Genomic DNA, 57,671 nt, shown 5'->3' with positions numbered 1-57,671 from the left:
TATGAGCAATGCTTTTCAATAGTTTTTCATCCAAATCGCTGGATGGGTTAACGGTTTCTGGACCGAAAAAGCCTTGTACGACCATGCTATCGGCACCTATGCCAATGGTGTAGATTTTTAGGTGTTGTGAGGCTGCGAAGTCAGCTGCTTGTTCTGGATTGACTTGTCCGGCGGTGTTGGCCCCATCCGTCATAAGGATGAGCACTTTTTTATCATCCGGTTTGTTTTCCATGCGTTTAATGGCCAAGCCAATAGCATCGCCAATGGCGGTTTGTTGTCCTGCAAAGCCGATTTGAGTTTGCTGCACTAACTGATTAATGGTCTTTGTGTCGAAGCTAAAAGGCGCTTCTAGGTAGGCTTTGGTGCCAAATACGATTAAGCCAATGCGATCACCGTGGCGTTTTTTGATAAAGTTAGATAACACCCATTTTTCAGCGGTTAATCGGTCTACAGGTTGGTTGTTTAATTGCATGTCTTTAACTTGCATACTGCCGGATAAATCTAGGGCAATCATGATATCTCTTCCAGAGGGGATCACTTGCGTAGGGGCGCCTAGCCATACGGGTCTGGCTATACCAACTACAAGGCATACCCATGCGAGTAATAAAAATATTAGTGGTAAGCGAATAGCATGTTTACTGGGACGTTTTTCTTCATGATTTTGCAAGTAGTGGGCATTGGGGAACCAAATAGCCTGATCTTTCTTGGCCACCTTAGGCAAAAAATAAAATATAATCGGGACAGGAAGAAGGCAAAGAAACCAAGGCCAAGTCAATTCAAACACGGTGCTTCCTTATCCAATAACAAGTTAAACGGATCATGGTTGTTTTTTGTTCAGGTGTTAGTGACACTTCTGCGCGGTACAGGCCGTTAATAAAATCCTCTCCCAACTGATCAAAACGTCGCTTTTTTGGTAAGGTGCTGTCTAATTGTGCAATTAACGCGTGTGAAGGGAGAGCGGCTTGGCTGACTTTGTTTTCGCTTATCAGACAGCGGCGAATGAGCTCGTGGCAGGCAATAATGAGTTCTTTATCATTCAAGTTATCACTGTTTTTTTTGAGAGAGTTCATTGCTTCTTGGCGATACTTTCTTTTACTGCGTCTTTTAAGTAACAGTAAAATAGCGCTAAGCAGGGCGATAATCACGAAGGCAACTACCAACCACGTCCACCATGCTGGTGGCCACATGGGGATGGCTTCGGGTAATAAGTATCCTTTATGAGGCAGTTCAAGCGGTGTGCTTGTCGGTGTCATTAGCGCAATGCTCCTTGATCAAGCAGGTATTTAGCAATTTTTTCAGGGGATTCGCTAATATCAAACAGTTGATGGCGAATGCCGATGGAGGCCAATTTTTTTCGCAATCTAGCATTGTCTTCGAAGAAGTCTTTTTTGGCTTGTTCAGTGCTTTTTTTCGTTACTTGGATGGTCTTGGGGCCATCGGCATCAGCAAAACGGTATTCACCTGGTGGGAGCTCAAATGCATGGTGATCGAAAATTTGTACCCAATGGACTCGATTATGTTTGGCTAATTGCCATAAGGAAAGTTGCTCTGTTTCGTTCCAATGATTCTTGTCAGTTAAAATGATGACATCTCTATTATGAGCCTTGGCCGTGATGGCCGAACGATGCCAACAGGCAATGCTCGGTTCATATTGACGATTTTTTATTTGGGTGGCAGTGGCTAAGTGAGAGAGAAGTTGATGAATGGAGCGTTTTCCGCTTTGTTCATGACTTTCGTTGCCAAACATGAAGCGATATGACAGTTTGTCGCCTTGCTGTTCACTACGCCAAGCGATGATGCCTGCGAGCTGGCTTAACCGAGTCGAAATAAACGTATGGCGTGTACTAAAATACGCTGTTTGCGATAACCCTAAAAATAATAAACGTTGATGATCATTTTCTTGACTGTAGACGCGGGTATGCGCGTGGCCAGTTCGAGCGGTGACCCGCCAGTCAATGTGTCTTAAATCATCGCTGGGTTGATATTGTCTTAACTCCAGCATTTCCATGCCGTGCCCTTTTTGATTGGAGCGACGCTCACCATTCTTAAGCGTAAAGCGTGTTGCTTTGTTGGCGCGCCCTAGATGTTTTGCATAATGGGCCAACAGGGCAAAATCCGTTTCTTCAAGTTCTGGTGAATCAGGCGATAATAATGGATTCATGACAAAAATTATAAAGCAGGTACATGGTTAATTAACCGTGTGAGTAATTCGTCCGTTGAAATGCCGCTCGCTTGTGCCTCAAATGATGTGATAACACGGTGGCGGAGAACCGGTAAGGCGACTTCTCTTACATCGTCGGGTGTGACAAAGTCACGACCATTTAATAGGGCGTTTGCGCGAGCGCAGCGATCTAATGCAAGAGTAGCCCGTGGGCTGGCCCCAAAATCAATTAAGCTTTCACCATTTGGACTGAGTCCTAAGTAGTGCTCCGGATGACGAGTCGCCATGACCAACTGTACGATATAGTGTTCGACAGATTCTGACATATAAAGTGACAAGGCTTTTTGTTGTAGAGCTAAGATATCAGTTGGTGTACAAAGGGCCTTCGTCGCGGTGGCGAGCGTTTTGTGTTGATCTTGTTGGCGGACGAGTCGAAGCACTTCTAATTCGCTTTCCGCACTGGGATAACCTAACTTTATTTTTAGTAGGAAGCGGTCAAGTTGAGCTTCTGGTAGTGGATAGGTTCCTTCCTGTTCAATGGGGTTTTGCGTGGCAATCACAAAGAAAAGAGGCGGTAGTGGGTAGCTGTGATTGCCAACCGTGACCTGGTTCTCTCCCATGGCCTCAAGTAGGGCTGATTGTACTTTTGCTGGGGCTCGGTTGATTTCATCGGCTAGAACGACTTCATTCATAATAGGGCCAGCAACAAAGGTAAACTGCCCGGTTTCCTGCTGATAAATATCTGAGCCTGTCACATCGCCAGGCAGCAGGTCAGGGGTGAACTGGATGCGTTGAAAACGACAGTCAATGGCACCTGCAAGCGCTTTAGCGGCGGTGGTTTTGGCGATACCTGGTGGCCCTTCAAGTAATACATGGCCGTTTGCAATGAGTGCAATCAGTAATTCTTGAGTTAAGTCTGGTTGACCGATAACGGCGTGATTAAGGTGATCTTTTAATCTTTCAATTACTGATTCCATCGAACCTAAGTACCTCATACTTCTGTCAAAAAAGGTGTCAACACAATATAATGCGTACCATCTTATCGGATTCAAAACTTTACATACAAGGCGTTAGTTGTAAGAGTAGCGTAAGCATAGGAAAGAAAATTGGCAAACATTGTCGTAGAAGTGACATTGAGCGCATTACAATACCAGACTTTGTATTCAGGACAAGCCAAGAATGTCGTGGCACATAGTCTAGATGGGCGTAAAGTTCAGTTACCTTTATCTGCTTTTCGGCGCTTTGTTACTCATGGAGGCATTGATGGGGTTTTTGACGTAGAATTCGATGATCAACATAAGTTAGTGGCTATAACGCGAATACGTTAGCCCGCCCATTTTAGACTTAACACGGTTAGGAGCCTTGTCTATGTATCACCTTGCTCGAGCACTACTCTTCAAGTTAGATCCTGAAGTGTCCCATGAATTATCATTGGATCTTTTAACAGCGAGTAGTCGGTTGGGATTAACGAGGTTTTTTGATGGTTTACCTTCCTCTCAGCCAATTGATGTGATGGGGTTGCGTTTTCCTAATGCGGTAGGGTTAGCGGCTGGATTGGATAAAAATGCCGATGCGTTTGAAGCGCTTGGCGCACTGGGTTTTGGCTTTGTTGAAGTCGGTACTGTGACGCCAAAAGGGCAGTCAGGTAACCCCAAACCACGATTGTTTCGTCTACCTGAGTACGATGCCATTATTAATCGCATGGGATTCAATAACAAAGGTGTCGATCATATGGTGTCACGTATTAAATCCCATCGTTATCCAGGTGTTCTTGGGGTGAACATCGGTAAAAATTTAACCACGTCGGTGGAAGAGGCCGCAACGGATTATTTGACTTGTTTCGAGCAAGTGGTGCCTTATGCTGATTACATTACTGCCAATATTAGTTCGCCGAACACGCCTGGGCTGCGTAGTCTGCAATTTGGAGACAGTCTGGCGCAATTGATTAACCCGCTTGTTCAGGCCAGAGATCGTTACCAAGATCAGCACGGTAAGCGTGTTCCTTTGGCCGTGAAAATTGCTCCAGATATGACAGATGATGAAATTAAGTTAGTGGCGGATACGTTAGTGGAGCAGGGAGTGGACGGTATTATTGCAACCAATACCACTTTATCTCGTGATGCCGTTCAAGGTCATCGATTTGCAAACGAAGCGGGAGGGTTAAGTGGTGTTCCTGTCCGTGAGGCTTCTACTCATGTGGTTCATGTTTTAGCAGAGCGCCTTAAAGGTGCCTTACCCATTATCGGGGTAGGGGGAATCTCAAGCGGTGATGATGCTATAGAGAAACTTCAAGCGGGCGCTCAGTTAGTGCAACTCTACTCTGGATTCATTTATCAAGGGCCAGAGTTAATTAAAGAGGTGGTCGCCAGTACGGACGCATACTACCGAGAGTTACGATTGGGTAGATAAATAGAGATAGAGGCAGTTGCTCGCTTATTATGGCGACAATGTCTCAGATATAAGTAGAGTCATAAAAAAACAGGCGGCATCGACCCGCCTGCTTTTTATAAGAGTTTTTTCTGATAGGCACATTGTGATACCGCATCAGAATAACGAAAAAATTAATGTACCATGCTGAATGTTTTGTGGGTGCCTTCAACGGGGGTTAAACCACTCCACATGTCTTCGCGTCCTTCGCGCCATCCAGCGAGCCAATGAGGACGGGTATTTTCATGGTATTGCATTGAAAGGCCTTTTGTTTTGCCTGCCATCCCTGCACGGTAGCCACGGATGTAAGCGCGATGATGAAGATCTCTTTTCTGCTTCTTCATTAGTTTTTTTCCTCTTATTCTTTTCCATGTTGAACTTTGAAACTAGTAGAGAATTGATGGATTGTCTAAAAACTCTTTGCTCTAACACATTTATAGAACGTTTAAAAAAGTAATTAAAAAATGAACACACAAGTAGAAACCGTGGATACCGTCGGTCAGACGTACCACTTAGAGATAACCTGCCCACTGGGATTAGAGAATGTGCTTGAGCAAGAGCTGCACAGTGAAGGTCTGATGGGTACTCGTCTAGGCGAGGCCCAAGTCAAATTGACGACCGACTTAGAAGGTATGTATAAGGCTTGTCTTTGGTCTCGAGTGGCCACGCGGGTTATGTTGCCCGTTGCCAACTTTAAGATGGAATCAGCCGATGACCTTTATGAAGGTGTAAAGGCGATTGCGTGGTCTGACCATATGACGGCAGCGAATACCATTGCCATCGATTGTCATGGAACAAACCACCATATTCGTAATACACAATTTGGTTCAGTTCGTGCGAAAGATGCGATAGCAGATTATTTTGTGGCGCTTTCGGGTGAACGTCCCAATGTCGAAAAAGTACAACCAGATATACGTATTTCCATTCGGATTAAACGTGATATTGTGACCGTCAGTATTGATCTGTCGGGTGACAGCATGCACCGCCGGGGTTATCGTCAACAAGGCTCTATGGCGCCGCTTAAAGAAAATCTTGCCGCAGGATTGCTGCTCCGAGCGGGTTGGAACCGTGATTGTGGGTTAACGCAATTGATTGATCCCATGTGTGGTTCTGGAACCTTCTTAGTCGAAGCGGCGATGATGTCACTCGATATGGCGCCCGGTTTACGCCGAGGCTACTGGGGATTTAAGGGGTGGAAACAACACGATCATCGTTTGTGGCAACAATTGATGGATTTCGCCAAAAACCGCAAGAAAGACCCTGCTGAATTGGGTATTCGTTTCCAGGGTACGGATCGGGAGCAGCGTGCTATTGCTGCGTCTCGGGAGAACATTAAGCGTGCTGGGCTGGTGGGCGTGATTGATGTATCCATGGCATCTTTCCAGCAGCATGACTTTGTCATTGAGCAAGAAAAGCCCGGATTAGTTATTTGTAACCCTCCTTACGGTGAGCGATTGGGGGATGAAATGGCGCTGATTGCCTTGTATCGCCAATTAGGTGAGTGGGTTGTGACGCATGTGCGTGGTTGGCAGTTTATGATGCTAACCAGCAATGACCATTTGGCACGTCAGATTCCGGTGCGCCCCGAGAAAAGTACCCGAGTGATCAATGGTGGTTTAGAATGTCGTGCCTATCGATTTCCGTTGCTGGATGGCTATATCAAAGAAGATGCGGTGGCACAATCTATTATGACTCCAGGCGCGCAAATGTTTGCTAACCGTTTGCAGAAGAACGCCAAAAAACTGAAAAAATGGGTCGAAAAAAATAATATCGAGTGTTACCGGGTTTATGATGCTGATATGCCTGAGTACGCAGTGGCTATTGATGTTTATCAGGATTGGGCGCACGTTCAAGAGTATAAGGCGCCCAAAAGTGTTGATCCGGAAAAAGCGACACAGCGATTGTTTGAAGTGGTATCGTCTATTCCCACGGCACTTAATATTGCGGAAGCCAATGTGATTGTGAAGCACCGCCAAAAACAAACAGGTAAAGCGCAATACGAAAAGCTAGATCAGTCCAATCATGAGATAATCGTCAAAGAGTACGGCTGTGAATTTATTGTTAATCTGAAAGATTATCTGGATACTGGCTTATTCTTGGATCATCGTCCCGTGCGAAAATTGATACAGGATCGCGCTAATGGTAAGCGCTTTTTGAATTTGTTTTGTTATACCGCATCGGCTTCAGTCCATGCGGGTGAAGGGGGGGCTCGCAGTAGTTTAAGTGTTGACATGTCTAACACTTATACCGAGTGGGCGCGGCGTAATATCGAGCTAAACGAATTCTCTGAACGTGATCATAAGGTTGAACGGGCCGACTGTATTGAATGGTTGCGTCATAGTAACGATGAATTTGATTTAATTTTTATGGATCCTCCTACCTTTTCTAACTCGAAAAAAATGTCAGAGATCCTGGATATTCAACGGGACCATGGGGAATTGTTGCGCTTAGCAATGGCGCGCTTAGCGAAAGACGGTGAGCTAATTTTCTCAAATAACTATCGCCGTTTTGTCTTGGATAAGGATATTGAAGAGGAATTTTCTGTGCAGAATATTACCAAGTTAAGCATGGACCCAGATTTCGAACGAAATACGAAAATCCACCAATGTTGGATTCTTCGTCATCGTTCTGAAGGCTAAGTTAGATCTTCGATGAGCAAAGTGATATTTTGTCCATTAAAATGACGAGCTGTATAGCGCTCTAGTGATACGTATTTAAAGGTTTTATAAGTTTTAGTATGAAGAAAACATTTCGTCTTGTTATTAGTTGTCCCGACCGTATCGGGATTGTTGCGGCCGTGTCTCAGTTCTTGAATGAGCGTAAAGGATCGATAACAGAAGCCAGCCATCACACGGATCAAGAATCTAAATGGTTTTTTATGCGTCATGAGATTGATGCGGAATCGTTATCGGTTGATGTGGCGACATTTCGTGAAGAGTTTGCACCGATCGCCGAAGAATTTGAGATGAACTGGTATGTTAAAGACAGCGAAGCGCTTCCTAAAGTCATGTTGTTGGCCACCAAAGAATCCCATTGTTTAAACGACATTATGCACCGTTGGCATACTGGAGAGTTGAACTGTGAGATTGTTGGGGTGATTGCTAACCATGAATCCCTGCGTTCTATGGTAGAATGGTATAACATTCCTTATTACTGCATTCCTGTGCCGAAAGAAGATAAGATGCCTGCCTTTCATCAGATTGAGAAATGTATTGATGAGGCACGGGCAGACACTATTGTGTTGGCGCGTTATATGCAAATTTTCCCTGAATTTTTGTGTCAAAAATATCAACATAAGGTTATCAACATTCACCATAGCTTCTTGCCTTCTTTTATTGGGGCGAAGCCTTACCATCAAGCGGCAGTACGTGGTGTGAAATTGATTGGGGCAACCTGCCATTATGTCACTGCTGATCTGGATGCCGGTCCAATCATCGAGCAAGATGTTATTCGTGTCCGACATAGTCATACGGCGACGGATATGGTGCGCCTAGGTAAAGACATTGAAAAGCTTGTGTTGTCTCGAGGTCTGCGATACCACTTGGAAGATCGAGTAATCGTCCACGGCAATAAAACCATTGTGTTTGCTGATTAATTCTATCTCATTGATAGTTATTAAAAAAAGAAGGCCAAGCGCCTTCTTTTTTTATGTAAGCCCCCAAGGATAAATGTAGTTTCTTGTTGTTCACTTTTTGTTCTGTAAAATATTGTCTATAGTTAAGTTCAAGTGGTTCAAAAATAGACAGCTTATGAGGGGAGCGTTATGAAGCTTAAGCTAACACCAACTCAAAACTTATGCGTCGGTTATTTGGAATCAGGTTTCGAGGTCGTTCAGATGGAAGAGCAGTTTTTCTTTGTAAAAGGTGATAAGCGTCAGAAAGTGTTGCCAAAAACATTGGAGGCACTGGTCAACCGAGGGGCTCTGAAATACACCACACAAGGGGACTATGAATTGAGTGATGAGTTTGTCGAGCACAGAAAAAAAATGTGTTCTCCTGTGCGCAGCAAACATACTCGACATTAATCCTTAGTGAGCTCGACCCGTTATCGAGTGCATTCATGGCTCAGAAAAAGCCAATCGTTTAGGGCGATTGGCTTTTCTTATTGGGTGTTGTTGGCCACGAGAACCCTATGCTTACTTATTGAAGGGTGTTGGGTGCCTGAGTAAAGAGATGGCTTACTGCTTGCGCCATGGTTGCACTAATGCGCTCTTGTCTAAGTAGAGTCCAAAGTGGTTGCCGCGTTTCAGGGTGTTGGCTTAGCTCAATGGCAATTTGCTTAAACGCGATAAAAGCATCGTCTCTATGAGCCAATTTCTCCATGACGATCCTTAATAGTTGGGCGTCACTGGCCAGCCAATGGGGGCATTTTGCTGCTAATGCTGTGATCGGATGAGTTTGCTCATCAGAGCATTCGGTTAAATTGCCTAACATAGCAAATAATGGCAACAGCAGGTTGTTGTTCAACGGTGTATTGGAAAGCGCCCTGAGGTAACTTGCTTGCATCAATGGATCTTGTTCAGCAAGTAATTTATCGATTAATGTGTTTTCAATGTCTGCGGGTAGCGTTTGATGTTCTAAAGAATGACAAAGGGCGCTAACAAGAGGACTTGGTGCGTGTTGTAAGGCCTTTTTGATAAGAGGGCGGTGTGTTTCGTTATCAACTTGCACGGCTAATTCCGCAATGCCTTGAAGGCCAAGAGTTTGCCACGAGTCGTCTTGTTGATCAGGCATGCTTTCGTTTAGTTTGTTTGTCACGTAGTCCACGACGTCTTCATAATACTGAGAAACGGGCGTTCCTAGTTGTTTTGCTAATATGGCGTGGAAATTGGCCATTCGTTCTTGGTCTGGCTTAAACGCATAGGGGCTATCTTCTAGCGCTTCTGCTAATCCGGCCTCTTCTCCTTTGTGTAATATTTTATCAACGATGGTTTTGATAAAATGATCACGTGTTCCTAAGTTCAAGGCCCCCGACTCATCTAATGGAAGCTTGATAAACCAGATAACAGCATGATCTGCTGTCTTTGCTTGACGGGTATCTTTTGTTTTCAGTAAGCAAGCCAGCCAAGCATGCTGGCGAAATGGGTATGGGTAAGCTTGCTGTTTTTTATCAAATTGGATGGTTTGCTGTGGCGTAATTTTCTTGATGCGGCGACCAAGATCAAAAAAGCTTGCCTCACACCCTACCATTTCAAAAAGATCGCCAAGCGATTCAATGTTTTTCATGATAAATTAGATGCCTGTCAAAGAGTTAACGTTTCCCTTATGGTACCGTTTTTTACAGGAGAAATCAGGTTGAATACTGCCTATCCAATGCACTCTCAATTGGCCGATCTATTAATCGATGTAGAAATAACATTGCGTGAGGGTGGACTTTGGGAATGTGAGCAACCCAGTGAACAGGCAATGCAAAGCAATGTTCCTTTTTGTGTTGATACAATGAGCTTCGCTCAATGGTTGCGTTACATTATGATAGAAAAATTCAAAGTATTGATTGAACATGGCGCACCATTGCCAACGCAATGTTATGTTTCTCCCATGGCCGTCGAAGCGTTTAAAGAGGTGGATCACACGATGCTCAATAGGCTCATTCAGCGTCTTGATAAAATCGATCAACATTTGAGTCAACAAACCTTATTAGATGATTCGGCTCTATGACGATGTCAGGGGGCAATCAATATGTCGCGGATCTGGCTTGGGTTGTCGGTTGCAAGCAAGGAGAATTCAGCCACTACCCTGCCACCAATCTCATTGAGAGCGATATGGATGTGTCTCAGTTTTGGTTGCCAGATATCAATGAAAGGCTGGCTGCATTGGTGATGAATCCCGAGCCATTAGAAAATGCGGTTCGTGCTTGTAAATCCCATTTTTTAGGCAGCTATTTCGAAACGCTGTTTTCGTTTGCTATTCGCCATTTATCCTGTTTTAACATTCTTTGTGAACATGTTCAGGTTATGGATAAGGACAAAAAAACAGTGGGAGAAATAGATATGTTGGTGGAAACGCCAGCAGGAGAATGTATTCAGTTTGAAGTGGCTATCAAGTTTTATTTGGAGCGTACTGATTTATACCCACATCATTGGATTGGCCCCAATAAAAATGACAGTTTGAAAAAGAAAGTGGATCGAGCCCGTCGACATCAGTTGCAAATATTGGGCACGGAAGACGGAAAGCACGTGTTACGGTCTGTTACTAACGATACCACTTTTCAGGCAAAATTACTTATTTTTGGCCGTTTATATTTGGCCTTATCCAGCCCTGAAAAGGTGATTTCATTCTGTGAGAATTCCCATTTTGGTGGATGGGTTAGAGTGTCCCAAGTTGGTCTTTTGCTACCTTTTTTCTCATATTACATACACTTGAACAAACCACATTGGCTAACGGTTTCAAATAGTTCTCGCGATTTATGCTTCTTTGAAGCACAATGCATGAATGAATGGAGAAAATCATTCCAAGAGGATGTTCGCCCAAAACATATAGTGTTGTTTAGGGAGTTGGAAGGTCGTATGTCTTGCCACTTTGTTTTTATAGTGCCAGACAGTTGGTAATGTTTTAAAAGTGAAGGCGCTTTTAATATTCAGCTTTTCCTTATGTAGAATGAATTTTTCATGAGTCAGACTGCGAATAAAATGAATAATACTCTGTGCATTGCACTGTGGGTGGTTGATACTGATCGAGCCAGCATTGCTTGGAGTAACTGTCATGCTAAAACTTTGTTGGGGCAGAATACTTCGTCCGCCCATTTCGATGGAAATTCTTCCTTCGATGATGATTTTCTAGCCACGTTAAGATTAATGGTCGGAGCTTACGATATTGGTGAGCAAGTCACGTTTGATTGGCCAACGCCCATGGGTAAGTACGCGGCTATCGAATGCGTGAGCACCATTATTTCATTAGGTGGTGAGCGTCGTGGTTTATCTGTTCAGGCTCTTTTTTCGAATGGTTCCCCCTTAGATGCTGAGATCGGATTAATTAAACAGCTTGGTAGTTTATCCGTTGCTATGCTTAATTATGATGGTCGCTTTCTAGAAGTGAGTGATGTGTTTTCTTCTCGCTTTGGTTCTGTCTCATCGATGAGAGATTTATTTGTCACCAATAGCAACGCCAGTGCATTTATGAGTAAGTTGTCTTTTGGTGAACCTTTTACCCAAGAAATTCGATTGTCTACTCTTAATGGTGTTCGTTGGCATCAACTGGAAGTGGTGTTTCACCCTGAGGGTAAAGTGCTCTTAATGGCGAATGATATTCAGCAAGAAAGGGGGCGAGAGAATGAAATTTTCCGCTTACATCATTTTGATGTGTTGACTGGATTACCGAATCGCTATCATTTATATCAAACATTAGAGAACATTCTGGAAAGTGGCAGTCAACGCTTTGAGCACTGGGGCATTCTCTATCTGGATTTAGATAATTTCAAAATTGTTAATGATACCTTTGATCATCGAGTCGGCGATGAGTTGATTCAGCAAGTTGCATTGAGGATTCAAGGTGTGATTCCGAATAACGCGGAGTTATATCGATTAGGTGGTGATGAGTTTGTTATTTTTTTAACGAATATATCGGGTGTAGAGAGCTTGCAGCAAGTCGCGAATTTAATTACCCGAAATGCTCTGAATACATATTTTATTGCCAACATGGAAATGATGGTAACAGCCAGTATCGGCATCGCTTGTTATCCTGAACATGGTGACAATGTCGACCACCTGCTTAAAAATGCCGATGCCGCGATGTATCGCGCAAAATCGATTGGTCATAATACTTCCTTTGTCTTTGATGTGGATATGATTGATACCATCCGAGCGCATTTAACGTTAGGTGGTGGCTTACGTAAGGCCATTGAAGAAGAAGAGTTTGAGCTTTTTTATCAACCTAAGGTGCGCTTGTCAGATGAAGTAACAGTTGGTGCTGAAGCTTTGATTCGCTGGTTTCATCCCGAACTGGGGCTTATTAGTCCTGATCAGTTTATTCCTATGGCAGAAGAAAGTGGGATGATTTTACCCCTTGGTGAGTGGGTCATACGCACAGCGTGTAAACAAATTAAAACTTGGCAGGATCAAGGTATTCCCCCCATTAGTGTGTCGGTAAACTTGTCTGGTCGTCAGTTTATGCAGACAGATTTAGTCGAAATGGTGGCGCAGGTGCTTGAAGAGACAGGAGTTGATTCGCAGTACTTAGAACTTGAGCTAACAGAAAGTATGCTAATGGCAGATGCTCAGCAAACGATAGAGAAGCTACATGCTTTTCGTAAGTTGGGCGTAACCTTATCGATTGATGACTTTGGAACGGGTTATTCGTCTTTGGCTTACCTTAAAAAATTCCCTATTCAAACGCTAAAAATAGATCGCTCGTTTGTGAATGATCTTGGAGTAAGTGGTGGAGATGATGCGATTGTTAAAGCTACCATTGCCATGGCAAAGAGTTTGAATCTTAAAGTGATCGCAGAAGGGGTGGAAAACCGTTCCCAAATAGATGTGCTTAATGGGTTTCAGTGCCAAGAAGTTCAGGGGTATCTTTTTGCGAAGCCTATGAGTACTAAAGATTTCGTTCATTATATGAAAACTCAAAAAATGATCGGTTCTAGCGATGCTTTGGACTCTGTGACATCGGCCATTTAAGTAATATTGGAAAAGATGCGATGGATGATGTTTTGTTTTGGTAGAACAAGTCACCTTCTTGACTTGTTTATCGGCAATGATGCCCATAAACTATGTGAAATTTATAAATTTTGGAAGTATTGTGTCAACGCTGGAAAGCCTTTTGTGTCCTATCGACCAATTACCTCTATGTCAGCAAGAGAGAAGCTTACGCTGTTCTAATGGGCATACCTTTGATCTTGCTAAGTCAGGTTATGTTAATTTGCTTCCAGTGCAAAATAAGCGCTCTAAACAGCCTGGTGACAGTAAAGAGATGGTGCAAGCGCGCCAAGCTTTTTTAGAGCTGGGTCATTATTTTCCTATCGTCGAAGAAATTACGCGCACTTGGCCTGCGGCTTTAAACACAAGGCCTCTCGTTCGTATACTGGACGCTGGGTGTGGTGAAGGTTATTACCTGCAGCATTTATCACAACGTTTGGCTGACTTATCAGTGATGACAGAATGCGTTGGGGTCGACATTTCTAAATGGGCGGTCGCGGCCGCGAGTAAGCGAGATAAGTCAACGTCTTGGATAGTGGGTAGCAATGCCTGCTTGCCTACTCCGGCGGGGCGGTTTGATGCGATTTTATGCTTATTTGGTTTTCCTGCTTTTTCTGAGTTTCAGCATGTTTTGTCGGATGATGGTGTATTATTATTGGTTGATGCAGGTCCCGATCACTTAATCGAACTGCGTCAGATTTTGTATCCATCTATTCATGAATACAAAGCGCCTTATAGAGAAGGAATGGCGGATTTTCGTCTTATTCAAGAATCCAGTTTGAGCTATTCTTTTTCTTTGTCCTCTCAAGAGGAGATTCAGCAATTACTTTGTATGACGCCACATATACATAAAGCCTCTTATGTCGGCAAGGAAGCCGTCAAACAACTTAGCAATCTGGCGCTGACTGCTAATATTTATTTTCGTTGGTATCAAAAAGGATGAAGTTATAAAACATGCCTAATAGTTTGGATACGCTTTTTGAGAGGAATAAAGCTTGGTCTGAAAAGGTCACAGCGGAAGATCCTGAATTTTTTTCCACCTTATCCCAGCAGCAGCGTCCTGAGTATCTGTGGATTGGTTGTGCTGATAGTCGCGTGCCAGCCAATCAGATTGTTGATTTGTTGCCCGGTGAAGTGTTTGTTCACCGCAATATTGCCAATGTGGTGGTCCATACAGATTTGAATTGTTTATCCGTCATTCAATTTGCGGTGGATGTGCTAAAAGTGAAACACATTATGGTGGTTGGTCATTATGGTTGTGGTGGTATCAAAGCCGCCATGGATTCCCGTGAGCATGGCCTGATCGATAATTGGTTGCGTCATATTAAAGATGTTTATCGCTTGCATAAGGCGGAAGTGGATGCCATTGCCGATGACTGTGAGCGTTTTGATCGTATGTGTGAATTGAACGTTATAGAGCAGGTTGCCAATGTGAGCCAAAGCAGCATTGTGCAGAATGCGTGGCGTATTGGCCAGGAGTTGCATGTACATGGATGGTGTTACAGCATCAATAATGGTCGCATTAAGGATCTACAAGTGTCAGTAACGAACGCTCAAGAAGCACAAGATCAATTAAATAAAGGGTATTGATATGCGGTTTGCCTTATAACGGTAAGCTTGGAAGACGGCCGTTCAACATAAAAATGTGTTTTCGCTGGTTTATGTTGAACGGTAAAAAAAACGCAATGTCTGTACGCTGTATACGTTTACGCTATAAGTGGTTGTTTTCAGCAATGGCTCTTGCACATCCTGCAATGGTCGAACGTAGCCAGATGTGTCCTGGGTCGTGCTGTAATAATGGACTCCAAAGCATTTTCAATTCAACGGGAGGAATTTCAAAAGGCGGTGGCAATACCACAACATTTTTGTTGCCTTCCATTAGCTTGGTTGCCAATGAGGGTAGCGTGGCAATTAAGCCCAATTGTTCCGTAGAGCGCATGGCCACGTTATAGTTACGTGTGAAGAGGCGGATGTTTCTCTTAAAACCAAGGTCGGCTAGGCTGCCATCTACCCAGCCAAGTTTTTGTACTTCTTCAGGTTGAATACCAACCCCTACACCAAAACCTGTCTTGCTAACCCAAACGTGAGAAGCCGCTAAATACGCATCCAGTGTAAAGTTTTTTGCTATGTCTGAATCGGCTGGCAATAAACAGGAGAAGCGATCTACCCAAACGGATTTTTGATGAAAAGACTGTGGTAATGTGTCGAAGCGGTTAATCACTAGGTCAACTTTGCCTTTCTCTACATCATGAAAGCTGACATCACTTGGATTCATGACATCTAAAATGACACTTGGTGCTTCACTTTGCAGTTTTTTCATCAAGGGGGGGATCAAGGTGGCTTCCGCATAGTCACTTGCCATAATGCGAAAGACGCGTGAGCTGGATTCTGCTTCGAAGTTTTGTCCAAGGTGCAGCACTTCATCTACAGATTGAAGAATGCGTTGTACGCGGGGCTGTAATTGAATAGACAGTGCTGTTGGCATCATGCCATCACTGGTGCGAACCAATAATGGATCATGGAAAAGATCTCTAAGACGTCTTAAGCCGTTACTCATGGCTGGTTGGGTAATCCCCAGCTGGTTAGCAGCGTGAGTCACATTTTGTTCGCGTAACAGGGAGTCTAAATAACGAAGTAGGTTTAGATCGATTTTATCTAGCTGCATAAGGGGCTCATGTCAATTTGCACTCACTGCATGATACTGTATTTACGTGTCAAATAGAACGATCAGCCCCGAATTATGGCATCAAATTACTTTTTTCGAGTCAGTTGAGAAATGACTTCATGACAGGCCCCCATTGTATGGTAGTCCGTTTTTCCGGCAGGGCTTTTACAATCATCATATGCTTGGTTGTTCTGCTGCAAAATACGAAACCAAGCGCCGTACTTGTGATCAATCATATGTTGCCAGGCGTACTGCCAAATAGCCTGATAGCGCTGCCAGTAGACGTCTTTGCCTGTCACTTGAGCGAGCATAGCTGCGGCGGCAAAGGATTCCGCTTGAACCCAGAAGTATTTATCACCATCACAAATATTCCCTTCAGGATCGTAGCCATAGCAAAGACCTTTATTTTTCTCATCCCATGCTTTTTTCCAAGCTTGATCGAAGAGATGGATTGCTTTATCAACGAGCCAGTTCAGGTCTTTTTTTTCAGGGGACACTCGTTGGTGAATAAGCAGTAACAGTTTGGCCCATTCTGTTTGGTGGCCAGGTTGGAATCCCCAAGGACGAAACAAGTGTTTCGGGTCATTTTTGTTGTATTCCCAGTCAATTTGCCAATCTTGGGTATAGTGCTCCCAGATTTCTCCTCCGGCAAGATTGGCTTGTCGTTGGCAAATGTTTTCGGCAAGGAGAACGGCTCTGTCCAGATAAGCGGTTTCTCCCGTGGCGTCGTAAGCGGCTAGCATTGCTTCACACGTATGCATGTTTGCGTTCTGTCCTCGATAAGGAGAAACTTGCTGCCAATCTGCAGAAATTTCATCTTTATACAGGCCATATTGCTCATCCCAAAAATGCGTTTCTAATAAATCGACGGTTTCTTGAATCCATGGATAGGCCTCCGTTAGGCCCGCTTGGTAGGCACAGGAGTAAGCCAGTAAGACGAAAGCGAGACCATAACAGTGATTGGTTTCATCAAGGTTGGTGTCTTTATTCAGCAGCCAGACATACCCACCATTATCTCGTCGATGTCTCTCTCTTAGATAATGTATCCCATGTTGTGCAGCCGCTAAATATTCGACTTTAGGTTGGCTCTGATAAGCTTTGGCGTAGTTAAAAACAAATCGAGTACTGCTGACTAAATGACGTGTGTCTTTATCATAAATATCGCCGTTATCTTTAAAAAATTGGAAAAAGCCACCATTAGGGTCGATACAGGCAGGATGATAAAAATGCATCGTGGAATCTATATGCTGCTGTAAAAAACCCACAGAACGAAAGTTGGGAAGTGTGCTCATATGGTTTTCCTTATTATTGATATTAATGGGTTTTATGATTGTTTTTACGCTCTTTTTTAGACATAGTAACGACCAGAGATAACTGAATACTAGCGCTTTTTTGTCCCTTAAATCCATCTTCTTTCGTCATCTCATACTAACGGGTCAATACTCAACCATAGAGCGTTTTATTATTTACCAAAGAGTCATGTTTATGAAATCCCTTGGCAGCACGTCAGAACAAAGTCGCATTTATAACGAACGAATTATTTTGCATTTAGTGCGCCGGCGCCCCGGCATTTCTCGGGTGACAATTGCCGAAGAAACAGGACTTAGTACACAAACCATTTCGGTGATTACTTCATCCTTACTGGATCAAGGCTTGCTTGAAGTGTCAGGTAAAGTGCGTGGAAAGCGTGGTCAACCATCGGTTAAGCTAAGCATTAATGCCCAAGGAGCCTATGGACTGGGAATCAATGTTGACCGTGATCATATCAGTGCAGTATTGCTGGATTTTAGTGGGCATTGTGTTTTATCTCTGGAACGGGATGTGCCGTTTCCAACGGAGCAAGTGGCAAAAGACATTGCAAGTGAGTTGATCAGTGAAGTGAAAGCGCGCCTTCAGGACGATTGGATAAAAGTTAAAGGGATTGGTTTGGCGAAGCCGGATTATATGGATGGTTGGCTAGACTCGTTAGTGACTGATAGCGAGTTGCGAGTGGATTTAGTTCGCTTACAGGCAGAATTAACCTATTGGCAATCCGATGCGTTTGAGACCTGGTTAGCCAGTGAAACGGGCTTAATGTGCTATAAAGAAAACGATGCTGTTGCGGCGGCAACCAGTGAATTATTGTTTGCTCAAGGGACTCAGGTAAGGCACTTTTTCTATTTGTTTGTCAGTATTGCTTGCGGGGGAAGCATTGTTGCGGACGGTGAGTGCTATCTTGGTGCTCACGGTAAAGCGGGTAGCTTTGGGTTAATTCCTACCTTATCGGGTAAGCATGGTCGTTGGATTCTTGAAGCGTTATCTCTTTCCTCATTAAGGCGGTTTTTTGCCCATCACCTTCAAGAATATCCACAGTCGCATGAGGCTTGGCAAACACCAGATGTTGTGGGTTTAATTGATAGGTGGAGTGGCGAGGTCGCTGAAGAAATACAACCAGCCCTCAGCGCGGTGATTGCATTGCATGATCCACAGATGATTATGATTGGAGGCCGTTTACCCATTGTTGTCGTTGATCAGTTGATTTGTCATATGACTCGGTTACTCAATCAGCAAAGCGTTTTGCCCGTGCCTACGATTAGTGTTGCTCAGCATACGGCGACAGGAGTGACCATGGGGGCGGCGGTACTGCCTCTTTATGAAACCTTTGCTCCTCAGCGCGATGTTTTGTTGTTAACTACGAATGCCAAGTAATCGACATCCATGCGAACGGGGCGCGCGCGGTGAGTTTATTGGTTGCGCTTGATCACTGAAATAGTGATGTTATTCACATACTATCGTTTACGACAGAGAATATTTACCACAGAGAAAACTATGCGCTTAGAGATCCAGTGTGAAGATAGAATTGGCATGATAAGGGGGATTCTTGATTTTTTTATCCCTTACCAAATTGATATTCGCTTGATTGAAACGGACTCAAAGCGCCGATGTTTGTATTGTGGTTTTCCTGATATCCCTTTTGCTGACTTGCAGTCTTTGTTAGCCGATATTCGTCGTCTTGATGGGGTAGAGGATGTTAAGACTGTTATGTTTACGCCCTCGGAGCGTGAATATAACGCCTTGAATACGTTGCTTGAAGCCTTGCCAGATGGCGTTGTTGCGGTGGATTTAAAAGGCTATATCACTATGGCCACCGAGTTGGCTGCGGCGGATCTGGGAGTGCCGATTGGCGCATTAGTGGGAAAGCCGTTACAGCAGTTTATCAAAGGAGTGAATTTCTCCAGAATGGCTTGGGAAGACATGGCAGAGGGAATTAGTAAACGTATTCGTCTGCAAAATAAATCGGTTCTTTTGGAAATGAAGCCCATTTTTGTTCCTGATGGAGAGGGTCATGCTAATCCAGCCGGTGCAGTTATTCATTTAAAATCCCAAGCAAGGTTGAATCGACAAACTGAGCATTTCAAGCAGGCACCAGATATAGAAAAGCATCTTGAAACTTATTTTCAGAAAGACGTGATTCAAAGTGCGGCCATGTGCGACATGCTACAAAAAGCCAAAGCGTTTGCCGTCATGTCAGACCCTTTATTGCTTTATGGGGACGTCGGTACGGGGAAAAAAGAGCTACTGCGCGCTTTATACCAGTATTGGTTAGAGCAGCAAGTAGACGGTGGGGCTCTGATGCTTCGTCATGCTCGCGAGATAAGTGCTGAGGACATTGCTAAACTGGATCACGCTTCTGGCTGGTTTGCCATTGCAGAATTAGAATATTTGGCGCCAGAACTGCAGGTAGATTTGGCGAATTGGCTATTGCGTCAGCCAGAGCATTCGACCAGTGACCAAGGAAAAGTAAGGCTTATCGGATTGACTTCCTTACCAAAAACGCAACAGATTAGCGAACAGATCCATTCGACGTTGTATTTTGCGCTATCTTGTTTGCAATTGCGTGTTCCCTCACTAAAAGAGCGTACAGATGATCTTAAGGGGCTAGTTCAGCAGACACTTCAAGGGTTGTGTGAGCGTTACGGTATGCCTATGCCAAGTATTACTAAAGCGGCTTTAGTAAAGATGTCGTTATACTCTTGGCCGGGTAATATCAAAGAGTTAGAGAATGTGTGTTTACAATCACTTGGTTTGGGGAAAAGCCATTGGGATGCCGATGACCTTGTCTTAACCGATGATCGGAATGAAGAAATAGCGCTTGAGCTTGTGGATGGCTCTTTAGATAAAACGCTGAAGTCATGGGAGTCACAGTTATTGCGGCAATTGTACCCACAGTTTCCGAGTACGCGGCGTTTGGCTAACGCCGTAGGCTTAAGTCATAGTGCGATTGCGAATAAGCTAAAAGAATACAACATTGGTAGTTAAAAAAAGTATTGTTTAAAGAAGGGTATGGTGGGAAAACAATAAAAAAGCCACTTATCGAAGATAAATAGCTTCTTGCTGTACTTGACTTTTTAGTAGGTCAGCAGACAGTTTCATGATAACTCTCATCTGTTTAAACCTATATTCTACCTAATACAGTTTGGTTAAGTACTAGTAGTAGCGACGATGGGGCATGCGCTTAGGTGTTTTTTTCTCAGTCTCTATTTTAATCGGCTGCATGGTTTTTTTGGGCTGAGAAACTTGTCTCTGAATAGTCACTGCAAAAAATGCAATGGCAGCACAAGCAGCTACGAACATTATAAATTCAAACATCGTGTCTCTCCAAAAATATCTTTATTAAGACAATCATGAGTCATAATCATGACTGCGTAAAGCCTGTTTTGTTGTAATTAAGTAAATGGGGGTGTTAAAGGCAAAAACAACCCTATTCAAAAACGATCACATTTTTAGCAATATTGAACGTTAGTTGACTTGGTTGACTGATTCGCTAAAAAGGCCGACATGCCAGCCTATTTAGCGAATCATAGTGGTATAACCTATACTAGCTGGAAAAACGGTTAAAGACTGTATCGTTCGCGTAAATATCGCGCAACACCGTCTTCATCATGATGACCGATAACATGGTCAGCAGCCTTTTTAATATGTTCTAAGGCATTGTCTGTGGCGTATGCTTCATCCGCCATGGCAAACATGGTTAGATCGTTATCGCCATCACCAAAGACGATAACACGCTGGGCCCCAAGTTCCTCCTTTAACTCCATCAATGAAGAGCCTTTGCATGCACCACTATGGTGTATATCTAACCAATAGGCATCTTTATTATAAATACCACCACCGGAATAGGCCGTGATGTGTTTGTGCTCACGACTGTCTATCACAATGCGTTCAATTAACTCTGGTCGACCTAATGCACTGATGTTTGTGATAACAGCATGAGGATCGAGCTCTTCAATTGGGTGAAGGCTTAGTTGATCGTGGCTGCCTAATTCATTGGCAATGTGATCGCTCAGACTGCCTTTTAATGTTGGATGGTAGACCTTATGCGAGCCGCTTTCGTCCAAACAAAACACGAATGGCGTGATCTCGTGCATTTCGAAAGATAAGAGTGTTTGGGAAATCAATTCAGGGGTTAAAAAATTACGATGGCGATAGGTTTGGCTGTTGGGATTCCACCATTCCACACCATTTTTGAAAATTTGCCAGTGTGGAAAGTCATGGCCTGCGATGCAGGGCTTTGCGGCAAAGTGAGTTCGCCCAGTGGCTACCGTATAGACTATTCCGGCGGCTTTTAACCGTTCTAATGTGTCGCATGTATAGTCTGATAGACGCTGACCCTGATTTAATAAGGTACCATCCAAATCAAATGCTAATAAATCCATCTCTACCTCACGTTCATAGGGCTTATTCATAGGGAAGGCACTATGGATAGCACTGTTGTGTTAACAAGCCAGTATAGAGTTGAATACTGACTTGTTCGGGCCGAAAAATTGATTATTCGGCTTTTTTGCTTAACGCAACCCCATCAAAGGCGATGCCATCCCAACCATGTTGCATAAATTGACGAATGTTTTGATGATCTGTCCCTTCTGGGTTTTCTAACACGTCGATGCGGTAGAAGTGACCAAATAAGGGTAAGGTTTCTTCAGGCGAAAGCTGATGTAATTGAGCAAAGTAAAAAATTTTACATGAGCCATTGTTTTCATTTAGTCCATTGACTAGCTGGCCATTTGTAAACGAGGTTGCTGTGAAGGTATATTCGTTTTCAATAACGCTAATCACTTCTTTAAACTGTACTTGATCTGGTGCGCTTTTGACTTGTTCTAATATTGAGTCGGTTGTTAACATGAGTTCTCCATTCTTTAACGACTGAAAGAAGAGGCGAATAAGCCTTGGGCGTCTCGGGTATCGTAAGATTTGCCTTGCCTGCCTCTAATAGCTTGTTATTCAGGCAATGCTGGAACAATAACCGAGCCGCATTTATTGTCATCTTTCCATAAAGCCTGCTATGGCTTAGTGAATTATAAAACGGAATGCTAAATATTTGCACGACCATTACATTGTTAACCGACGGAAACCGCTTCAGTAGATTTATACAGCCTCTTCTTGCTCCGGGGAGTCGAAGTACCTGATGACAATTTGATAAGTGATTACACATAGCACTCCGCACGCTGCCATGGTGCCAAGCATAGGGATAAAGGTGCCGTTATCGAGTAAGCTGACGACAACACCGCTCAGAGCTCCTGAGGAGAATCTTAACGTCCCCGCTAAGGCTGCGACGCTACCGTTATGCTTGCCGGAATGCTTTAAGGCTCCCGCCATAAAACCGCTACCTAAGATGCCGATGCATCCAGTAAACAACATACAACTGATGACGAGTGCTGCCAGAGGCGGATGTTTAAAGAAGGCTAAGACAATCATCGCAACGGTGGCACCGAATAACACCCAGACGGTGTATTTAACCAAATATTCAATGCCGAGTTTTTCGACAAAGCGATTGTTAATCGTCGTAGCAATCATCATGGTGATGATATTGAGGCCGAATAGAAAGCCGAAATGAGAAGGCTCCACGCCGTATAACTCAATATAGACAAATGATGACCCTGTTACAAAACACATTAAGCCTGCAAACTGAAAGGATCCCGCCAGAATGTAACCCACCACGGCAGGCTTTCTCAGAATAACACCGTAGTTACGTAGGGCAGAGTTAAAAGATAATGGCGAGCGATTATCTCTATGTAATGTTTCTGGAATGGTCTTTAAAAAGAGCCAGATAGCTAAGGCTGCGATAAGCGCTAAGAAAATAAAAATAAAGTGCCAATTAAATAGGGTTAAAATCGCTCCTCCTATAATGGGGGCAACCAAAGGCGCAATGGACATTACTAGGATGACCATGGACATGGCTTTAGCAAATTGATCAGTTGAAAGGCTGTCTTTGACTAATGCCGGAATGCTGACCGCGACCGCTGCACCACCAATGGCTTGAATTGCACGGCCAATGATCAGGGTGTTGAAACTATTTGAGAACGCACAAAAAATGCTACCAACAATGAAAAATGAGAGACCTGCCACGACAACTTTGCGACGGCCAATGGCATCGGAAATAGGACCAAATAAAATTTGTAGCACAGCAAACACAATTAAGTACATGCTGAGTGTCATTTGTACCAAGTGAATGGGGACATTCAAACTCAATGCAATGGTGGGAATGCTGGGTAAATACGTATCGATCGCCAGTGGCGTAATGCCAGCCAAAAGACCGAGTACTAAAAAAACAGGTAAGGTTAATTTCATAAAGTTGGCTGCGTATCAATATAGAGAAATAGAGCATCAAATCTCGATTTAGACTGTTGTCTGATGCTGGGTTCGATATTATAAGGGGTTATAATCAATATCATTCCTTTGAAATGTGTAAGCACTGTGGACAGTTGCTTTTTTAAGCAAGGTTTTGCCCTGTTTTGCCATCATTTAGTAGTAGACTGGTCGGATTTTCTCAATGACTTTGATCTTTATCATAGATCTTAGCATTAATGTTTGTCGTAGCGTCAAAGATTAATGAACAAGGAAGCATATGTTACGTTTTTTTGAAAAATGGGTGGATCCTTACCCTGAAATAGAGGCGCGTGAAGCGCCCAATACGTTGTTCGCTTTTTGTCGATACTATTCAAAGGGGGTTGAAATCCCTTTGCTTGTTATGTCGTTGTTAACCGCCACTATTGCGGTTTTGGAAGTGACGATGTTCAGCTTTATGGGCCAATTGGTCAATTGGCTGGTCAAGAAAAACCCCGACACTTTTTTAAAAGATGAAAGTACTCATCTTATTACTATGGGGGTTGTGGTGCTGGTGGCGATGCCGTTAGTGTCATTTTTGCATTCGGCGGTCCTGCATCAAACTTTGTTGGGGAATTACCCCATGCGCATACGCTGGATGTTTCACCGCTATGTGCTGAAACAAAGTATGACATTCTTCCAGGATGATTTTGCTGGCCGCGTCGCAACGAAAGTCATGCAAACCTCCCTAGCGGTTCGGGAAAGTGTGATGAAGCTGATGGACGTGTCGGTATACATCATCGTGTACTTTTTTTCCATGTTGTTTTTAATAGGGCAAGCGGACTTTCGATTGGTTGTGCCTATTCTTATTTGGATGGTTCTGTACCTTATTTTGCAATTTTACTTTGTTCCTAAATTGAAAAAAGTTTCCTCTGAGCAAGCCGATGCGCGTTCGAGTATGTCGGGGCGTATCGTCGATAGCTACACCAATATTTCGACTGTTAAATTGTTTTCACATACGCAGCGAGAAGCCAGCTATGCAAAAGACAGCATGGACCTTTTTTTGCAAACGGTATACAAGCAAATGCGCTTGGTGACGGGGCTGAATGTAGGTGTACAGATTTGTAACTATCTATTGGCTTTTTCCGTGGCAGGCTTGTCTATTTGGCTATGGAAAGAAAGCATTATCAGTGTGGGAGCCATTGCGATTGCGGTGAGTTTAGCTCTGCGCTTAAATGGTATGTCCCAGTGGATTATGTGGGAAGTCAGTTCGTTATTTGAGAACATCGGCACGGTTATGGATGGCATGAAAACCATGTCTAAACCCTTGTCAATCCAAGATAACGCTGGTGCGAAACCATTGCATATTACCAAAGGCGAAATTTGCTTCGAACACGTTCATTTTCATTATGGGAAAAAACACCGAAAAGTCATCGAAGACCTTAATTTTACGGTCAAGCGGGGTGAAAAAGTGGGCTTGGTTGGTCGATCTGGTGCGGGTAAATCGACCATCGTCAATTTATTGATGCGTTTTCATGATAGTGAATCGGGTCGAATTCTTATTGACGGGCAAGATGTTAGTCAGGTGAAACAAGATTCGTTGCGTTCTCACATTGGCCTAGTGACGCAGGATACCTCTCTATTACATCGTAGTGTCCGTGAGAATTTGTTGTATGGTCGTCCTGATGCAACAGAAGAAGAGATGATTGCGGCGGCGAAAAAAGCAGAAGCCCATGATTTTATCCTGCAGTTGACTGACCCTTATGGCAATACAGGCTACGATGCAATGGTGGGGGAGCGAGGAATCAAGCTTTCGGGCGGGCAGCGCCAACGTATCGCGATTGCGCGAGTGCTTTTAAAAGATGCGCCATTGTTAGTCTTAGATGAGGCAACATCCGCACTGGATTCAGAAGTAGAAGCGGCCATTCAAGAAAGTTTGTATCGTTTGATGGAAGGGAAAACGGTGATTGCTATCGCACACCGTTTGTCTACTATCGCAGCCATGGATACGCTCATTGTATTGGATCAAGGTAATATCGTGGAGCAAGGTTCTCATGATGAATTGATTCAACACGGCGGTATCTATGCCAAACTATGGGCACACCAAACGGGCGGCTTTTTGGGGGAAGATATTGTTGAAGAGGCAGTTTATTAACGATGTTTGAAAAAACTGTTGGATAGTAGAGCGAGTCATGAAAGTAGAATAATCCAGTCCATTGCTATAAGAGGGGAATAGAATGACATACATAATTTTATGTTTGGCGATTGTGTGTGAAGTGTTCGCGACAACGTCGTTAAAAGCGTCCGATTCCTTTTCTAAATTAGGGCCAACGGCCATGGCTCTGATAGGCTATTGTGTATCCTTTTATTTGCTTAGTGTGGTGATGAGAACACTCCCTACTGGTATTACCTATGCGATTTGGGCAGGGTTGGGGATTGTGCTGATATCACTGTTTGGCTATCTATTCGCGGATGAAAAATTGGATCTTGCCGCATGGCTGGGAATGAGCCTGATTGTGATTGGCGTGGTGATTATTAACCTATTCTCCAAAGCGGTTAGTCACTGATTCGTTACAGAGCCATACAAGCGGTGCTGATGGCATGCACCGCTTGTATGGTTGACATGATAACTTATCTTTACTCCACGAGTTTTACTTTACCTTTTTTGTTTGCCAACCATAAAAATTGGTAGGGCATTAAAGTGACTTTTGCTAAATGATCTTCGTATACCGTGTCAGTGACTAAATCAGTCCAATCGTCTGTGGCGATCAGGTTTAATTCTGATAAATTAAAACTTTGCGGTTGATCCGTTATATTGAAGATCGCAAATAGGCTTTGACGACGATCCAAACTTTGGCGCCAGAAAGCAAATAGATTATCTCCCATATGTAAGATGTATTGAGTAGCGTTGGGGTGGAACGCGGTCTGTGCTCTTCGTATCTGGGCTAAATTGGTGATGGCGTTGAACACTTTTTGATGATGGGTTGGGGTGTTAAGGGCATGCTCTAAGTCTTCCATCTTCCAAATATGACGATTAATAGAACGAAATTGCCCTGTATTGTCCACTCGATCTAGGTCGTTTTCTGTGCCAAAAAAGCTGTGTATATAGAACGCGGGTACCCCTTCCAATGACATCATCACTGCCGCCGCACAATAGAATCGAGCAAACTGCCATTGATCAGGGCCCTGTTGTACCGAGCCAGCTAAGGCGTTCCACAAACTGATGTTTATTTCATACGGCTTGGCTTCGCCTTCAGGCGTAGTTCGAGAGCTAATGCGTCCTCCAAAGCGTTTCATAGTATTGATTAAGGTTTCCAGCTCCCAATCGGTTAGCAAACCTTCTGTTGGGCGTAAGCCAATACCATCATGGGAGGCAATAAAGTTCAGATAGGTGGTGCCCTGTTGAGCGGGAGGCATGCTCATTAACCATTGCTTTAGATGTTTACAGTTACCTGTGACCAAGCTGTTGATCAGTAACGGTGGTAGTGAAAAATTGTAAATAAGGTGAGCTTCGTTAGCATTACCAAAGTAGGTTAGGTTCTCCTGATTAGGAATATTGGTTTCAGTAATGATGACGGATTCGGGCGCGTAGTGCTCGATAACAAGACGTAACAGGCGAATCATTTCATGGGTTTGCGGCAAGTTGATACTGGGGGAGCCTGGGATTTTCCAAAGGAAGGCGACGGCATCAAGACGAAACCAGCGAATCCCTTTTTCCAAATATAAACGAATAATACGTAGAAACTCTAATAAAACGTCTGGGTTCTCGAAATTTAAATCTATCTGATCATGACTAAAAGTACACCAGACGTATTTGGTGCCATTTTTGGTCTGCACCTCACGTAATAGGGGAGAAGTACGTGGCCGAACAACGGCGCTTAGATCGGCGTTAGGATCTGCTTCATAAAAATATTTTGCCCCTGGATCGATCCCCGCTTTATAGTTTTCAAACCACATACTACGGCTAGAACAGTGATTGATGACTAAATCGCCCATGACCTTAAAGTCTTTCGATATTTCCGAAATATGGTGCCAGCGCCCTGATGCCGGATTAACACTTGTGTAATCCATGACGCTAAAACCATCGTCCGAGCTATAAGGAAAAAAGGGCAATAGATGAATGGCTGAAATGCTGTTGATTAGTTTGGTTTTGACAAACTTTTGCAAAGTTTCTAATGGCGCTTCATCTTCAGATCTGAGGGTGTCCGCATAGGTAATCAACATAATGTCAGACTGATCCCATAAATTCCTGTGGGGACGAGGGGATTCTGTTTTCGGATCTAAATTAAAGGTAGTCAGACAGTTACGGGCAAGTTCGGTGGCGTCACGATTAGGGTATAGAACCTGAAGGTGACCGATAAGCCGTTGCTCTAATTGTGATGGCACTGTATTTTCCATAGCTGTCTACCTGTAAAAATATCTGAAAATAGGGGAGATGAGGTCATGACCTTCATCTGTCTTATCAACTTAACCAGAGAATATGGACACTGGATTATTTGTTTGGGCCAAATTCCTGCATGTCTTGTTCGACGGCAAGTGCCAGTTGTTTCATCACGCCGGGAAATGCACTCACAACACGGTTCCAGCTTGGAATAAAAGGGGCTTCCATGGGGTTATCAAGGTACATATTTCCTGCTTTCATGACATTACTGGCGAACAGTTCAACGGCTTGTTCCTCTTGGTGTACATCTAATTTTAAACCATTAATTTCTGCATCATTGCGGTATGTTTCAATAAAGTCCAGTGCCACTCGATAGTAGGTTGCTTTAATGGTACGGAAGGTTTCTTGATTAAAAATAGTACCATTGGTTGCCAATTTTCGGAAAATGGCTTTCGTAATATCAATGGACATTTTCGAGAGTCCGCCGTCATCGTTATCGGCTGAGAGGTCTTGATGCTTATGATCATAAACATCAGCAATGTCTACCTGACATAAACGGTTGTTTGAATAGTTACGTTTCATCTCGCTTAAAACGCCGATTTCTAAGCCCCAGTCGCTTGGAATACGCAAATCTGTCATCACATCTCGACGAAATGAGAATTCTCCAGCAAGAGGGTAACGGTAGCTGTCTAAATAATCTAAGTATTCTAAGTTTCCAAAGACTTTCTTGAGAGAATAAAGCAAAGGTGTAACCAGTAGGCGGCTGACACGGCCATTCATCTTGCCGTTTGCTGTGCGCGAATAAAAGCCTTTGCAGAACTCATAGTTGAAATTGGGGTTTGCGACAGGGTAAATCAAACGAGCGAGCAATTCGCGATCATAAGTGACAATATCACAATCGTGCATTGCGATGGATTCAGCCTTACCCGCTGCCAAGTTGTATCCCATACAGAACCATACGTTGCGTCCCTTTCCTGGGTCAGTAGGTGAGAGCTGCTCACCTTTTAACACGCTATCGATGGCACGAAGGCGAGGGCCATCGTTCCAGAGGACTTTGTGCTTTTGTGGCAGAACACTGAAAAACTCTAAAGCGTGGCGATACTCCGCTTCTGTTGCTCTGTCTAAACCGATAACGATTTCATCAAGATACGGAACTTGTTTGAGGTGTTCGATAATGTTTGGCATGGCGTCTGTCGCCAATTCGGAATATAGGCAGGGAAGAATAAGCGACATTGGACGAGTTTTAGCAAATTCGCACAGTTCTCTCTCCATGTCTTCAAGCGGACGGTTGGCTAAGTTGTGAAGTGTGGTGATAATGCCGTTCTGGTAAAAATCGCCCATTATTGTATCTCCTTGAGTGTTAAATCATGTTGCCGATTGCGTGGCACGGATCGCTTAAAGAACGCGTATTTTTCTTGTTATACAATCCCTCGTGAAGCGAGGGCTTTGTTGACGGCTTGTGCCCATCCTTCTGGTCCATAGGCATCCGTTAACCAAGCATCGTAGCGTCCTGGAATTTCAGGTGGTGCATGAACAGGTGAACGCACTACAACGGGAATATCCGCTTTACTTAACATGCCAATATCGTTTTCCCCGTCCCCAAGGGCCATGCTGGTCACGGTGTTTTGGTAGAAAACAGCATACTGTTCACTAAGCCATAACATAGCACGAGCTTTATCGCAGGATTTGCCCATAAGGTGAGTAAAGCGTCCACCCTTTTGCACTTGGATGTCAGTGTCTTTTAGCGCGTCTCTAAAAAGGTTTAAGGCATTAGCAGAATCTTTCCAGACCATAGGCTCTGTAAACTCGCGCTGCATCGCCAGCTTGGCACTTTGTTCCGTTAAGCCTGTTAGCTCAGCCACATCCTGCCATGTCATATCGCTAAAGCGTTTAAATTGAAAGCGGCTGCTTAAAGGGGTGGTGATGTCTATCAGGGTTTGTCTATGTGGGCCAAATGCTTTCAGCCAATAATGACCATGGTCTTCTAAGCCGTGTTTATCCTGGTCCCCATTGTTTATAAGGCCTAGTTCTTTCGGAATATAGACCGCTGCACCATTTTCAACGATAAACGGATCTTTATGGCGTAGTGATTGGCGTAAGTCGTTAAGTTCAGCAAAAGTTTTGCTAGTGTTTAAAATACACGGGATGGTGAAAGTTTGAAGCGCTTGAAATGTAGAAAGAGCGGGGTGAAAACTGTATGTATGATGGTCCAATAAGGTGCCATCTAAGTCTGTGAATACGAGTAGTTGTGTCATATTTTTTAAGATCTTGGTTGGATAGAATGTATCTTCCATCGAACCGTCGATCTATATCCTCCTTCGTCATGCAACAACTGGGAAAGTTAAGTCTCCTTGTTGCTTGTTACCAAATTAAGGAACGGCGTTCAAAAAATGGTAAAGGTTTATTGGTTATAGCAAATCCAATGCCAGTATTTGAAAGTGTTCTACCTTCCCTAATGACTGTTTCTATTCGTTTTTTAGCCTAGCGGCTTTTATGAACAAATTAATGACAACCTTTCTAAAACACATATTTTTTCCCTTTATTCACATAGATGGAGTGCTGTTAACCCCTATCTGACAACGGCTGAAGGAGGACATTGCTTTCCTACTTTCTTGTGTGAATGCAGCATGTATACTTCCATGGCTTCACCATGTTTTTGGGAAAATAAACGGCTGTTACTTTTGTTTCTTTGATTGGCTTTTGACGGGGATTTAATTGATGTCTCGATCATTATTCACCAAAAAGGTGCGCAACAAAGTAAGGTATTTTATAAGATTGTTCTGTTTTGGTGCGATTTTGAATTTTGCGTAAAATGTACCGATGGTCGGTTTAGAGTAGAAATAGCAAGTAGTTAGAAGAAAGAAAAGACAGACTTTTCTTTCTTAGTGATTAACCGTATTTTTTGACTAGAGCGAAATGCAATGGTGAGTGAGCTAGCTTATTCTTCACAAAGTGCGATATAGCCTACTGTGAATGCGCCTTCTTGAAAGGCACGTAAACCCGTTGCCTTGAATGGAATTGGCATTGGATGGTTTTTTAGCACTTCTTTCACCGTTGCACCACTAAACAAATCCACCTGAACGGTATTGATTAGTTGAATGGCGGCTTCAATTTTAAATCCGATGGCACCACCAGCAAATTTCCCTTTTGTTGGACGCTCTTTAATTACTGCACGGGTTACTTTGTAATCTTCAAACAGCTTTTTCAGTATCAGTTGAAATTTACGAACGCTTTCACAGTCATTTGGGTGGTTCAATGTGTGACGCACTTGGCGACAGTCGGCGATCTGAAAAAGACCGTCTTGCTTAGAAAGTAAGCAAAGAATGGCTTCGTTGCCTTTGATCTCGATACCACAAGTAATCATATTGGATCCTGTATAAGGGAATTTTGGGCATTATGGCACACTTCGAGGAGTGCTAGCAGAGTAAAAAACACTGCTTTGCGAATTCAACACACGTCATATGTAATGCAAAACAGATTCGTGGTGGTAGATCGTACTCTTTTGAGTTTCATGACTCTTATTTTACAGAAGAATACGCTACTATTTTGGAATATTATTTTGAAAATATGCATTACACGATATTTTATCCTGATAAATGTCAAAAAACTGTGATTCGATCGCGTCTTCTTATTTTCGATTACTGAGACATATTCTCACAAAATTCTTCCTATTTTTGTGAGGTTGTCTCCTATTCTTTAACGAACCATAAGGCTACTTACCATGACTGCTTCATCGCCCAAGGGGATTTCTCGTCCCCAGGTGAAATCGCTAGATGAAATCCTTCCTACTGAACCCCTTTTAATGATGGGCGCAGGCCCTGTTCCAATTCCTGAACGTGTTGCTCGAGCGAACTCGGTGGTAATCAACCATCTGGGCAGTGTCATGGCGCAAGTCATCAATCAAGTAAAAAGCATGGCACGTTACGTATTTCAGACGGAATCTAAATGGGTACTGGGCGTGGCGGGGCCAGCATCGGCGGCGATGGAAATGGCTGTGTCTAACTTAATGGAGCCAGGGGAACCGATTCTGTGCATTAACAATGGCTTTTTTAGCCATCGTATGGCTGAGATGGCAACACGCATTGGTGCGGATGTTCACGAGTTGCATGTTCCGGTATTGGAAGCAGCAGATCCTGAACGTGTGCGTAAAGCCATTGAGACAGTACGGCCGAAAGTATTGACTCTAGTTCAGGGGGAAACGTCCAATACGGTTTTCAATCATGCTTTAGAAGACATTGCTAAGATCGCTAAGTCCTATGGCTGTTTAGTGGTTGTTGATGCGGTTTGTACGTTGAGTACCATGCCGTTAAAAATGGATGAGTGGCAAGTGGACGTGGTGATTACTGGTGGTCAAAAAGGCTTGTCGTCTATTCCTGGGGTCTCTTTGTTAGTCTTTTCTGATGAGTCATGGAAAACCGTCAAAAATCGCAAAAAGCCGGTTGTGCAATGGTGTTTTGATGCGCAGCTTGCGGAAAACTTTTGGCACAATGATGGCTACCATTATACCGCTCCTGTGTCGGGTATCATGGCTCTGCATGAAGCGCTGAAACTAGTATGTGATGAATCTTTAGAGCAACGTTTTGCAAGACATTTACGATGTTCTAAAGCATTGCAAGCGGGTATAGAAGGTTTGGGGTTGAATTTGTTTATTCCTGAATCGTCTCGTTTGAATTCGGTGGTGGGGATTCAGTTACCTGAAGGCTTAACCGCAGGGCAAATATGTCGTCATATTTCTGATGTGTATCGTGTGGAAATTGCTGGTTCTTTTGGTAAGCCGATTGTACGTATTGGTCAGATGGGTGAGCAGTGCCGTGAGCATAACTTATTTCGAACCTTGCATGCCTTGGGCAGCACCATGCGGGATTTAGGGATTAAGGTAGACCAGCCTAATGGTATGGCAGAAATGGAAGCCTGCTTACAACGTATTCCTCGAACGTTATCTCAAGTGGCTTAAAAACGGCGAATTAGCCTTAGCCTTTCCGCTACGACCCCCATTTCCCATTTGGAGATGGGGGTTTTTGTTATGGCTTTTGTACGAGTGATGTTTTGCGTTTTGTGGGCATTAGGCTTGCAAAAAGAGCACTAGCCGTGATCATCACACAAGCAACCACTTGAGTGTCTGTTGGTGTTTGGTGACCAAACAGGCCAAGCCATGCCGTCGACAGTGCCGGAGCGGTATAAGACAATACCCCCAATAGTGATAGATTGCCGCGCTTAACCCCCACATCCCAACAGAAAAAGGCAATACCAACGGGGCCGAGTCCTAAGCCGATAACGGCCACCCAAGTGTTCGTAGAAAAATGCCAGTGTAAAGGTTCCAATAGTAAGTGAGCGATGCCTGCAAGGAGGGTCGTCATCAAGCAATACCAAAGCACAGCACTGGAAGGCACCTTGCTAAAACGGCGATTGGCGACAGAATAACCTGACCAAATAAACGCGCAGGCAAACGCCGCCCCATAGCCAAGGGAGGTGGCTTGTATCTCATGGCTGGAACCCGTGGCGCGAGAATGAAGCATCATGCCTGTGGCGATAAAAGCGACAATCGCACCCAATAGATGGGTCCAAAGAAGTTTGTTTGTGCTGCTCATTCCTGCCATTAAGACAATAAGTAAAGGCCAAAGGTAGGCAATCAGGCCCGCTTCTATTGGAGGGGCATGCTGAAACGCATAAAAATAGCAGAAGTGATATAAGAAAAAGCAGATTCCTCCCATCAATTTGGCACGAGTGGGTGTTTGCTGCCAAGAAGAAACGAGTTGACCCTTTATCAAATAGACAATGAAAAACAGCACGCTGGCGACACTAAAGGTTAAGGCTAACAGGAGTAATGGCGGGACTGCGCTTGCTTGTGTGGTAAATAACGCCAAACTGCTCCATAGCAGAATAGCGATGCTGCCAATGATGGTACCTCTCGTGCTGGTCAATGCCATGATGCCTTTTCCTCATTTTATTGTTGCATAGGGAGTAAAAGGAGGAGTGTAGCTAGGCCATGACAAATGGTCGTTGGTAAAAATCCGCCTATCTCTTGTTAAAAAGACGCGATTTGAATGACTCGAAATTAGTGTGACTGAGCTCGGTACTGTCCAGGCGTCTTCCCTAAATGCTTACTGAAAAGTTTGACCAAAGCACTGGCGTCTTGCATACCCGTTAGATGGGCGATGTCATCGAGACTTTTATTAGACTCAATTAATAGCTGCTTGGCTTTGTTAAGACGTTGAGTCAGCAGGTATTGTTTTGGTGTCATGCCAATATAGCGTTTAAATAATATGGTGAGCTGGCTTTGACTAAGGTGAACAGCGTCGGCAAGTTCTTGAATTAAATAGGGTTGGTCAAAATGCCTGTCTAGTTGGTATTTTGCTTTGAGAACACGTTGATCACTTTGTTGGATGTGTTCCTTAGGAATGGGTAATAAATATTCGATGAGGCTTAAAGCTTTTTCTAATGCCAGTGGGTTGGATCCTGTTTCGGACAATTTGTATAAAAAAGGTAAATAGGCGATAGCCTGTTCGGATAATTGGATAAAGGGCTGGTCGATCTCCAGGGTTTTGTTCCAACAGGCTAGGTTATTGATTACCAAGCAGCGATTCCTTTGTTCCGCAAAATGATGGTGAGCATGCTGATTAGAAATCAAACACGCTTGCCCTGCTGTCACCAAACGCTGCGTTTTCTCTACTTCAAGATAAAGAGCGCCCTCAAGTGGCAAGACAATTTGAGTATGATGGTGCTCGTGAGGCTGGGCGGTACCACTATAAGCCATAATTTCAATGGAATCTCGCATGATTCGTCACCCTATTTTCGGTGGCCTTTTTTAGGTTGGTAGAAGGAGATTAGCACGCCAATGACGACGACGATGACCGCTACTATTTGCTCATTCCCAATCGCTTGTTTGCCAAATAACGCAGTCCATAAAATAGACAGGGCAGGGGCTGTATAAGATAAAACACTTAACAGAGAAAGGTCCCCTCGTTTAGTACCGATATCCCAACATAAAAAGGCGACACCTATTGGTCCAAACCCCAAGCCTAAAATAGCGATCCATGTATCTTGAGAAAAGTTGTAAACATGGGGCTCTAGGGCGAAATGAAAGCCTGTTGCAAGTATGGCTGCGACAATACAATTCCACAAGACGCAGGAAGCGGGGACATTTAAGCGTCGTCTATTAGTGAGTGAATAGCTGCCCCAAATGAGACTGGCGATAAAGGCAGAAAGGTAACCTAATATTGTGGGAGGCGTGCTCGTATTATTGCTAGCGGTGGTGTCCAATATTGTGCTCATTTGCGTGCTTGAGTGAATCATTAGCCCTGTTCCTGCTAAGGCGATGATCCCACCGATCAAATGTGTCCAATTAAAACGACTGAGTTTACGTGAAGACAAGCACATGATGATAAGCAGTGGCCATGAATACGCCAATAGGCCCGCTAATAGTGTTGGCGAGTGCTGTAATGCATAAAAATAAAAAAAGTGATAGAAAAAATAGCTGGAGCCACTTAGTAACATGGACTTAATTGGCGTGTCTTTCCAGGATTGAACGAGTTCACCGCGCACAAAGTATACAATGATTAAAAAAACACTGGCCATGCTAAAGGTGATGGCTATCGCCAGCATGGGAGGTACTGAACCTACTTGTGAGGTGAATAAGGCCAAAGAGCTCCATAAAAAAATGGCAATAAAACCAATACCCGTTGCCTGTTTATTCATTCGTGTCTCTTTTCGCTCTCTTATCTGTCTGAGCTAGTATCACATGGGATGTTTACGCATTAATCAATAAAGATTCATCGTATTTAATTTCTCAATGATAACAACTAATTCCGGCTTTTTATAAACAATTTACATGCCGATTCCTGCCCTTTTTCGATAAACATATTGATAGCTTATTATAAATAAAGTGCACTTAATTGTCATAAAATAAGAACGGTGACAGGTTAGTGACAGGTTTGCGTAGTAAGGTGTGCTCACTGGCTATTTTATCAATAAAAAATAACACTTTGATACCAGATGAAAAACAACAAAAATAACAAGCAGGAGAATACCATGCTTAACAAGATATCTATCAAGTCTGTTCTTATTTCAGGTGCGGTTGCACTAACGCTTGCTGGACAGGCTCATGCTTACGAACCCGCTCGTAGTGTAGAATGTATTGCGCCCGCGAACCCAGGTGGTGGTTGGGACTTTACCTGTCGTAGCGTTGGTAAAGTACTGGTTGATCAAAAATATATCAAAGGTAATGTTCAAACCGTTAACATGAGTGGTGCTGGCGGTGGTGTAGCCTTTGCTCACACAGTTAGTAAACGCTCAACAGATGACAATCTTATCGTGGCCGCTAGTACAGCAACCACTACTCGCCTTGCTCAAGGCCAGTTCCCCGGATTAAATGCAAGCCAAGTGAAATGGGTCGGCACCCTTGGTGCGGATTATGGCGTTATTGCGGTAGGGAAAAATTCCAAATACACATCATTAACTCAAATGATGGATGCTCTAAAGAAAAATCCTGGTGCCGTTAAGTTTGCTGGTGGTAGTGCCTCTGGTGGTTGGGATCATTTAAAAGTATTGATTGCTGCCAAGGAAGCACATGTTACAAACCTGCCTAAAATTCGTTATTTGGCTTTTAGCGGTGGTTCTGAAGCTTTGGTTCAAGTAGTTGGTGGCCATATCGATGCTTTTACTGGTGACATTTCTGAAGTTAAGGGGTTCATGGAGTCTGGTGATCTTCGAGTATTAGCTGTTATGTCTGAAAAGCGTTTACCCGCTCCGTTTAACAACATTCCTACTGCTAAAGAACAGGGCATTGACGCGATTGCTCCAAACTGGCGTGGATTTTACGTTCCAGGTAAAGCCGATCCCGCTTCTTATGCTTGGTGGGTAAAAACCATGGATGAATTGTATAAGACACAGGAATGGAAAGATATTATGGTGAAAAATGGTTTAATGCCATTCCATAAATCTGGTGCAGAGTTCACTGCGTTTGTTAACAAACAAACAGCAGACATCAATACCTTATCGAAAGAAATTGGTTTGATTCGATAACGGTCACTAAATACAGTCGTCCACACTGGAAAGGAGGCTTCTCTCCTGTGTGGATGTACCTATTTCTATATTTAAATGATCTAACTTACTCGGAGCAGAGACATGCGTATTAATGATCGTGTGTTCGGCATGCTGATGCTGATTCTCGCCGTTGCTTACGGTTGGGAGGCAACACAATTCCCCATTCCTTTTGGTGGAAATGAAAGTGTTGGTCCAGAAACTTTCCCTATTATGTTGTCCATTATATTGGGCATCAGTTCAATTTACTTAATTGTAAAACCTGATCCAGATGAAAAATGGGCGCCTATCCCCATGTTGCTTCAACTGTTAAGTGTTGCTGTGGCTTTATTGATTTTTGCTTGGGCAATTGAGCCTGTGGGCTTTATACCATCAGCTGCTCTTGTGGTGAGTTTTATTAGCTGGCGCATGGGGGCAGCAGTGAAGCACAGTGTGATTACTGGCATTGTTAGCTCCATTGTTATCTTCTTCTTGTTCAACTATGTGCTTGAATTGGCATTACCTCTTGGTATTTTGGAAGCTGTAACCATGGAAACAATGACTTTATTGATGCATGGCTTCGCGGTGGCCTTAACCCCAGAAAGCGTTATGTTTGCCATTATTGGTGCTATACTTGGTACGCTGATTGGTGCTTTACCAGGCCTTGGGCCTGCCAATGGTGTGGCAATCTTGATTCCTTTGGCGTTTAGCTTAGGTTTATCCGCCACTTCTTCTTTGATTTTGTTAACGTCTGTTTATGCAGGTGCCATGTATGGCGGACGTATCTCTTCCATTTTGTTAAATATTCCTGGCGATGAGCCAGCCATGATGACCTGTTTAGATGGTTATCCGATGGCGTTAAAAGGCAAGGCGGCCGAGGCGCTGGCTATTTCAGCTATTGCTTCTTTTATTGGTAGCTTTATTGCAACTGTCGGCCTAGTTATTTTAGCTCCGATTCTCGCTAAATTTGCCCTTAAATTTGGCCCGTCTGAATACTTTGCTTTGTTTGTCTTAGCGTTTGCAACACTAGGTGGGGTAACTGGAAAAAATCAATTTAAAACCATCATGGCTGCGGCCCTTGGTTTAATGATAGCCACGGTTGGTATTGATTTATCGACGGGGGTACAGCGCTATACCTTCAACATGCTTGAGTTATTTGAAGGTATTGATTTTATTATTGCCATTGTTGGGTTGTTCGCGATCAGTGAGTTGTTTTTCTTTATTGAGCGTCACGCTGGCAATGGGCTAAAACAAGTTGCGATTAATAAATTAAAATTAACCGCAGCGGACATTATCAGAGTTTTGCCAGCCTCCGTTCGTGGTGGCATTTTGGGCTTTGTTGCTGGCGTCTTGCCAGGTGCAGGGGCTTCTTTAGGCTCGTTTATTAGTTACTCGTTAGAAAAGAAAATTTCCGATAAAGGCGAGTTTGGTAAAGGGGATTCTCGTGGTGTTGCCGCACCAGAATCAGGGAATAATGGTGCCGCATCGGGGGCACTGGTACCGATGCTGACTTTGGGGGTGCCTGGTAGTGGTACCACTGCCGTATTACTGGCGATGCTGATTTCTTTGAACATTTCGCCAGGCCCGATGCTGTTCCAGCAAAACGCTGATTTAGTGTGGGGGGTTATTGCGGCGATGTTTGTGGGTAACCTCGTACTATTGTTGCTTAACATTCCAATGATCGGCATTTTCGTTAAACTATTAAGTATTCCACCTAAGTATCTAATGCCCGTAGTGACTTTAATTGCTTCTGTTGGTATTTATGCGGTGAGTCATAGTGCGATTGATTTGTACTTTATGGTTGCGTTTGGTGTATTGGGCTACATTTTACGTAAAGTGGATATTCCACTAGTGCCCGTTATCTTGGGAATGTTGCTTGGGCCTGAAATGGAAAAAAATCTACGTCATGCCTTAGTGTTGTCTGATGGTGACTGGAGCGTCCTGTTCAACAGTGGTTTAAGCATTACTCTATGGGCCATTTCTATTTTAGGGCTTGTGCTACCGATGATTATTGGGCCGATTATTCGTTCTAAAATGTCAAAGTCTAAAGAGGCATAAATAGGTTAAATGCTTATACTTTCCTCATCAGTGTGAGTTATGCTGATGCTAGTAATAGTAAAACAACCATTGCGTTAGTGATGAAAGTTCGAGTTGCAAAAGCTGCTCGAACTTTGTTGTTTCTGCTTTTTGTCTCGTACTATGAATGTAGTTGTATTTTATTATGCGAATTTTGGTGGTAGAGGATACTCAAGTACTCGGTCAGGCCATTTTAGAACGACTTACTAGTTTGGGTCACGGCGTGGATCTGATTGATGATGGTAAACGAGCCCATGATTTACTTAAGTATCAATCGTTTGATTTGATTTTGTTGGATTTAAATTTACCCGGTTTGTCTGGTTTACAGTTGCTGCAAAAACTTCGTCAGAAAGAGGACGGAACGCCCGTTTTGATTTTAACTGCAAGAGATCAAATTGAAGATCGTATTCGTTTGCTGGATGAAGGCGCAGATGATTATTTGACTAAACCTTTTGATTTTGGTGAGTTGGAAGCCCGTTGCCGTGCTCTGTTACGTCGTAAGCAGGGGTATGCGGCAAATGTCAGTGAACATGGCAATCTATTAGTTAATCGAGATAGCCGACAAGTCTTTATTAATGGTGAGCTCACGGCGATTACCAATCGTGAATTTCGATTGTTAGAGATTTTTTTAGGCCATCTTGGTCGCGTGCTCAGTAAAGATGACATTACTGACCATCTGTTTAATTTTGATGAAACTCCCAGCCCGAATGCCATTGAGTTGTATGTAGGACGCCTTCGTAAAAAGCTTGTCGCCAGTGATTTTTCGATCACGACTCTCAGGGGAATTGGTTATGTGGCAGAAGTTTCTGCGTCGCCAAAAGCCTAATAAAGGGGAGTTAGTGTCAGAGAGTACACCCTCTTTGCGTCGGAGATTTATCATCGGCGGCATTATCATCATTAGTGTCATTGCTGCGCTTGCTATCAACTTTGTTTTTGAGTATAGCCAACGATTGGCGGATATTTCTTATGACCGTTTGTTGCGTAGTGCCTTGCTACAGATGGATGAAAATATTGGTTTAATGCATAATGAAGTAACCATTGATATCCCATGGTCAGCGTTTGCCACCCTTGCGCAAGCGAATGATGACAGAGTGTTTTATAAAGTTGTTAGTTCATCTCAAGGATTTATTACAGGTTACCGCGACTTAAATATTACGCCACCGAAGCCTCCACAATTGGACAAAATACAATTCTTTGATCGCGAATATTCAGGGGAGATGGTGCGTTTTGCTTGGTTGGAACGTCATCTAACCGAGTCAGAGTCAACGGGCACGGTACGTATCATTATTGGTCAGACGCGTTTGTCTCGAGAAGAACTGTCCTCATCGGTGACAGAACGAGCCGTTGAGGTCGTGGTAATGATTGCATTGGTGGCTGTGGCGCTGATTGTTCTTGGTAGTCAGTTGGTGCTTAGGCCTCTTCATAGAATCAGTCGGGTGCTGGAAGAGCGTCAGCCAGGAGATTTGACGCCAATTAATATTAAAACGCCCAAAGAAACGTATCATTTAAAAATGGTGATTAATCATTTTATGGCGCGTTTACAAACCAACCTAGAGCAGTTAGAAAATTATACCGCTGATGCGGCCCATCAATTGCGAACCCCTCTTGCTAGCTTACGTGCTTTGGCTGAAAATGCTCGCGATAAAACCTCCCCAGAACGGCAGCAAGAAGCCCTTGAAAATATCGTGACGCAATGTGATTCACTCAGTCAAACGGTCACGTTATTGCTGAATCAAGCGGTGGTGTCCCATCGTATGCAAACCAATCCAAAAGAGCCAGTGGACTTGTTGCTTCCTGTTACCGCATCCTGTCGAGAACAGGCCATTACGGCATTGCATAAAGGGGTGAGTTTGTCACTAGAAGCGGATGTAGAGCGAGCGATGGTATTTGGCGATGCATTTGCGTTGCAGCAGATGATGCAGAATCTGATCGAAAATGCGGTACGCTACAGTAATCTTGGGGCTGAGCAAGCAACGGAAGTAGTTGTCAGGGTAGAAGAATTTTCCAACTATTATCGAGTTAGTGTTATCGATTATGGTGCAGGGATTCCTGAAGAAGAAAAAAAACGTGTCTTCGAGCGGTTTTACCGTGGTCGTTATGATACAGCTGGCAGCGGGGTTGGACTGGCGATGGTCAAAGACATTATTGATCATCATACTGCGAATATTACTATTATTGATACTCAGCCAAAAGGCACTACCTTTCAAATTGACATTGCTAAGTATCAATCGAGCAATGATTCGGGGTCATTACTATGACGAAATGGTTAGTTGTTTTTTTCAGTCTGTTTTTGATGAGCTTTAACGCTTTTGCTCAAGCGTTGGTAGAGCGTGAAAGCATTGAGTTTGGTAAGAAAGATGCGCCACGTGTACTGCGTATTCATTCCTCTATAGATCTTGCTTCGTTTGGTCCCTTGATTAAGGGATTTGTTAAGCGCTATCCCAGTATTCGAGTATCTTATACTGACATTAATACCTCCGAACTATACAAACAAACGATTAAAGAAAGCGCGCACCCTCAGGCAAGCCTAGTGATCAGTAGCGCGATGGGATTACAGATTAAGTTAGTGAACGATGGTTACGCGCAAACCTATCATTCCTATGAAACGGATCATTTACCCAGTTATGCCCAGTGGCGTCATCAGGTGTTTGCATTTTCCTTGGAGCCTGTGGTGATGTTAGTGAATAAAGATCATTACCCTGGGCCATTACCAAAGGATCGCCAAGATGTATTACAAACCATTCGTCAATATTCAGATTTTATGAAGGGACGCATTGGTACTTATGATATTCGCCAAAGTGGCGTGGGGTATTTGCTGGCCAGCCAAGATGCTCGCCAAGCGGACACCACATGGGGGCGATTAATTGAAGCCTTTGGTAGTCATCAAGTAAAAACTTACTGTTGTACCCACGAGATTATTGATGATGTTGCCAGTGGCAAATTAGTACTGGGTTATAATTTATTGGGTTCTTATGCGGCCCAACGGGTAAAAGAGGATTCTCGCCTGAAAATGATCTTGCCCAAGGATTATACCTTAATGGTGATGCGCGTTGGATTGATTCCTAAGAAAGCCCCCAATGCCCATGATGCAGGGTTGTTTTTAGATTATTTACTGACGGACTCGGTGCAAAGGCGCATGCAAGCTGAGACATTGATGTTTCCTATTCAGCCCAATGTGATGACAAAAAATACCCTAAACATACTGGGTAAGTCAGGTCCACAGCGGGTGGTGGAACTTGATCAGCAGCTATTGGTTGGGCGTGACTATGCTAAGCAACGTCGCTTTATAAAAAGCTGGGAAGAAGCACTAGAAATCCCCCATTAATATTAAATACTCCTTTTTGATGGCGTCACAGTTTTCTAGTGCCTTATCCTATGGGCTAGGTTTCTCAGCTACATTGGTAACGGAGGTGCTTGTCACAGCACCTGACGTAACCTGTGGCGTAGCAGGCTTGCAATAAATAAGCTTTTCGTCAGCCTCTTCAGCTCGCTCTTCACATGACCAATTCGGGTAATGTGAACTGTATTTACTTTTCTGAATGATAAAAAAGGGTGTCGTTTGAGTGCTTAGCCATTTAGACAGATCACCAGGGCGAGCTTCGGCTTTACCGTTCGAATAAAACAGGGCGGAAAAAGGGCGTTTGTGAAGATAGAAAAGGTCTGCTGTCTTTGTTTCCGCTTGTATCTTCCAGTCTGAGATGATGGCCATTTGCGAATAATTTTTCGTCAAGTGAAAATGAATGGCTCCCACCACCATTATTAAAAACACAGGGGTAACAATACCTAGACTATAAAACCATTTAGGCAATGGGAAGTTTGCTTGGTAATAAGTAATCAGCATAGCCATGGCTGGTAAGGAGGGCATGACAAAGCTGATGAGAATATTTCCAGTGAAGGTGTATAGTACTAAAGGAGTGGTTAGCCATAAAAGTAAGTAACTACCAAAACCGTCACTGCTTCCTTCCGTATCACCACCTTTTTTCAGAATTCGTATCCATTGAACAATGAGTAGTGGCGTCCAAGGCAGCATGGCGATCAAAGCAAAAACCCAAATCATGCCGCGTACATGGTGATGAATCGAAGCGTAAAACTCTCCTTGCGTGTTGCCTAGGAAAAACCATTGAATATATTCGTTGCTTAGGTAGTAATGCAGAAAACCAGGCATTTGATACTCTGCTAATGCTATCCAAGGAAGGGTCAAGAGTAAAAAGAGTAACGAGCCAGAGGCCCAAGGCAGGCGTTTTTTTAGAGACCGCCAACGGGCATTGGATAGTAACCATAATGTTAAGCTTAAACTGATTAAGAGAAGTGCTATTGGGCCTTTTGATAGGAAGCTAATGGCTAGACCAATAAAAAAAGTGTAGCCCCATAAGGACTGTTTTTTACTCCATGCAAACCAGAAGCTCACCATGGTGAGAGTGGTGCCAAAAGTCATTGATGTTTCTGGCGAGATGGCCCCGATGAGGATTAAGAACGCGCTGGTTGTCGCCAAAATAGCGCCTGCGAAACACCCCATGCTGGCTGATTTGAAGTAGTGTTTAGCAAAATAATACAGCAAGATTAATGTGCCGATGCCTGCTATTAAATGCGGAAGACGCGCTGCGACACTGTTCATACCAAAAAGTGAAAAGCCAGTGGCGCTCATCCAAGCGAACATAGGGGGATTCCCCATATATGGCATATGAGGGTTAAGCATGGGGATGACCCAATTATGGGTGTCTGCCATAAAGCGAGCAATTTCTGCGTATCTCGCCTCTGTTGAGTCTAAAATAGGGTACATAGAAAGTGACAAGAAGCGTATAACCACGCTGCCGATCAGCAAAAATAGCATCCCCTTTGTAGAGGGGAGCTTTTTATATAGATGATGCATAATTTGCTTCCAGAAGAATGAATGTTGTTTTTTCTTCCTTGAAGGTACAAAGGAACGGCTGTTCTAAAGCAAACAAGTGGTCGCGCTTATGGTTTGGCATAATAAACCCTACTTAGATGAAGGACTCCCGAAGCGTCGCGACAAAAACAGGGATGTATAGTAACGATCTTGTAAAAAGCCGCCAAGCTCGCAGTGCCAAGCGAGCGTAAAGCTTTTTTACTAAATGAGATTTTCGCGATTTTCATTATGATTTGAGACATGTCCAGTGTGAAAGAAGTCCTATGTGGTCAAATGTTTTGGGTCGTTTGTGTTTTTATAAATCGAGACTGACATCGTCCTAAGATGTCTGCTGAGTAAGAGACCTGTTGATGATTTTGCTGCACTTTGCCAAATAGTGATTTGGTTTATAATCATGTTTAGTACATGCTTTAGATTGTTTGTCGTTCATTTACGTCGCAAACAGAACGACTGGCGACTATGCTGTCTAAGCTATTGGCGTTTTCTCTGTAAGCTCCGAATCGTAAGTGCTGATAATTCGGGAAATTGCCGTTATCTTAAGTGATGGGGTGTCGTAAAAAAGTGATTCACCTTTTTTTCATTTAAAGACGGAGACAATAGGCAATAATGGGTGTCTAATTTTTTATTAGGAGTGGCGGGCATGAAATTGTTGCTGGTGGAAGATCACAAAGACATAGCGGGTATTATTTTTGATTATTTCGAAATTAAAGGAGACGTACTGGATTACGCCAGTAATGGCTTACAAGGGTACGAACTGGCTAAAAGCGAGCACTATGATGCCATTATTTTAGATGTTATGTTGCCTAAAATGGATGGCCTTACTGTGTGCCAATCATTGCGGGAAAGTGGGATTGATACCCCCATTTTGATGTTGACTGCGCGTGATACAAAAGAGGATGTGCTGGCAGGATTCGATCATGCAGCGGATGACTATCTAGTAAAGCCTTTTGATTTAGATATTTTGGACATTCGTTTACGGACCTTGGTGCGTCGCCGTAATGGCAGCATGGCGAACCGTGTTTTAACATTTGGCGCATTATCTTTAGATATGAATACGCGCGTGTTACAGCGAGAAGGCAGTCGTTATTCCTTAAATCCATCGCAATATAAAATACTGAAATGCCTGATGAATCGCGCCCCTGAAGTGGTGACTAAAGAAGAGATTGGTGATGTCTTATGGGGCGATGAAGAGCCAGATAGTAAGGTACTACGTAGTCATATTTATCAGTTAAGAAGTTTGATTGATCGGCCCTTCGAACATGCCTATCTTAGGACTATCTCGAAAGTGGGGTATCGGTTAGTCGCAGAAGGAGAAGAATGAAACGGATAAAAAGTGCTAAACAGCTGACCTTTACCTACTTTTCGATTGTTGCCTTCGCCATTATCACGTTTCATTTTGCCATGTTTGACACGATGTTGGAGAGCATGGAAACCATTTATGCGCAAAATAGGATGCATAAAGACCTCAATACAGCGATACATTTGCTGCAAGGGACCCATCTTACCCACGTGGCAGTGCCACCTTTTTCTGATGCTTATGTCGGAGAAAAAAGTCTGCCACCTTGGATTGTGTTGCAGCCTGATGTGTCAGATGACAGACCCTACCATTTAGACCCTAGCTCAGATACTAACTTAGAATACTTCTCCATGAAAAAGCGGGTAATGCTGAATGGTAAAATGCAAAATATCTATTTGATTCACTACGATGAAATCTATGAAGAAAGTGAATCTCAAATGTTCAAAACCCAGACGACGCAAACCATCATGTCCCTATTATTGCTAGTGATTAGTCTATGGGTCGTGATGCGTATTTCGGCACGTCTCACCAATCCGCTTGCCCGCTTAAGTCAAGAGCTAGAGGGGCGCAATGCTCAAGATAGCACGCCTATACCAATGCCTGATGGCGCGGCAACCAGAGAAATTCACCAATTGGTCAATCAGTTGAACAGCTATCGAAATCAAATCCAAGCTTTGTTACATAGAGAGCGTGCTTTTAATCGTTATGCCAGCCATGAACTGAGAACCCCATTGATGGTGATGAAGGGCGCGCTGACGTTGTTAGGAAAGTCCGATTCTAAAGCTTTTTTAGAGCGTCAACGCGGGCGAATGGACAGTGCTTGTCAGGAAATGGAAGACTATATCACCACGTTGTTGTCTTTGACGCGAGAAGATGATATCGACGCAATGCTGCTTCGGGAAGTGGATGACAATGAGCTGCAATCCATTGTGCGTGCTCATACTGAATATAATTCAGGAAAACCGGTTGAAGTCTTGCAACACAGCCATGGTGTTGTCAAAACTAAATTACCGATGCCGACGTTGCATATTCTTATCGGTAATTTAGTCAAAAATGCCATCGCTTGCACAGAGCAGGGGCAGATCGATCTGATCATGTCTGATCAAGAAATCAAGGTGGTTGATACGGGGTGCGGTTTACAAGGTAAACCAAGCGGTGAAAGCTATGGTCTTGGCTTAATGATTGTCCGAGATATCTGTCAGAAATACCATTGTGAATTCAGCTTAGTAGATAATGAAGACCAGGGCTGTACTGCCAAAGTGATCTTTCCTGAATGACTCGCGCAGGAAAGGGGAAAACAGATTCAATAATTAGATGGTTAGGATTGAATATCAGCATGAATTAGTGATGCTTGTCGGTGGTATCATACGGGTATTAGTAGTTTATTCAGGAGGTAAAAATGAGTTCTGCTATCCTAAAGCGTTTACCCCTTCAGATGTTCTGGCCAACATTTGACCCATTTTTATTTTGTGCTTTTCATCAAGATCGTTACCCAAAGGCGACACCTGAGATGGAACCAGCGGCATCGCTACAAGGTCGGCCATTAGGGCAAGATTTTCACGGCATAGATGGCTGGCGTATGTATCACGGGCGAAAAGTGCCAGGTTTTCCCGTTCATCCACATCGCGGTTTTGAAACGGTCACCATTGTGAACCAAGGCTTTGTCGATCACGCGGATTCTATTGGTGCCGCTGGACGTTATGGGCAGGGCGACACGCAATGGATGACCGCTGGTAGTGGGGTCCAGCATTCCGAAATGTTTCCATTATTAGATGAAGAAAAGGAAAACCCGCTGGAATTGTTCCAAGTCTGGTTAAACTTGCCTGCTAAAAATAAAATGGTACCACCGCATTTTGGTATGTTATGGAACGAGGATACACCAGTCGTCAAGCAAACGGACATAAATGGTGTTGAAACGTCAGTCAAAGTGATTGCTGGTGAATTGGGTGCAGTGAAGGCGCTGGATTGCCCACCAGATTCATGGGCCGCTGATAAAGACAATCATGTGGCGATTTGGTTGATCGATATTCCTGAAGGTGGGTTGTGGACTCTACCAAGTGATCACCCAGGGTTGAACCGTACCTTGTATTTTTTTGAAGGGGAGAGTGTCGTGCTAGAGGGCGTAGACGTTTCTGTCAAAGAAGCGTTTGTGCTGAAAAGTGACGAAGCCGCTAGTATTCAAAACACAGGTAAAAAAGCCCGTTTCTTGTTGTTGCAAGGTCGACCTATTGGTGAGCATGTCGAGCAGCATGGCCCATTTGTGATGAACACAAGACAGGAGTTGCAAAAGGCCTTTCATGATTACCAACGAACTCAGTTTGGTGGTTGGCCTTGGCCTCGTAACGACCAAGTGCATGACAAAACAAAAGGTCGATTTGCGCATCATGCAGATAAGCTGGATGAACGTCCAACTTGATCAAAGAAAGGCCTCTCACATAGAGGTCTTTTTATTGTGTTCTAGGTCAGGTGAAGCTGAGAGGAAATCAGGTTTAGTAGATTACAAATGGGCATTTTCAGTGTATTTTAACTGGCTGTTGGCAAGTCTATCATTTATCGCAAAAAATAGTTAATCGTTTAAATTTACACTTAAAGATAAGGAATGTTATATGAAAATTGTTGCTTTTGGAGCGAGTTCTAGTCGTCAATCCATTAATAAAACCCTTGCAAGCTATACCGCAAGCTTGATAAACGGTGCTGAGGTGACGTTATTGGATCTCAATGATTTTGATATGCCCATCTTCAGTGAAGACAAAGAAAAAGAGTTTGGCATTCCAAGCGAAGCACAAGCTTTCGTCGATGCGATTGCACAAGCTGATTTGATCATCGCATCATTTTCAGAGCACAATGGTTCCTACAGTGCGGCCTATAAGAATATTTTTGATTGGGCATCGCGTATCGAAAAAGCCGTATATCAAGACAAGCCAATTGTCGTGCTTTCTACCTCCCCAGGCCCAGGTGGGGCGAGCAGCGTATTGGCCCAAGCAGTTAATAGTATGCCCTTTTTCAAGGGTAACGTGATTGGTAGTTTGAGCGTGCCAAATTTCTATGATGTGATGAAAGACGGTGAGATTGTTGACGCCTCTGTTAAGCAATCCATTCAAGATATTCTCTCGAAAGTGTAGTCTTTCTAGGCTCCCATCATGTTAAATAAAAACCGGCTAAATGGCCGGTTTTGTTATGGTGCAGTGGTTGTTTTGTTGGCTAGATATCAAGAAGCAAAGGAGGGTGAAGTGGGTAGAGTCGTATCGCTAAGCAAAGATAAAGTGCATCAATTTTCTAAAAAAGTGGTCGATAGTCTATCCATACTGGAAGGGTTAGGGGTCGAAGGGGATGCGCATTGCGGTAAAACGGTGAAGCATCGCTCGAGGGTGGCTGTTGATCCCGCTCAACCTAACCTCAGGCAAGTGCATTTAATCCACTCTGAATTACTTGGCGAATTGCAAAGTAAAGGGTTTGATGTGACGGCGGGGACGATGGGAGAGAACATCCTCACAGAAGGGATCGACCTTCTTAGCCTTCCTCAAAATACGCTATTAAAAATTGGCAAAGACGTTGAGTTAAGAGTGACTGGATTAAGAAATCCTTGCGCCCAGCTAGATAACTACCAGGAAGGGTTGACTAAAGCAGTTCTGGACCGAAATGAAAAAGGCGAACTCATTCGAAAGGCCGGCATTATGACCGTGGTAGTTCGAGGCGGTTTGGTAACGTTACAGGATGCTATCGACGTCATATTGCCACCAAAACCACATTTGCCCCTTGAACGTGTATAAAGTTTTCAATGTCATCGCTTAATGCATTCTTGGGCATAGCGTTTTGTTCTTTTGACTTCCTGAAATGTCTAGCGAGTTTGGTTAAAAAAGATCACTGCTGAATGCTTGTTTTGCCTGACCTAAATTGATAAGTTAACAGTATGACAACATATTCTAAGTTACGCATTATCGCTATTTTTTGGTGGCGCTCTATTTTTTAGAGCGGCGTTGAATCACGTTTATTCAAAAGCCGTCGGTAGACTGACTGTTTTTGAATCGACAAGTGATGTCTCCGATGGGGTATACAATAGGAGACATACTATGCACAGTAATACATCTAACCATTCTAATACTGCTTTCTTTACTAAAAACACTTTTCAGGAAAGCTATCAAGAAAAAGTCCTTACAGGTGATAGACCAACAGGTCAGTTGCATCTTGGTCATTTTGTTGGGTCTCTCCAGCAACGTGTTGTGCTCCAAGAGAGTCATCAGCAGACGATTTTAATCGCTGATTTACAAGGTCTAACCGATAATGGGCATAATCCGCACAAAATTTCGACTAATATTTTAAATGTGCTTGCAGATTATCTTGCTGTCGGTATAGACCCGTCTAAAACAACCATTAGTTTGCAATCTGCTATTCCTGCTCTGTCTGAGTTGACCATGTATTATTCGAATCTAGTTTCTGTCGCGAGGCTGCAGCGAAATCCAACGGTGAAAAATGAGATTGCGACTAAATCTTTTGGTCTCTCTATTCCTGCTGGTTTTTTAACTTACCCAATTAGTCAGGCAGCGGATATTACAGCCTTTAATGCTACATTGGTTCCTGTCGGGGATGATCAACTGCCGATGATCGAGCAAACAAACGAAATCGTAAGAAAGCTCAACCGAATTGCAAAAGAGGACCTTTTGCTTGAATGTCGCCCTCTGCTGAGTCATGTTCCGCGCTTACCTAGTACCGATGGCAAAAGCAAAATGTCTAAATCGTTAGGGAACTGTATTTTATTAGACGCCTCAGAAAAAGACATATCGCAAGCGGTAAAGTCTATGTATACCGACCCGAACCATTTGAAAGTCGACGATCCAGGTTGTGTTGAGGGGAATGTGGTTTTTACCTATTTAGAGGCATTTTGTTCAGATGCGGCCTATGTTGAAACATTAAAATCGCAATATCGACGAGGTGGGTTAGGGGATGGTGCCATCAAAAAAATTCTGGAAGACTGTCTTCAGGCAGTGATAAAGCCGATTAGGGAGCAGCGCCACCTATTTGCTTCTGATAAAGCGCAACTTATTGATATTATTCGAGAGGGGAGTGAGAAATCTCAGGCTGAAGCGAGTGCGGTTCTGCATCGCGTCAAACACGCTTTTGGTCTTACTCTGTTTTGAATGTCTATATTGCTCTTAACATAAGGACGGCTCTAAGATGACTAGCATTTATAAAGGAAGTTGTTTATGTGGTGAGGTTCGGTTTTCTGTGGAGGGATTTTGTGAGCAAGCGGCAAATTGTCATTGCAGTATGTGTCGAAAATTTCATGGTGCTGCTTTTGGCTCTCTTGTTGGTACCATTGGTTTAAAGTGGATATCGGGTCAAGATTATCTCGAAGAGTTTACGGCACCTAATGGCACAGTACGAACGTTTTGTCGTCAGTGTGGTTCGAGTTTAGGTTTTAGAAGCAAAGATAGGCGACCTGAAGACATGGAGATTGCTATAGCAACGTTTGACCAAGACATTCCTGTTCAGATAGACGCGCATATTTTTACAAAATACAAAGCGAATTGGTGTGTGATTGACGAAAAATTACCTGTTTTTTTGGAAGATCGAGAAAATGAAATTAGATCCTAGATGAATCGAATCATCCCGTTTGATAAGCAATATCCTATGTGAATGAAAATATTGGGCCGTATCTGTCGGCTTGTTTACGCCGACTAGATCGAGAATTTTTGTACACTAATAATCAAGCTTTGTGCTATTTCTTTTAGATGATTTGCTGCCGCCGATACCTCGTGTACCGCTTGGGTGTTGTTTTTATTGAGTTGGGCACTTTCTTCAACGCTTTGCGCAACTTCGTTACTGGCTTTGCTTTGCTCTTCCAGTATGCTGGTGATTTGGTCGAGTGAGTCTAATACTTGTTTGCTGCTGTTTTCGATTTCTTTCATGGCGTTGTCGGTGGCGTTCGCGCCATCAATAACGGGTTGCATTTGATTGGCGCTGCTCTCCATGACATCAATCGTTGTTTTGGTATCCCGTTGGATACTACTGATTGTCTCGGATATTTCAGCGGTTGATTGGCCCGTTTTTTCGGCTAGGCTACGTACTTCATCTGCCACGACGGCAAAGCCTCTTCCTGTTTCCCCTGCTCTGGCTGCTTCTATGGCGGCGTTTAGGGCAAGAAGGTTTGTTTGGTCAGCAATTTCTTGAATCACAGCAATCACGTTGTAAATTTTATCCGATTGCGAGCCGAGTTTATGGATAGCATCGGTGGCTTCTTTAATGGACTTGGCTATTTGCTTAATATCATTAATATTGCTTTTCAGCTGTTTGGCACCAATGAGAGATGCCTCTCGTGCGTTACTAGACAGTTCATGAGCGGCGTTGGCACTATTAGATACCTCACTTATTCCATAGGTAAGCTCTTCGATCGAAGCCGCTATCGCCGTCGAAGCATCACTTTGTTGGGTACTGCTTGTGGCAACTTGATGGGATGAGGCTGCCAGTTGTTGCGAAGAGCCTACTAGAGCGTGACTGGCATCTCGAATTTGTTCAATGACAACTTTTAATGATGATTGCATTTTATACATCTGTGCGAGTAAGCTGCTTTCATCGTTTACTTTTATGTTGATATGATTAGTAAGATTGCCTTCGGCAATTCTTTTCACTATGCCTGCCGCATAAGCGGGGTCACCTCCTAATTGACGCAGTACATTGCGATTTATCCAGATAGCTAGGGTAATAATGACGCACATAATTAACAGACAAATGATAATGGACTGAATTTTGGCCTCTTGATTCGTTTGATCAAGAAAGACGAGCTGCTGTTCTAATTGATTACTAAAGTCATGTTCTAATCTAGCGACGAGACTATCCATGGCGGCTAGGGCGGGGCGATCTATGCCTTTTACCAGTAAGTCTGTCTCTTTGCCTGCATTAGGATTGTTTGTATCGAATTGATCTAACGCTTGCTGATAAGCGTTGCTTAATTCTTGGTGAAGATTGATAAGATTAACAACTTCCGTTGTATTCATTTTATCTTGTTGCATAAGAGACTGAGTCTTAGATAAAAGTTGTGTTACCTCACTTCTATGCTGCTTAAATTCAGCTTTGTACTTTGTATAGTTCTGCGGATTGTTGCCACGAATCAATACATCTTTAAACGCTTTCACTTGAAGCGCAAACGCCATTTTAGCATTTTCTACCGTAAGCAGTTGATGACTTTTGTGTTTGATGGATTGAATATTTTCATGCGTTGTATGACCTATTGATGAAATACTGAATGTTCCACTGAGCCCAACAACGATGATACCTAGTATGGTTATAGCGGCAAAGAGCCAGAGTCTTGTTGCCGTAGTGAGATTATTTTGCATTGATTTTCCCTAATGTATATACGACATAGATTATTTATTTTTAGTCGACAATGAGTCATAAGTATAGGAAAAGTTAATGTGAATACAGTATTGCATTGATGACGAGGACAATATATGAAGGTCAAATCCCATTTTGTGTTGATGGCGGATTACAACCAGTGGATGAATCATAATCTCTACAAGGGCGCTGGAAAACTAACAGAAACTGAACTTTCGCAAAGTCGAGGGGCATTTTTTGATTCTATTATTGGTACGCTAAATCATCTCTTGGTAGCAGACACAATATGGTTGAAGCGTTTTGCGGGTCACCCTGATTCATTTGTGGCGCTTGATTATGTGCGAAGGTTAGATTCGCCAAAGACATTAAACGAGCGATTATATTCACGGATTGATGTATTACACGAAGCTCGTTCAACGCTTGATGCCTGTATTGTTGCGTTTGTTAATGAATTGACAGATCAAGCTCTATCATCGACTTTGCAGTATCAAAATACTAAAGGCGATGTTTTTGCTAAAAATTTTGGCCTTTTGTTACTGCACTTTTTTAACCATCAAACGCACCACCGAGGCCAAGCGTCGACACTGCTTTATCAAGCAGGTATCGACATAGGTGTGACAGATTTGCTCGTTCGTATACCCAATGAAGCCGCTTAGACCAAATAAACTTAGACCTAAGCGGCTGTGTTTTTAAACGCTTTTCGCTAATTTTAATTTTTCAGAGTGCATAATGGTTTCTTTACTCATTAGCTGTTTATAAGCGAGTGCGGCAACCCCACCACTAATAAACAGTGAAAAATTTGCTAAATCAGTCAGGACAAACGATGTGATGATCGAAGCAACACCTGCAATGATTAGGGCATAAACCGCTTTTTTATTGATGCCATTGTCATACCAATAGGCTTGGTCGGTGTCCTCGGTATACAGAGCATCCACATCAATTTGCTGTTTTCGAACGACGAAGTAATCCATCAAGATAATCCCGTATAGTGGACCAATAAGAGCGGCCAGTAAATCGACGGTGTAATGAATCATTTCTGGATTGTTGAATAGGTTCCATGGTGTGAGCAGGACGGAACCAAATGCAGCAATAAAGCCACCCGTTTTAAAGCTGATTTTACTCGGGGAGACGTTAGAGAAATCAAAAGCAGGAGCAACGAAGTTGGCGACAATATTAATACCAATGGTTGCCAGAATAAACGTCAGTGCGCCCAGTACCGTAATCATTCCAGAATCAAGCTGCTTTACGGTTTCAATGGGGTCGGTAATCATTTTGCCAAATAAAGGAATAGACGCTGCAACAATCACCACACTGAAAATCGAAAACACCATAAAGTTGAGTGGAAGCCCCAACAGATTGCCAAACTTCATGTTCTTATGGCTGCTGCAATAGCGTGCAAAGTCACTAAAGTTTAATGTTGGGCCAGCAAAGTAGCCAGCGACCAATGCGGTAGCCACAATCATCATATTAAATGCTTGCCAACCAGTGAGAGACTTTGACGATAAGTCAAAGTTGATTGCACTCCAACCTGTTTGTGTGAGCATGTAAGCACACAAGGCAAACATGGCGATGTATATAGCGGGGCCAGACCAGTCGATTACTTTACGGATCATGCCCATGCCGAACATAAAGACGAATGCCTGAATCACCCACATGGACATAAAGCCAATCCAGCCGAGTGCCGAAAGTCCTAAGAATGTTGTTTTTTGTAGGGAAGCCATTTCAGGAAAGAAGTATAAGATTAGAATGATAAAGGAGCTGGAAGCAAGGAAGGTTTGTATGCCGTACCATACTACCGCAATGAGACCACGAATAATGGCAGGTATGTTCGCACCCTTTACCCCGAATGACATACGACACACAACAGGGAAAGGGACACCCGCTTTTTGTCCAGGCGTTCCCATTAAGTTAGCAAAAAAGTATACAATCATGATGCCCATGAGCAGACAAACAAATACTTGCCAGCCAGCGAGGCCAAGGGCAAATAAGCTGGCAGCGAATACATAACCACCAACGCTGTGAACATCAGACATCCAAAAGGCAAAAATACTGTACCAGCCCCATTCCTGTTTTGTGTCAGGGGCAAGGTCATCGTTAGTCAGGTTGTGGCTTGTTGAAGGGGTAGGGGGCGTTTTCATTGAATTATTCTCCACTATTGATTGTATACAATTATTAATACAATTTTAATGCCAAAATGTTCAAATCAAGGAAAAATAAGGAATTTTAATAATTTATCTCCGTTGATTTGCAGTAAAAAAACAATCCCATGTCCTTTTATGGTGCGAAATGGTTTTTTTAGTGCGACCAAGTCTCAGATTTTGTTATGAAATAAGTATTGTATTTTTATATTGTATACAATCTAATAATGATAGGTTTGTGAGTATATGAGAAAAGACGAGTTAATTTATCAGCAAATGCTGAAGGCAATTGTCGAGCATCACCTTTTACCTGATGTCAGATTGCCTGAAGACCAATTAGCCGAGACCTTTCAAGTCAGTCGTACTGGCATTCGGAAGGTTTTGCATCGATTGGCTTTGGAGAGGTTTGTCACCATTACGCCTAATAAAGGGGCGCATGTGGCCAAGCCGACAGCGGAAGAAGCCGAGCAAGTGCTGGATAGTCGTATTTTGATTGAGCCTGTGTTGATCGATGGAGTCGTTGCACATTGGAGTGAATCGAGCAAAACGTGTTTATATGACATTGTAAAACAAGAGAAAGTCGCGGAGCAGAATAATAATCTCAAAGATATGATTCAGTTGTCAGCGAAATTTCATACGGAGCTTGCGACACTTTCTGGGAATTTGGTCATGGCGGAATTTGTTAATCAGCTTACCTTGCGCTCTTCTTTGGTGATTGCCGTATTTGGTTCGAAACAAAGTGTCGGATGTGATTGCGGCCATCACCATGATTTAGTAGATATGCTGGATAGAGGGGAAGCTGAATCCGCTAAAGTTTGGATGAAACGCCACTTAGAGGCCATTAAAGCGTCTTTACAATTTACTATCGACAAACCCAAAAGCATTAATTTCAAGGACCTTTTTTCAACGATCTAAGAGTGGAGTATCCAACCATGCGTGTGCACATTATTAACCCTAATGCCAATAAAGAGATAACGGAAAAGATTCGTTCAGCTGCTCAGAGTGTGGCGCACGATGACACATGCATTATTGCTCGTAATGTGGCGCATGGGCCAGAGACGATTGAATGTGCGGTTGATGAGGTGCTGGCAAGTGCAGGTGTGTTGGATCTTATCCTGCAAGGTGAACAAGATCATGTCGATGCTCACGTTATTGCGTGTTTTGGTGACCCTGCGTTAGACGCTGCACGGGAGTTATCGAGTGTGCCTGTGATTGGTATTGCGGGTGCAGCGTTTCAAATCGCGAGTTTGGTTTGTCATCGTTTTGCGATAGTGACAACTCGTAAGCGTACTGTGCATTTTGCCAAAAATTTGTTAGTGCGTTATGGCTATGAGCATCAGTGTTCTGGTGTTTATGCTAGTGATTTGGCGGTTGCCGACTGCGAGTCAAACCCTGAAGCAAGTTTTCTTCAGATTCGAAAAGATGCACTCAAGGCGTTAAATGAAGGCGCTGAAGCGATTGTTTTAGGCTGTGCGGGGATGGCGGACTGGGAGGACAGATTAACCCGAGAGTTGCAGGTGCCTGTGATTGATGGGGTTAAAGCCGCAGTGACCCTAGCGGAGTCCTTGGGGCAATTGAAGATCGGTGTGGCTAAAACAGGTCAATATGGTTTGCCCTTTCCAAAACGCTTTATTGGCCGCTACGAGCATTTTTCAGCATAGCGTATAGCTCGTCGGCAGTGGTTTTCGCCAAGATAGCTTGTTATGTTGATGAAAAGGAAAAAAACGCCCGATCATAGGGTCAGGCGTTGTTGTTTTTAATAGACATGTTTCAAGCGCTTGTGTTGGCTTCAATTAAGTGGGTTTTAATAATCGGCCCGATTTGATCCATGTAATGGGGGTCTAGTATTTCCTGATGACGACACTTTATATTGTGAACTTCCAGCTTGCCAGTCACTCTTGAGCGCCACGCTTGTGCCTGATGCTCCAAGATATCTCCCATTGAACCGTTCATGCTGTCTTCGGCAACAAAAAATAGTAAATCAGTGTCAATTTTATGAGGGGTAAAGTGGCTAGCAATAGTGAGGTTGTTGGTTATCACCCGCTCGATATGGTCCAAAATATTGCGGTGTTGCTTTTGTATTTCCGCGACGACGGCTAGGGAGGAGTCATCAAATTCTTGCCATAAGAAAGCAGCAAGTTCGGTTTTGTTTTTTGGCGGAGTGGAGATTTTATCAAGATCATAGCCAAGGAATAAAAGAGATGACTGAATCATACTCGCTTCGTCTTTGGGTTCTGTTACGTTCAATTGATAGGGGTAGCTATCCAACATACATAGAAAGGCAATCTCTTCACCCTGTGTTTGGAGTTTTTCTGCGATGGCGTGAGAGACCAGTCCACCGAACGACCAGCCCAGTAATCGATAAGGGCCTTTCGGTTGGATTCTTTTAATACGGATAATATAATCCTCTGCCATTTCTTCAATGGACATAGGTAAGCGTGAGGTGTGATTTAGTCCGTCGGCTTGTAAGCCATATAATGGCGTTGATTTAGGAAGATAGCGTAATAAGTTGGTGTAGCTTAGGGATAGCCCAAGAGCTGGGTGAATACAGAATAAAGGCGGCTCATCACCATCACTTTTGATGGGTAAAACATGGGCGAGCGGGTCGTGCTGATGATCGCTGTCTAGCATTTCTGCCAGGTCTGAGATGGTGGATGTTTTAAAAAGTACGCCCAAGGGGATGTCAATCAAGAGCTGTTTCTTTACTTGATTTATCATTTTAGTGGCCGATATTGAATCTCCACCAATGGCGAAAAAGTTATCATGAATGCCCACTCGGCGTACTCCGAGTATGTCTTCCCACAGGATAGCCAAAGCGGCTTCTGTTTTATTGCGTGGCGCAACATAGTGACTTGAGTCGGTCCAGCTGGGTTTGGGTAAGGCTTTACGGTTAATTTTGCCGTTTGGTGTGAGTGGCATTTCTTTTAGTATGACGTAATAGTTTGGCACCATATAATCGGGCAAACTGGCAATCAGTTGGCTGCGGATGGTCTGGCTTTCAAGCGTTTCATCCACTGGAATGATATAGGCCACAAGCTGCATATCATCTGTGTTGGAAGCCTGCGCAACCACAAC

53 protein-coding genes and 1 pseudogene (2 of these 54 cut by a window edge) are annotated in these 57,671 nt (G+C 43.5%); 31 read left to right on the top strand and 23 right to left on the bottom strand.

From position 1 onward, the window contains the following. The 4 genes in view from AC0VYI_RS15300 to AC0VYI_RS15285 are tightly spaced (at most 8 nt apart) and all read right to left on the bottom strand, a layout consistent with a single transcriptional unit that may run on beyond the window. Positions 1-784: the 5' portion of a vWA domain-containing protein gene (locus AC0VYI_RS15300; protein ID WP_199474621.1), read on the bottom strand. Its footprint begins 230 nt before the window's first position; only the first 784 of its 1,014 coding nucleotides appear in the window; its start codon is at positions 782-784; its stop codon lies beyond the left edge, outside the window. Continuing rightward, positions 777-1,253, bottom strand: coding sequence for a DUF4381 domain-containing protein (locus tag AC0VYI_RS15295; RefSeq protein ID WP_199474622.1), 477 nt, complete (start codon positions 1,251-1,253; stop codon positions 777-779). Before AC0VYI_RS15295 ends, AC0VYI_RS15300 begins: the two co-directional genes overlap by 8 nt. Beyond that, complete coding sequence (locus AC0VYI_RS15290) at positions 1,253-2,161, bottom strand: DUF58 domain-containing protein (RefSeq protein WP_475443912.1); 909 nt, start codon at positions 2,159-2,161, stop codon at positions 1,253-1,255. Before AC0VYI_RS15290 ends, AC0VYI_RS15295 begins: the two co-directional genes overlap by 1 nt. Before the next feature lie 8 nt (positions 2,162-2,169). Next, positions 2,170-3,138, bottom strand: coding sequence for an AAA family ATPase (locus tag AC0VYI_RS15285; protein ID WP_475443910.1), 969 nt, complete (start codon positions 3,136-3,138; stop codon positions 2,170-2,172). 129 nt (positions 3,139-3,267) lie between these two features. Between AC0VYI_RS15285 and AC0VYI_RS15280 the strand changes: the two genes are divergently transcribed. Next, the gene (locus tag AC0VYI_RS15280; protein WP_475443908.1) at positions 3,268-3,489 is read left to right on the top strand and encodes a DUF2835 domain-containing protein; all 222 of its coding nucleotides are present in this window, start codon (positions 3,268-3,270) and stop codon (positions 3,487-3,489) included. 40 nt (positions 3,490-3,529) lie between these two features. After that, positions 3,530-4,570, top strand: coding sequence for a quinone-dependent dihydroorotate dehydrogenase (locus tag AC0VYI_RS15275; RefSeq protein ID WP_475443906.1), 1,041 nt, complete (start codon positions 3,530-3,532; stop codon positions 4,568-4,570). A gap of 152 nt (positions 4,571-4,722) precedes the next feature. Here the strand turns inward: AC0VYI_RS15275 and rmf are convergent, their stop codons facing one another. After that, positions 4,723-4,932, bottom strand: coding sequence for a ribosome modulation factor (gene rmf, locus AC0VYI_RS15270; RefSeq protein WP_199474627.1), 210 nt, complete (start codon positions 4,930-4,932; stop codon positions 4,723-4,725). A gap of 120 nt (positions 4,933-5,052) precedes the next feature. On the opposite strand from rmf, the gene rlmKL reads away from it, so the two are divergent. The 3 genes from rlmKL (at position 5,053) to AC0VYI_RS15255 (ending at position 8,612) form a co-directional block, all read left to right on the top strand. Continuing rightward, positions 5,053-7,227 (top strand): bifunctional 23S rRNA (guanine(2069)-N(7))-methyltransferase RlmK/23S rRNA (guanine(2445)-N(2))-methyltransferase RlmL, encoded by a 2,175-nt coding sequence (gene rlmKL / locus AC0VYI_RS15265; protein ID WP_475443904.1) that lies wholly within the window; start codon positions 5,053-5,055, stop codon positions 7,225-7,227. 98 nt (positions 7,228-7,325) lie between these two features. Further along, entirely contained in the window at positions 7,326-8,183 is an 858-nt protein-coding gene (gene purU, locus AC0VYI_RS15260) for a formyltetrahydrofolate deformylase (protein WP_199474629.1), read from the top strand. Between the two features lie 168 nt (positions 8,184-8,351). Further along, positions 8,352-8,612, top strand: coding sequence for a formyltetrahydrofolate deformylase (locus AC0VYI_RS15255; protein ID WP_199474630.1), 261 nt, complete (start codon positions 8,352-8,354; stop codon positions 8,610-8,612). 115 nt (positions 8,613-8,727) lie between these two features. On the opposite strand, the gene AC0VYI_RS15250 is transcribed toward AC0VYI_RS15255, so the two are convergent. Continuing rightward, positions 8,728-9,813: a DUF3549 family protein gene (locus AC0VYI_RS15250; RefSeq protein WP_475443902.1), complete on the bottom strand. Its 1,086-nt coding sequence runs from the start codon at positions 9,811-9,813 to the stop codon at positions 8,728-8,730. Positions 9,814-9,882: 69 nt separating this feature from the next. Here AC0VYI_RS15250 and AC0VYI_RS15245 point away from each other — a divergent pair, with 69 nt between their 5' ends. The 5 genes from AC0VYI_RS15245 (at position 9,883) to can (ending at position 14,810) form a co-directional block, all read left to right on the top strand. After that, entirely contained in the window at positions 9,883-10,245 is a 363-nt protein-coding gene (locus AC0VYI_RS15245; protein WP_233407522.1) for a YqcC family protein, read from the top strand. After that, positions 10,242-11,135: a DUF1853 family protein gene (locus AC0VYI_RS15240; RefSeq protein ID WP_475443900.1), complete on the top strand. Its 894-nt coding sequence runs from the start codon at positions 10,242-10,244 to the stop codon at positions 11,133-11,135. The genes AC0VYI_RS15245 and AC0VYI_RS15240 overlap by 4 nt, the downstream gene beginning before the upstream one ends. Before the next feature lie 60 nt (positions 11,136-11,195). Next, positions 11,196-13,202, top strand: coding sequence for a putative bifunctional diguanylate cyclase/phosphodiesterase (locus tag AC0VYI_RS15235; RefSeq protein ID WP_475443898.1), 2,007 nt, complete (start codon positions 11,196-11,198; stop codon positions 13,200-13,202). A 121-nt stretch (positions 13,203-13,323) separates the two neighbouring features. Further along, positions 13,324-14,163: a putative RNA methyltransferase gene (locus AC0VYI_RS15230; RefSeq protein ID WP_475443897.1), complete on the top strand. Its 840-nt coding sequence runs from the start codon at positions 13,324-13,326 to the stop codon at positions 14,161-14,163. A gap of 11 nt (positions 14,164-14,174) precedes the next feature. Next, positions 14,175-14,810: a carbonate dehydratase gene (gene can / locus AC0VYI_RS15225; RefSeq protein WP_067015100.1), complete on the top strand. Its 636-nt coding sequence runs from the start codon at positions 14,175-14,177 to the stop codon at positions 14,808-14,810. Positions 14,811-14,931: 121 nt separating this feature from the next. On the opposite strand, the gene AC0VYI_RS15220 is transcribed toward can, so the two are convergent. Together AC0VYI_RS15220 and AC0VYI_RS15215 are read right to left on the bottom strand one after the other, a co-directional pair. After that, complete coding sequence (locus tag AC0VYI_RS15220; protein WP_067015098.1) at positions 14,932-15,885, bottom strand: LysR family transcriptional regulator; 954 nt, start codon at positions 15,883-15,885, stop codon at positions 14,932-14,934. 86 nt (positions 15,886-15,971) lie between these two features. Beyond that, positions 15,972-17,177, bottom strand: a complete 1,206-nt coding sequence (locus AC0VYI_RS15215) for an AGE family epimerase/isomerase (protein WP_475443895.1) — start codon at positions 17,175-17,177, stop codon at positions 15,972-15,974. A 193-nt stretch (positions 17,178-17,370) separates the two neighbouring features. On the opposite strand from AC0VYI_RS15215, the gene AC0VYI_RS15210 reads away from it, so the two are divergent. Together AC0VYI_RS15210 and AC0VYI_RS15205 are read left to right on the top strand one after the other, a co-directional pair. Beyond that, positions 17,371-18,573, top strand: a complete 1,203-nt coding sequence (locus AC0VYI_RS15210) for an ROK family transcriptional regulator (RefSeq protein WP_475443893.1) — start codon at positions 17,371-17,373, stop codon at positions 18,571-18,573. A gap of 120 nt (positions 18,574-18,693) precedes the next feature. Then, positions 18,694-20,184 carry a TyrR/PhhR family helix-turn-helix DNA-binding protein gene (locus AC0VYI_RS15205; RefSeq protein WP_475443892.1) on the top strand — a complete coding sequence of 497 codons (1,491 nt, stop codon included), beginning with the start codon at positions 18,694-18,696 and terminating at the stop codon, positions 20,182-20,184. A gap of 168 nt (positions 20,185-20,352) precedes the next feature. On the opposite strand, the gene AC0VYI_RS15200 is transcribed toward AC0VYI_RS15205, so the two are convergent. The 4 genes from AC0VYI_RS15200 to AC0VYI_RS15185 form a co-directional block, all read right to left on the bottom strand. Beyond that, positions 20,353-20,514 carry a hypothetical protein gene (locus tag AC0VYI_RS15200; protein WP_475428587.1) on the bottom strand — a complete coding sequence of 54 codons (162 nt, stop codon included), beginning with the start codon at positions 20,512-20,514 and terminating at the stop codon, positions 20,353-20,355. Between the two features lie 245 nt (positions 20,515-20,759). Further along, positions 20,760-21,611, bottom strand: a complete 852-nt coding sequence (locus AC0VYI_RS15195) for an HAD-IIB family hydrolase (protein ID WP_233407531.1) — start codon at positions 21,609-21,611, stop codon at positions 20,760-20,762. 82 nt (positions 21,612-21,693) lie between these two features. Then, positions 21,694-22,047, bottom strand: a complete 354-nt coding sequence (locus AC0VYI_RS15190; RefSeq protein WP_199474637.1) for a HopJ type III effector protein — start codon at positions 22,045-22,047, stop codon at positions 21,694-21,696. A gap of 243 nt (positions 22,048-22,290) precedes the next feature. Next, positions 22,291-23,493, bottom strand: coding sequence for a Bcr/CflA family multidrug efflux MFS transporter (locus AC0VYI_RS15185; RefSeq protein ID WP_475443891.1), 1,203 nt, complete (start codon positions 23,491-23,493; stop codon positions 22,291-22,293). A 277-nt stretch (positions 23,494-23,770) separates the two neighbouring features. Between AC0VYI_RS15185 and AC0VYI_RS15180 the strand changes: the two genes are divergently transcribed. Together AC0VYI_RS15180 and AC0VYI_RS15175 are read left to right on the top strand one after the other, a co-directional pair. Continuing rightward, positions 23,771-25,624 carry an ABC transporter ATP-binding protein gene (locus tag AC0VYI_RS15180; RefSeq protein WP_475443890.1) on the top strand — a complete coding sequence of 618 codons (1,854 nt, stop codon included), beginning with the start codon at positions 23,771-23,773 and terminating at the stop codon, positions 25,622-25,624. Positions 25,625-25,706: 82 nt separating this feature from the next. Continuing rightward, positions 25,707-26,036: a DMT family transporter gene (locus tag AC0VYI_RS15175; RefSeq protein WP_475443888.1), complete on the top strand. Its 330-nt coding sequence runs from the start codon at positions 25,707-25,709 to the stop codon at positions 26,034-26,036. 70 nt (positions 26,037-26,106) lie between these two features. Here AC0VYI_RS15175 and AC0VYI_RS15170 read toward each other — a convergent pair whose 3' ends face one another. The 4 genes from AC0VYI_RS15170 to AC0VYI_RS15155 form a co-directional block, all read right to left on the bottom strand. After that, complete coding sequence (locus AC0VYI_RS15170) at positions 26,107-27,867, bottom strand: alpha-amylase family glycosyl hydrolase (protein WP_475443886.1); 1,761 nt, start codon at positions 27,865-27,867, stop codon at positions 26,107-26,109. Between the two features lie 94 nt (positions 27,868-27,961). Further along, a complete protein-coding gene (locus AC0VYI_RS15165) occupies positions 27,962-29,191 on the bottom strand; it encodes a glycosyltransferase family protein (RefSeq protein WP_199474642.1) in 1,230 nt (409 codons plus the stop codon). 77 nt (positions 29,192-29,268) lie between these two features. After that, positions 29,269-30,105 carry an HAD-IIB family hydrolase gene (locus AC0VYI_RS15160; RefSeq protein WP_475443884.1) on the bottom strand — a complete coding sequence of 279 codons (837 nt, stop codon included), beginning with the start codon at positions 30,103-30,105 and terminating at the stop codon, positions 29,269-29,271. A gap of 683 nt (positions 30,106-30,788) precedes the next feature. Further along, on the bottom strand, positions 30,789-31,214 hold the full coding sequence (locus AC0VYI_RS15155; protein ID WP_199474644.1) for a DUF3010 family protein: 426 nt from the start codon (positions 31,212-31,214) through the stop codon (positions 30,789-30,791). A gap of 357 nt (positions 31,215-31,571) precedes the next feature. On the opposite strand from AC0VYI_RS15155, the gene AC0VYI_RS15150 reads away from it, so the two are divergent. Beyond that, positions 31,572-32,804 (top strand): pyridoxal-phosphate-dependent aminotransferase family protein, encoded by a 1,233-nt coding sequence (locus tag AC0VYI_RS15150; RefSeq protein ID WP_475443882.1) that lies wholly within the window; start codon positions 31,572-31,574, stop codon positions 32,802-32,804. 67 nt (positions 32,805-32,871) lie between these two features. Here the strand turns inward: AC0VYI_RS15150 and yddG are convergent, their stop codons facing one another. From yddG to AC0VYI_RS15135, 3 genes are all read right to left on the bottom strand, one after another. Next, positions 32,872-33,777, bottom strand: coding sequence for an aromatic amino acid exporter YddG (gene yddG / locus AC0VYI_RS15145; RefSeq protein WP_475443880.1), 906 nt, complete (start codon positions 33,775-33,777; stop codon positions 32,872-32,874). A gap of 128 nt (positions 33,778-33,905) precedes the next feature. Beyond that, positions 33,906-34,625 (bottom strand): helix-turn-helix domain-containing protein, encoded by a 720-nt coding sequence (locus AC0VYI_RS15140; RefSeq protein WP_475443879.1) that lies wholly within the window; start codon positions 34,623-34,625, stop codon positions 33,906-33,908. A gap of 11 nt (positions 34,626-34,636) precedes the next feature. After that, complete coding sequence (locus AC0VYI_RS15135) at positions 34,637-35,545, bottom strand: DMT family transporter (protein ID WP_475443878.1); 909 nt, start codon at positions 35,543-35,545, stop codon at positions 34,637-34,639. Between the two features lie 333 nt (positions 35,546-35,878). On the opposite strand from AC0VYI_RS15135, the gene AC0VYI_RS15130 reads away from it, so the two are divergent. From AC0VYI_RS15130 to AC0VYI_RS15105, 6 genes and pseudogenes are all read left to right on the top strand, one after another. Further along, on the top strand, positions 35,879-36,871 hold the full coding sequence (locus tag AC0VYI_RS15130; RefSeq protein ID WP_475443877.1) for a Bug family tripartite tricarboxylate transporter substrate binding protein: 993 nt from the start codon (positions 35,879-35,881) through the stop codon (positions 36,869-36,871). Positions 36,872-36,973: 102 nt separating this feature from the next. Further along, a pseudogene (locus AC0VYI_RS15125) lies at positions 36,974-37,381 on the top strand (tripartite tricarboxylate transporter TctB family protein); the annotation flags it as partial. 36 nt (positions 37,382-37,417) lie between these two features. After that, the gene (locus AC0VYI_RS15120; protein WP_475449829.1) at positions 37,418-38,926 is read left to right on the top strand and encodes a tripartite tricarboxylate transporter permease; all 1,509 of its coding nucleotides are present in this window, start codon (positions 37,418-37,420) and stop codon (positions 38,924-38,926) included. A 163-nt stretch (positions 38,927-39,089) separates the two neighbouring features. Further along, a complete protein-coding gene (locus AC0VYI_RS15115) occupies positions 39,090-39,770 on the top strand; it encodes a response regulator transcription factor (RefSeq protein ID WP_475443875.1) in 681 nt (226 codons plus the stop codon). Further along, positions 39,736-41,202, top strand: coding sequence for a sensor histidine kinase (locus tag AC0VYI_RS15110; RefSeq protein ID WP_475443873.1), 1,467 nt, complete (start codon positions 39,736-39,738; stop codon positions 41,200-41,202). The genes AC0VYI_RS15115 and AC0VYI_RS15110 overlap by 35 nt, the downstream gene beginning before the upstream one ends. Beyond that, positions 41,199-42,269 (top strand): ABC transporter substrate-binding protein, encoded by a 1,071-nt coding sequence (locus AC0VYI_RS15105; protein ID WP_475443871.1) that lies wholly within the window; start codon positions 41,199-41,201, stop codon positions 42,267-42,269. The genes AC0VYI_RS15110 and AC0VYI_RS15105 overlap by 4 nt, the downstream gene beginning before the upstream one ends. Positions 42,270-42,317: 48 nt before the next feature. Here the strand turns inward: AC0VYI_RS15105 and AC0VYI_RS15100 are convergent, their stop codons facing one another. Next, positions 42,318-43,775, bottom strand: coding sequence for an ArnT family glycosyltransferase (locus AC0VYI_RS15100; RefSeq protein ID WP_475449828.1), 1,458 nt, complete (start codon positions 43,773-43,775; stop codon positions 42,318-42,320). Between the two features lie 697 nt (positions 43,776-44,472). Between AC0VYI_RS15100 and AC0VYI_RS15095 the strand changes: the two genes are divergently transcribed. The 7 genes from AC0VYI_RS15095 to AC0VYI_RS15065 all read left to right on the top strand — a co-directional run bounded on the left by AC0VYI_RS15095 (position 44,473) and on the right by AC0VYI_RS15065 (position 50,721). Continuing rightward, positions 44,473-45,153 (top strand): response regulator transcription factor, encoded by a 681-nt coding sequence (locus AC0VYI_RS15095; RefSeq protein ID WP_199474656.1) that lies wholly within the window; start codon positions 44,473-44,475, stop codon positions 45,151-45,153. Next, a complete protein-coding gene (locus AC0VYI_RS15090) occupies positions 45,150-46,406 on the top strand; it encodes a sensor histidine kinase (RefSeq protein WP_199474657.1) in 1,257 nt (418 codons plus the stop codon). The genes AC0VYI_RS15095 and AC0VYI_RS15090 overlap by 4 nt, the downstream gene beginning before the upstream one ends. 122 nt (positions 46,407-46,528) lie before the next feature. Then, complete coding sequence (locus AC0VYI_RS15085) at positions 46,529-47,545, top strand: pirin family protein (protein ID WP_475443868.1); 1,017 nt, start codon at positions 46,529-46,531, stop codon at positions 47,543-47,545. 190 nt (positions 47,546-47,735) lie between these two features. Further along, the gene (locus AC0VYI_RS15080; protein ID WP_199474659.1) at positions 47,736-48,251 is read left to right on the top strand and encodes an NADPH-dependent FMN reductase; all 516 of its coding nucleotides are present in this window, start codon (positions 47,736-47,738) and stop codon (positions 48,249-48,251) included. 18 nt (positions 48,252-48,269) lie between these two features. Beyond that, the gene (locus AC0VYI_RS15075) at positions 48,270-48,899 is read left to right on the top strand and encodes an MOSC domain-containing protein (protein ID WP_475443866.1); all 630 of its coding nucleotides are present in this window, start codon (positions 48,270-48,272) and stop codon (positions 48,897-48,899) included. Between the two features lie 300 nt (positions 48,900-49,199). Beyond that, complete coding sequence (gene trpS / locus AC0VYI_RS15070; RefSeq protein ID WP_475443864.1) at positions 49,200-50,264, top strand: tryptophan--tRNA ligase; 1,065 nt, start codon at positions 49,200-49,202, stop codon at positions 50,262-50,264. Positions 50,265-50,301: 37 nt separating this feature from the next. Continuing rightward, entirely contained in the window at positions 50,302-50,721 is a 420-nt protein-coding gene (locus AC0VYI_RS15065) for a GFA family protein (RefSeq protein WP_475443863.1), read from the top strand. Between the two features lie 83 nt (positions 50,722-50,804). Here the strand turns inward: AC0VYI_RS15065 and AC0VYI_RS15060 are convergent, their stop codons facing one another. Further along, the gene (locus AC0VYI_RS15060) at positions 50,805-52,460 is read right to left on the bottom strand and encodes a methyl-accepting chemotaxis protein (protein WP_475443861.1); all 1,656 of its coding nucleotides are present in this window, start codon (positions 52,458-52,460) and stop codon (positions 50,805-50,807) included. A 114-nt stretch (positions 52,461-52,574) separates the two neighbouring features. Here AC0VYI_RS15060 and AC0VYI_RS15055 point away from each other — a divergent pair, with 114 nt between their 5' ends. After that, complete coding sequence (locus AC0VYI_RS15055) at positions 52,575-53,114, top strand: DinB family protein (RefSeq protein ID WP_475443859.1); 540 nt, start codon at positions 52,575-52,577, stop codon at positions 53,112-53,114. A 33-nt stretch (positions 53,115-53,147) separates the two neighbouring features. Here AC0VYI_RS15055 and AC0VYI_RS15050 read toward each other — a convergent pair whose 3' ends face one another. Continuing rightward, positions 53,148-54,596 carry an NCS1 family nucleobase:cation symporter-1 gene (locus AC0VYI_RS15050; RefSeq protein WP_475443858.1) on the bottom strand — a complete coding sequence of 483 codons (1,449 nt, stop codon included), beginning with the start codon at positions 54,594-54,596 and terminating at the stop codon, positions 53,148-53,150. A 246-nt stretch (positions 54,597-54,842) separates the two neighbouring features. Here AC0VYI_RS15050 and AC0VYI_RS15045 point away from each other — a divergent pair, with 246 nt between their 5' ends. Together AC0VYI_RS15045 and AC0VYI_RS15040 are read left to right on the top strand one after the other, a co-directional pair. Further along, on the top strand, positions 54,843-55,511 hold the full coding sequence (locus AC0VYI_RS15045) for a GntR family transcriptional regulator (protein WP_475443857.1): 669 nt from the start codon (positions 54,843-54,845) through the stop codon (positions 55,509-55,511). Between the two features lie 17 nt (positions 55,512-55,528). Then, positions 55,529-56,257 (top strand): aspartate/glutamate racemase family protein, encoded by a 729-nt coding sequence (locus tag AC0VYI_RS15040; RefSeq protein ID WP_475443856.1) that lies wholly within the window; start codon positions 55,529-55,531, stop codon positions 56,255-56,257. 109 nt (positions 56,258-56,366) lie between these two features. Here the strand turns inward: AC0VYI_RS15040 and AC0VYI_RS15035 are convergent, their stop codons facing one another. Next, on the bottom strand, positions 56,367-57,671 hold the 3' portion of the coding sequence (locus AC0VYI_RS15035; RefSeq protein WP_475443854.1) for an amino acid adenylation domain-containing protein. It continues 2,685 nt past the right edge of the window; only the last 1,305 of its 3,990 coding nucleotides appear in the window; the start codon falls outside the window, past its right edge; the stop codon is at positions 56,367-56,369.

This window comes from Marinomonas sp. 63XJN7_9_ISO-PGPR-S23-217, from assembly GCF_056173515.1.
This window is presented reverse-complemented; position numbering and strand designations above follow the sequence as displayed.

Bases quoted from the DNA above. Each gene is read 5' to 3' on its own strand.
- trpS (WP_475443864.1), top strand. From the start codon at position 49,200: ATGCACAGTAATACATCTAACCATTCTAATACTGCTTTCTTTACTAAA.
- AC0VYI_RS15050 (WP_475443858.1), bottom strand. From the start codon at position 54,596: ATGAAAACGCCCCCTACCCCTTCAACAAGCCACAACCTGACTAACGAT.
- AC0VYI_RS15085 (WP_475443868.1), top strand. From the start codon at position 46,529: ATGAGTTCTGCTATCCTAAAGCGTTTACCCCTTCAGATGTTCTGGCCA.
- AC0VYI_RS15295 (WP_199474622.1), bottom strand. From the start codon at position 1,253: ATGACACCGACAAGCACACCGCTTGAACTGCCTCATAAAGGATACTTA.
- AC0VYI_RS15060 (WP_475443861.1), bottom strand. From the start codon at position 52,460: ATGCAAAATAATCTCACTACGGCAACAAGACTCTGGCTCTTTGCCGCT.
- AC0VYI_RS15240 (WP_475443900.1), top strand. From the start codon at position 10,242: ATGACGATGTCAGGGGGCAATCAATATGTCGCGGATCTGGCTTGGGTT.
- AC0VYI_RS15185 (WP_475443891.1), bottom strand. From the start codon at position 23,493: ATGAAATTAACCTTACCTGTTTTTTTAGTACTCGGTCTTTTGGCTGGC.
- AC0VYI_RS15215 (WP_475443895.1), bottom strand. From the start codon at position 17,177: ATGAGCACACTTCCCAACTTTCGTTCTGTGGGTTTTTTACAGCAGCAT.
- AC0VYI_RS15150 (WP_475443882.1), top strand. From the start codon at position 31,572: ATGACTGCTTCATCGCCCAAGGGGATTTCTCGTCCCCAGGTGAAATCG.
- AC0VYI_RS15045 (WP_475443857.1), top strand. From the start codon at position 54,843: ATGAGAAAAGACGAGTTAATTTATCAGCAAATGCTGAAGGCAATTGTC.
- AC0VYI_RS15195 (WP_233407531.1), bottom strand. From the start codon at position 21,611: ATGAATAAGCCCTATGAACGTGAGGTAGAGATGGATTTATTAGCATTT.
- AC0VYI_RS15190 (WP_199474637.1), bottom strand. From the start codon at position 22,047: ATGTTAACAACCGACTCAATATTAGAACAAGTCAAAAGCGCACCAGAT.
- AC0VYI_RS15200 (WP_475428587.1), bottom strand. From the start codon at position 20,514: ATGTTTGAATTTATAATGTTCGTAGCTGCTTGTGCTGCCATTGCATTT.
- AC0VYI_RS15105 (WP_475443871.1), top strand. From the start codon at position 41,199: ATGACGAAATGGTTAGTTGTTTTTTTCAGTCTGTTTTTGATGAGCTTT.
- can (WP_067015100.1), top strand. From the start codon at position 14,175: ATGCCTAATAGTTTGGATACGCTTTTTGAGAGGAATAAAGCTTGGTCT.
- AC0VYI_RS15080 (WP_199474659.1), top strand. From the start codon at position 47,736: ATGAAAATTGTTGCTTTTGGAGCGAGTTCTAGTCGTCAATCCATTAAT.
- AC0VYI_RS15130 (WP_475443877.1), top strand. From the start codon at position 35,879: ATGCTTAACAAGATATCTATCAAGTCTGTTCTTATTTCAGGTGCGGTT.
- AC0VYI_RS15100 (WP_475449828.1), bottom strand. From the start codon at position 43,775: ATGCTATTTTTGCTGATCGGCAGCGTGGTTATACGCTTCTTGTCACTT.
- AC0VYI_RS15120 (WP_475449829.1), top strand. From the start codon at position 37,418: ATGGAAACAATGACTTTATTGATGCATGGCTTCGCGGTGGCCTTAACC.
- AC0VYI_RS15170 (WP_475443886.1), bottom strand. From the start codon at position 27,867: ATGGAAAATACAGTGCCATCACAATTAGAGCAACGGCTTATCGGTCAC.
- AC0VYI_RS15065 (WP_475443863.1), top strand. From the start codon at position 50,302: ATGACTAGCATTTATAAAGGAAGTTGTTTATGTGGTGAGGTTCGGTTT.
- AC0VYI_RS15040 (WP_475443856.1), top strand. From the start codon at position 55,529: ATGCGTGTGCACATTATTAACCCTAATGCCAATAAAGAGATAACGGAA.
- AC0VYI_RS15180 (WP_475443890.1), top strand. From the start codon at position 23,771: ATGTTACGTTTTTTTGAAAAATGGGTGGATCCTTACCCTGAAATAGAG.
- AC0VYI_RS15210 (WP_475443893.1), top strand. From the start codon at position 17,371: ATGAAATCCCTTGGCAGCACGTCAGAACAAAGTCGCATTTATAACGAA.
- AC0VYI_RS15110 (WP_475443873.1), top strand. From the start codon at position 39,736: ATGTGGCAGAAGTTTCTGCGTCGCCAAAAGCCTAATAAAGGGGAGTTA.
- AC0VYI_RS15250 (WP_475443902.1), bottom strand. From the start codon at position 9,813: ATGAAAAACATTGAATCGCTTGGCGATCTTTTTGAAATGGTAGGGTGT.
- AC0VYI_RS15095 (WP_199474656.1), top strand. From the start codon at position 44,473: ATGAAATTGTTGCTGGTGGAAGATCACAAAGACATAGCGGGTATTATT.
- rmf (WP_199474627.1), bottom strand. From the start codon at position 4,932: ATGAAGAAGCAGAAAAGAGATCTTCATCATCGCGCTTACATCCGTGGC.
- AC0VYI_RS15205 (WP_475443892.1), top strand. From the start codon at position 18,694: ATGCGCTTAGAGATCCAGTGTGAAGATAGAATTGGCATGATAAGGGGG.
- AC0VYI_RS15285 (WP_475443910.1), bottom strand. From the start codon at position 3,138: ATGGAATCAGTAATTGAAAGATTAAAAGATCACCTTAATCACGCCGTT.
- AC0VYI_RS15275 (WP_475443906.1), top strand. From the start codon at position 3,530: ATGTATCACCTTGCTCGAGCACTACTCTTCAAGTTAGATCCTGAAGTG.
- AC0VYI_RS15155 (WP_199474644.1), bottom strand. From the start codon at position 31,214: ATGATTACTTGTGGTATCGAGATCAAAGGCAACGAAGCCATTCTTTGC.
- AC0VYI_RS15160 (WP_475443884.1), bottom strand. From the start codon at position 30,105: ATGACACAACTACTCGTATTCACAGACTTAGATGGCACCTTATTGGAC.
- AC0VYI_RS15235 (WP_475443898.1), top strand. From the start codon at position 11,196: ATGAGTCAGACTGCGAATAAAATGAATAATACTCTGTGCATTGCACTG.
- purU (WP_199474629.1), top strand. From the start codon at position 7,326: ATGAAGAAAACATTTCGTCTTGTTATTAGTTGTCCCGACCGTATCGGG.
- AC0VYI_RS15255 (WP_199474630.1), top strand. From the start codon at position 8,352: ATGAAGCTTAAGCTAACACCAACTCAAAACTTATGCGTCGGTTATTTG.
- AC0VYI_RS15165 (WP_199474642.1), bottom strand. From the start codon at position 29,191: ATGGGCGATTTTTACCAGAACGGCATTATCACCACACTTCACAACTTA.
- AC0VYI_RS15115 (WP_475443875.1), top strand. From the start codon at position 39,090: ATGCGAATTTTGGTGGTAGAGGATACTCAAGTACTCGGTCAGGCCATT.
- AC0VYI_RS15175 (WP_475443888.1), top strand. From the start codon at position 25,707: ATGACATACATAATTTTATGTTTGGCGATTGTGTGTGAAGTGTTCGCG.
- AC0VYI_RS15135 (WP_475443878.1), bottom strand. From the start codon at position 35,545: ATGAATAAACAGGCAACGGGTATTGGTTTTATTGCCATTTTTTTATGG.
- AC0VYI_RS15140 (WP_475443879.1), bottom strand. From the start codon at position 34,625: ATGCGAGATTCCATTGAAATTATGGCTTATAGTGGTACCGCCCAGCCT.
- yddG (WP_475443880.1), bottom strand. From the start codon at position 33,777: ATGGCATTGACCAGCACGAGAGGTACCATCATTGGCAGCATCGCTATT.
- AC0VYI_RS15075 (WP_475443866.1), top strand. From the start codon at position 48,270: ATGTTAAATAAAAACCGGCTAAATGGCCGGTTTTGTTATGGTGCAGTG.
- AC0VYI_RS15220 (WP_067015098.1), bottom strand. From the start codon at position 15,885: ATGCAGCTAGATAAAATCGATCTAAACCTACTTCGTTATTTAGACTCC.
- AC0VYI_RS15090 (WP_199474657.1), top strand. From the start codon at position 45,150: ATGAAACGGATAAAAAGTGCTAAACAGCTGACCTTTACCTACTTTTCG.
- AC0VYI_RS15290 (WP_475443912.1), bottom strand. From the start codon at position 2,161: ATGAATCCATTATTATCGCCTGATTCACCAGAACTTGAAGAAACGGAT.
- rlmKL (WP_475443904.1), top strand. From the start codon at position 5,053: ATGAACACACAAGTAGAAACCGTGGATACCGTCGGTCAGACGTACCAC.
- AC0VYI_RS15055 (WP_475443859.1), top strand. From the start codon at position 52,575: ATGAAGGTCAAATCCCATTTTGTGTTGATGGCGGATTACAACCAGTGG.